Here is a 57,671-nt window from a genome sequence, read left to right on the forward strand (position 1 = left end):
TGATTCTTCGTATTCAGAAACAGGCAGACAAAATGCTCCTTCTGCAAATAACGCAACTGCTCGGTCAGAATCTCTGCAGCGTCCTGAGGACAACGGATAATGACCGGCATGTTAAACCTGGAGTTCGCAAGGCGCCTTCCAAGCTCGATGCCTGCTTTTAGTTGTACGGCCTTGGCAGGGCCAATACCTTTGATTTCGGTCAGTTCTTCGATGCTAAGGTCAACCAGCCCACGCAGGCCACCGATCTTCCCTAGCATCTGCTGAGCAATATGAATAGCCGATTCACGGCGTGTTCCCGTACGCAGCAGAATGGCTAACAACTCCGCTTGACTTAATGATTCCGCCCCATAATGCATCATGCGCTCTCTTGGTCGTTCTTCATGGGGGAGGTCCCGCAGCATTACTGATTGCGACTCCATCCCTATCCCTCTTTCCCAAGCTTCCTACCGGTTCAATACAGCTATACCGAACTCGGACAGCATTTCGCCAAGAAGCGACAGCGGCAATCCGACAACATTGAAATAACAGCCTTCAATTCGTTCCACCAAGGTCGAGCCAAGCCCCTGTATCGCATAAGAGCCAGCCTTATCAGCGGGCTCTCCCGTAGCTATATAAGCAACAATTTCATCTTCAGTCATTGCTCTCATCGTTACGGAAGTAACACGGTGCTCCACTATAGTCTTTCCATGCGGAAGTCCGATACAGGCTACACCCGTGTATACCTTATGATTCCGGCCCTGAAGTCTGGTAAGCATCGATTTGCTGTCCAGCTCGTCCACCGGTTTGCCTAGCACAGTGTTATCTAGCACAACAATCGTATCACTACCAACGATTACTGCGTTACGCTCTCCTGCTGCAGCTACAACGGCCTCTGCTTTACGCAAAGCCAGACTGCGCACGATTTGCTCCGGCGTAAAGTCAGGTGGTGTGCTTTCGTCAGCTTCGCTGGTAATAACCTCAAAAGGCAAGCCCAGTAAAGACAAAAGCTCTCGTCGACGCGGTGAACCTGAGGCTAAAATAATGAGTTGTGAGTTGTCCACGTTGTAAACGTCCCTTCTTGATCAGTAACGAGAGTTACACTCTTCGGTACAGCCATACCGCTGTAATAATACCGATGAGACTTAGCATGCACAATTTCAAATGAATAGTGATGTCATAGGTTATGATGTCCAAATCGGCTCGCGGAGACCACTTAAGCACAGTCGATGTTGTTAGAAAAGAAAGAGCCTTTACCGGCTGCAGTAGCTTGGCGATCCAGGCTCCAGCCAGCCAACCTAGAATTAGAAATAACAGCAGTGTTCCTACATTTTTCTTCTTCATCTCAGTCTTCCCTCGCCATTTTTTGACACCCTAATTATTATACGGTGAAATTGTGATCAATACAAACGTAAAATCCCTTACGGTAATGTTTACCACCATTTGCCCTAAAAGTTGCGGAGGGATATCACCCTCTATATCCATTTCAGTTTATGTTATATATTGGAATATAGCGAAGTTCCCATCCTATCGCGCCAAAACAGCAAGCCCCAACATCCGGAGGCTTGCTGTTTTTAAAGTCACCCGTTTATTCGTTAATTCATTGCAGACAGTAACTGTTTCTGGCTAGTCAAAAAGCTTAGCATCGATTCTTGTACTTCCCAAAGTAGCCCCTGCGCCTTGTTCTTGTTATATTCACTTAATGCTGATATCCCTTGGCTCATTGATTTCTCTAGCGCTGCGCAGATGCTTTTCGCTTCGGGAGACACGCTTTGCTCCAGCACTTTGACGGCTTCACTCCACTGCAGATGCAGATCACTCACAACGGATGTATTTGCTGCCGTACTCGTTTGACCAGCGCTTAATAAAGAAGCAGATTGACTGCTTAGTTCGCTGAGCAGCTGCCCGCTTACAGAGAAATAGTTCTTCACTTCTTCTGCTTTACCGGAATAGACAAGCTGGTCTGCCCCCGGAAGTGCCACCTCTCTCACATATAGCTCAATCCCCTGATTCTGCAGACCGCTGCTTAGCAGCTTGGCCTGTTCACGGTCCGATGACATTCCGGCATAAACACGATTGCCGTCAGCAGGGTCGAAGCCCGCAGCCAAACCTGCGTTTAACAACTCCTGACGAGCCTGCTCGGCACCTGCGGGCGTACTGAATACTCCGTACTGCAACAGATAATAGCTTTGTGCTGCGACTTGAACAGGGATGCTGTTCTTCCCGGCATTCTCTGTTCCTGTAACCGGCAATCCTGATGTGCCTACACCTGCCGGATCTTTAGCTCCACTAGACTGCTCTGAAGTAGCCGATATATCTGCTATCCCGTTTCCAGAGGTGCTGTCCATATTTCCTCCATAGAAAAAAGAAAGTGCAGCATATCCAAGCAGCACCCCTGTGCCGATGGCTCCCGTAACAGAAAGAGCTAGCTTCCACCAATACGAGGGACGCCGGGTATGGTAAGATCCTCCGTAGTTGCCAGTGGATACATGCTCTAATTCATCTCTGCTATCCGAAACCATATCTGAAAGAAGATACGATGGTTGTGTATATCTAAAATCTTTATCCTGTTCGTCCCATTCTTCCTGACGCGGATCTACAGTGCCCGAGTAATAGTCATAGGAATCTTCCGGTGGTGCCTCACGCGTAGAACGAAAATCGGGCTCATAAATCCATGTCTGCTGCGCTGGGCCAACCTCTTGACGCAACCCCTCAGCATACTCTTCAGCTGTTCCCAGTCCGCCATTTGACCAGCGCTCCACCACCTTAGGCTTTGGTTTAGGCTCGTCCTTGTTCACGTCAAATCGGAACGTCATTCTTCCGTTATTCAACAGTTACACCTCACCTCATCTAATCTATAAATAATATATGATAGACAATAGAGAGATATGCTATTTTTAAGCGCTAGGAATTATGAAAGATTATGCAGATTCAGTTTACATTACATGTAACTTTTATATACTATATAAAAAGAGCTGAAATTGTACACTATACTAGGTAAACTAGAAATAGTGCTTTAGTTCACTACTGATTAGGAGGGCTTCTTCTGAAACAAAAAATTCAAGCAGCTATTGTAGGCTACGGAAATTTAGGAAAAGGTGTACGTAAGGCTATCAACCAAAGTGAAGATATCGAGCTAGTTGCGATCTTTACGCGCAGAGAACCTGGACAACTGGAAGCCGGAGAAACCGGTGTGAAGTTCGAGCACATCTCTGCCGTCGAACAATATAAGGGAAAAGTGGATGTTATGATTCTATGCGGAGGATCGGCTACCGATCTGCCAGAACAAACACCAGCCATTGCCCGGATGTTTAATACCGTGGACAGCTTTGATACTCATGCCAAAATCCCCGAGTTCTACGAGACCGTTGATGCCGCAGCTAAACAAGGTGGAACACTCAGCGTAATTTCTACCGGCTGGGATCCAGGCTTATTCTCAATGAATCGTCTACTTGCTGAAGCCATTCTTCCGCAAGGTAAAGAATATACCTTCTGGGGTAAAGGCGTTAGCCAAGGTCACTCCGATGCGATCCGCAGAGTGGATGGAGTGAAAGCCGGTGTACAATATACCGTTCCAGTACAAGAGGTTATTGATGCCATTCGCGCTGGCGAAACACCAGAGCTTACCACTCGCCAGAAGCACCTCAGAGAGTGTTTTGTTGTTGCTGAGGCAGGTGCAGATCAAGAACGCATTCGCGAGGAAATCGTGAATATGCCGAACTATTTTGCAGATTATGATACTACGGTTACTTTCATCACTGAAGAAGAATTGGCAGCTCAGCATAGCGGAATTCCGCACGGCGGGTTTGTTATTCGCAGCGGTGTAACAGGGGAAGGCACAAAGCAGATTATTGAATTCGGCCTGAAGCTGGAGAGCAATCCAGAATTTACAGCTAGCGTTCTCGTGGCCTATGCCAGAGCCGCTCAACGCATGAGTCAAGAAGGACAAAGCGGAGCGCGTACAGTATTCGATATTCCACTTGGAATGCTGTCTCCTAAATCTCCGGAAGAATTGCGCCGCAACCTGCTGTAAAATCATACAAGAATATAAAAAAACCGCGTTGGACCCTAAAACGTCCGCGCGGTTTTTTTATATACTGTAGGCACACCCTTCTCGGGCAAACCTTCTATACAAGACTAAGAATCTTATTCTTCACATAATTCACTTCGTAATCCTTCAACAATGTGCGATGCGCCCGATCAGCAATAATCGTTGCCATCTCAGGATTCTTTAACAACGTTATTACACTAGCTACAACATCAACTGAGGTGTTAGCAAGCAAAATATTACGGTTATGCTCACAGTTCAATCGTTCACATACCATAGAGCTAGTAACAACCGGCGTTTTGAGTGCCCATGATTCCAGAATGTTTCTGGAGACCTCACAGCCTTCAAGGATAGGCACTAGAACCGCTTTAGCACGACGAATATAATCCGCTGACGGTTTCAAAGGTCCAGTGATAACTACTGATACATCTTCTTTTATAAGCGTCAACACTTCCGAATGAACCTGATGACTAGTGATGTAACACTTGATATCAGGCACTTGTTCCTTAATCAATGGGTAGCTTTTCTTAAAGAAGTTTTGAGCGGCTTTAATTCCCTGTCTGGTGTTCATATTCCAGTGCAGAACTATTGAATTTTCTTTTGCAACAGGTTCAGTAAAAGCGTCGTACTCGTTCATTTTTATGAAATGAGGAACAACATGAACCTTACGAGCATCCGCAAAGGATAAGGATTTAAATTTAAGGGCATCCCATTCCGAGGTTGCCAGGAGTACCCCTGTTTTATTCATTAGTCTCCGCTTATGCCGCCGAATCAAAGCTTCATTTAGTTTATGGTAAGGATTACCGCTGTTCGGCCTTCCGATTTCTTTTCCAACGGCAACGCCGCTCTCAAAACGATACGTATCTGTAATAACACTTGCCTCAGGTAGCAGATTCCGAACCATATCTATACAATTCCCAAGCAAGCTATGCGATATAAATACATGTCTGTAATTATTCGATCTGCAAAGCTCCATGATGGTGCTCTTCATGTCTTTATCTGCATGACTCCGATTAGTGAAATTCCGTAATATATGTAAGGGACGCAGCATGGATTTCCATGAGGTAATGCACCCGTTAATGTAATGAACCTTTAGTGAAGTTCCATCATTTGTAGACATTTCCTTGTGCGTACTGGAATACGTCAGCAAATCGATATCAAATTTCCCAAGCAAAATCTCGAGAATACTCCCTGTTCTCATTTCTCCTTCTAGATCCTCTGCGCTTTGATTCTGAGCTGATAGGAACAGCATTTTTTCTCGCATGACTCTGGCTCCTTGTATTTTTGTATTAAACCCTCTCCACTTTTCACTGCAACTTTAGATGCAGTTCAATAGTAACTCATTTCATATAAAATATTTGTCGATTTATAGGGGAAGCTTTAAATTTATTATATATTTTCATCCTTTATTCGAAATCCATTGCGATAAACCTTTATAAATCGCCATTTTTTTTGATAATCCAACCCAAAAATCTCCTTTTTCCAGAGATTCATGAACATGAATTCCCTAAACATAATTTTCATGATCGTTAGGTATAATGAACCATTCCTTATGCAACAAAAAAAGTGTCTTCCTCGTCTAATGACGAAAGAAAGACACTTTTATATTTCGTAGCTTCTAACGACGCAGTTTCTGCCCTTTTTCTTAGCCTGATATAATGCATTATCACAAAGTTTGTAAAGATTGTTCAGAGAAAAACGTTCGCCTGATTCTATTGTGATGACCCCGATACTTATCGTGTAGTGCAGCGGAACACCATGAATTACTGAGCCTAAAACGGCTGTGCGCATTCCTTCAGCAATAACATCACTATTTTTCTCATCAGCTCTATGCAGAAGTACTGCGAACTCTTCTCCCCCAAATCTACCGATCAAATCACCATTGCCAAGCTGTTGCTCGATTTTAGACGCCAGATCAGTTAGTACTTGGTCTCCTATATTATGACCGTAAGTATCATTTATGCTCTTAAAATGATCCACATCCAGCAGTAAAAAAGAATAGGGCAGCTTCTTCATCGCTGAAGCAGCTATTAAAGGCCGGGCACGCAGAAGAAACGACCTGCGGTTCAAAATACCTGTCAACTCATCATAAGTTGCAACCCGCTCCATTTCTGCGAAGGAATCCTCTCTATAAAGCAGCATAATTCCAGCGGTTCCTAAAAACATATACAAATAAATACCGAGATAAAAAATCAAATAAAGGAATTGTGTCACTTGCGTATTGAATCCTAACACGGAATACAGCGGTTCCAAAGCTCTCCCTGCCAATGATAAGATAATAATAAAATATAGCTGTCCCATTATCATTTGTAATGAGGTCTCCATAACCTTCAAGCATAAAACATAAGCAGGGTAGGCGATAATCAGAACTGCCGCAAGGCAAGCAACGGCAATAACGAGTGAATCCTCTTGCTTAAACAAATACATCAGCACCACAACGATAATCGATACTCCGAATAATATAGAATAATATTTTTCAACCTTATTCCCGAATACTCTGAGAAGCATCAGAAGCGCCAAGCTTTCGAGCGTAGCGCCAGCCAAAGCAAGAAGTACTATGATCGGTAGACTAAGTGACGAATCTATATAATCCTTCAGCAATAAAAGGATCAAGACTGCTAATTGCAAATATTTTGCTGTGATAAACAATGAATACGTCTGTTCCTGTGCGTAACGTAAACGATATACCACGATAAGCAGCACCGTGAACGATTGCCATAGAAAGAGACATACCAGCAGTGTCTGGAGATCCAGATGCATATGAGTGAAGTTCACCTCCCCAACTATTCCTGACTCTTAGTATACATATCGGTATCTGATGATTCTATTTCTTCCCTCTTGCTTGGCCTGATATAACGCCTTGTCGCTTAGCTTGTACAACTTATTTATCGAGATCTCTTGATCTGGCATGATCGTAATTACACCTATACTAACAGTGTACCCCTGGGGAATCTTATGAGTGGAAGCATTCATTACCGCCTCGCGAAGTGTCTCAGCTTTCTGGTCACAGCTTAGTTCATCTATTCCACAGAGTATGACTGCGAATTCCTCGCCCCCTAGTCTGCCAAACAAATCACCATTTCCGAGATGATCTTTAATCGTCGATGCGAATTCTTCCAGAACAATATCACCCGTATCATGACCGTAAGTGTCGTTGACCTCTTTAAAATGATCCAAATCCAATAGCAAAAATGAGAAGTACTCCTGCTCTCGAAATGCCTTTTCAAGCTTTATCTCCGCTTCCTGAAGAAATGCTCCACGGTTTAGGATCCCCGTCAAATCATCGTAACTGGCTATTCTTTTTAGTTTGACATAAGAATGCTCATTAGAGAGTAGAATAAAACCGGCCGCCCCCACAATAAATAACAAATACATTCCCAGATAATACAAATACTGCGTAAGATTTGTTGAGAACACATTCATCTCAGGCTCCCAAATCAGTGCAACAAATGCCCGCATTAGCATAATCACTGCAATTACATAAAATAATACACCCAATATTTTTTGAAGAGGGGTAGCCTTTTTATTTACAGTTAGATGATAAGCCGGATAGATTACAAACAGTATAGACCAAAGTGATGTACAGGCGATGCGCAGGTTGGAATGATTAAAAAATAATGCGATGATACTAAAACTGATTGCACTCCATACCGAAAGGATGATGTAATATCGCTTTATTCTTGGTCCCAGTACTCCCATCATCAGCAGTAAGGCTGTAATTTCTAGACAGCACCCACCGAGAATCAGAGCATTACTAAGTGGAATGGACAACGTATGAGGGAGGTAATCCCACAGTAATATCGAACACCAAAAGAGCAGCTGTACCCCTTTTGATCGGATGAACAATGTCGAGGCGGTATCTTTAACAGCGGTACTTCGATAATTGGTTATTAGCAGCAACATAAATAAGTTACCAAAAATAAACAAATAAATTAGTGTTCTAATTTCAATCAGGGAGCTCATACGCCACCACCTATGTGAAAATATCCCCACAACTTGAGTCTTTGCTTCTATGCGTACTCAGGTACTTTGTGGGAGCCCCAAATATACGTTAAAAAATCGATCCTCTTCTGACAGCACTATAGCACTTTATAACTATATCAGTAAATACGTTAACAATACCAAAAAACACTTCCCCCTAAGCTCCCTTCAGATAAACAAATAGATGATCTGAAGGAAATTTGGGGGAAGTGCTATTGAAGAGAGTATTTGAATATCCTCGTATTAGCTACGATCTGTAATATTAATGCTTCTTCAAACCGTCTGCCAGTGCGTATCCGACCTTCCAGATATCGCCTGCACCCATCGTAATCACCAGATCACCTGGAGCAATACGAGGTGTCAGATCAGCAAGAACATCTTCTTTGGTTGGTAGATGTCTTGCACCTGCATTACTGTTCTTAACGATAAGCTCAACCAGCTTCGCAGAAGTAACACCCTCGATCTGTTTCTCTCCAGCCGGAGAGTAAATATCGGTGATGATGACTTCGTCAGCTTCACTAAAGGCACGGCTGAAAGCATCTAACAGAAAGAATGTACGTGTATAACGTTGAGGCTGGAATACCGCAATAATCCGTTTTCCTGTAGCCTTGGCAGCACTGATTGTTGCTTGAATTTCGGTAGGGTGATGCGCATAATCATCAATGACCAGAATGTCATCGACTTCTCCGAGCACTTGAAAACGGCGCTTCGCACCATGGAATTTCACAATCGCTTCAGCGATTTTCTCAAAAGAGATTCCTGATTTCAAACAAGCAATTACCGCTGCCATTGAATTATAAAGATTGTACTGTCCGGGAACTGAGAGTTCAATCCGTCCAAGCACTTCCCCATTATGATTCATCGTGTAAGACACCTGACGATCACCTAGAACGATATCAGTGGCGATATAATCCGCAGTATTCGACTTGATGCCATAAGTAATTACCTTACCTGTTACTTCAGGTAAAAGAGAAATCACATTCTCGTCATCAGCGCATACTATAGCCGTTCCATCTTCGCGCGTTTGATTCATAAACTGCACATATGCAGCCTTAAGACGGTTAAAGTCCCCATCGTAATTTTCCAAGTGATCTGCTTCTACATTCGTAACAATCCCAAGCCAAGGATGATAGTGCAGGAAAGAACCATCACTCTCATCTGCTTCCGCTACTACAAACTCACCTTGTCCTGCCTTTGCATTCGTACCCACGTTCATAATCTCTCCGCCAATAATGTACGTTGGATCAACGTCACATTCTTCCATCACGAGTGCGATCATGGAGGAGGTGGTAGTTTTTCCGTGTGCTCCAGCAACGGCTACCCCTTTACGTTCATTCAATAAACGGGCTAACATTTGTGAACGATGTAGAATTGGAATCTTAAGACGTTCAGCTTCCACCCATTCCACATTATCACTAGACAAAGCCGTAGAGTATACGACTAGATCCGCACCTTTTACTTGTTCCGCAGTATGCCCGATATAAATCTTGGCACCTTTGGCAATCAATTTATCCGTTAATTCTTGGGCAGCCACATCGGAGCCCGTAACTGTATATCCCATTTCCAGCATTACCCGGGCAATCGCGCTCATTCCGTAGCCGCCGATCCCTATAAAATGCACACGTTCAGTAGTATCCAACAGTCGTCACCAGCCTTTTTCAGTATCGGGTTGCTGCAAAAGTGTACCGCGTACGTCAGAGATTAAATACAGCGTACCAGATACGACGGCAAGGTCATCCTCCGCTGTAATCGACTTCAGTAGCTGCAGCGCTTTTCCCCAATTATGTTCTACTATGATTGCCAAGTTTTCCTTGGCATATTTCTCCCGCAGACTTTCTGCAATAACTTGCAGATTCTCCGCGTCCATTTTGTTCTGGAAATCCGGTTCGGTCAGGATGAGCGTATCCACTATAGGCAGTATATGCTTAAAGTAGGATTCATGATGCTTATTTGACAGCATTCCCATAAGTAAATTTAATTTACCGTATTGATAGAGCTGAGGCAGACTTTTTGCAAGACTCTCCGCACCTTCCGGATTATGTGCTCCGTCCAGTACAATCCTAGGAGACTTGCTTACCTCTTCCAGCCTTCCAGCCCAGAATGCGTGGCGCAAACCTTCAAGAACATCTTCATCCTCAAGCATAAAAGCCATATACTGGCGCAGAACTTCAAGTACCATCATGGCAGCCGCCGCATTGCTAATCTGGTGCTCGCCTTTCATCTCAATCCCAAGCTCAAGCGAACGGAAGGGACCCTTAAAGTGAAAAGTCTGGGCACCCTCACGGATTCCACTAGCTTCATAACTAAAATCTTCTCCTGCAAGATAAAGAGTTGAGCGGCAAGCCGCTGCTTTCTCTTTCAGAACCGCCACAACCTCCGGCTGAGTTACGCAGCTAACAGCAGGTACGCCTGTCTTGATAATTCCGGCTTTCTCCATCGCTATCTTCTCTAGCGTATCTCCCAAAATATCCATGTGATCATGACCAACATTAGTAATCACAGAAACAATCGGAGTCACGATATTCGTTACATCCAGCCTTCCCCCAAGCCCGGTCTCCCATACGACAACATCAGGACAAGAGACGCCCGCAAAAAATAGAATGGCCACAGCTGTAGTTACCTCGAACATCGTAGGTGAGCCAAACTCCGTTTCCGAAATTTCTTGGACTAGCGGACGTAATTGGTTAACCAGCTCGACAAGCGTTTCTTCAGCGATGTCCGTATTATTGTATTGGAACCTGTTTGTGAACTTAGTAATATACGGAGACGTAAAGGTTCCTGCAGAATAGCCGCTTTGTATAAGTGCACTAGTTAAGAAAGCACAAGTTGAGCCTTTGCCGTTCGTTCCCGCCACATGAATAAATTTCAACCGACGATGCGGATTTCCCAGCTTGTCCATCAACATCTCAATTCTATCTAAACCTGGCCGGATTCCAAAAGGAATTAGGCTCTTGATCCAATCAACCGCTTCGGTGTATGTCGCAAGAGGGGCGGTATTTCCGCCCCGATTTAGGTCATCCATGTCTCTTATCCTCTCAGCTCTGCGATGCGGGCAAGTACTTTCTCACGTTTAGCAGAATAATCTGCCTGCTTCGCCCGTTCCTCTTCGATAACTTTAGCAGGAGCTTTAGCTACGAAGCCTTGATTGCTCAACTTTTTCTCTACGCGTTCTACTTCGCTGTTCAGCGTCTGTACTTCTTTTTCCAGACGAGCGATTTCTTGTTCAATGTCAATGAGGCCCGACAATGGCAGAAGCAGCTCTGCTCCTGTTACTACAGCGGACATTACCTTATCCGGCGTTTGCGGATTCAGGCCAGCTTCGAAAGAAGACGTATTACAGAAGCGTCCAATGTAGTTGTCGTTACGGGTGATAATACTCAGCGTCTCTTCATTACCCGCTTTGATGATCAACTCAACCTTTTTGCTCATCGGTACATTCACTTCCGCACGGATATTACGAACCGCCCGGATTACATCCATCAACAGGTTCATTTCTGCTACCGCTTGTGGGTTCTCCAGAGCAGCATCATACTCCGGCCATGCAGCAAGGGTAATCGTCTCTCCTTCATGCGGCAAGTGCTGCCAGATTTCTTCCGAAATAAACGGCATGAACGGATGAATCAGGCGCATTGTGCGGTCTAATACATAAGCAAGTACAGACTGTGTCTTAGCTTTGGCAGCGGCATCTGATCCGTAAAGCGACAGCTTCGCGAACTCAATATACCAGTCACAGAGATCGTCCCAAATGAAGTTGTACAGCTGGCGACCGGTCTCACCGAACTCGTACGAGTCAATTAGACGCGTAATTTCGCGAGAAGTTTCGTTCAGACGGTGCAGAATCCAACGATCAGCAGTACTTAGCTCACCAGAAATATCAATATTCTCAAAGCTTACGCCTTCCAAATTCATAAGCGCGAAGCGTGATGCATTCCAGATCTTATTGGCGAAATTACGCGCCTGTTCAACCTTTTCCCAGCGGAAACGCAGATCCTGTCCGGCGGTACTTCCGGTAGAAATCATGTAGCGCATTGCATCTGCGCCATACTTCTCGATAACTTCAAGCGGATCTACGCCGTTTCCGAGAGATTTGGACATTTTTTGGCCTTCGGAATCCCGTACCAAACCGTGCATCAATACATCAGAGAACGGTTTTTCTCCGGTAAATTCGAGGGCTGAGAAGATCATCCGCGCTACCCAGAAATAAATAATATCGTAACCTGTTACGAGCACATCGTTCGGATAGTAGCGTTTGAAATCTGCGCTGTTCTCATCCGGCCATCCTAGTGTCGCAAAAGGCCACAGATTAGAGCTGAACCAAGTATCCAATACATCCTCGTCCTGTTTCAGATCGGTTAGACCGCTGATCCGGCGCGCTTCTTCCTCGTCATTTGCCACAACCAGTTCACCAGTAGACTCGGAATACCATGCTGGAATTCGATGTCCCCACCACAGCTGACGGGAAATACACCAATCGCGAACGTTCTCGATCCAATTCAGGTAAGTTCTCTCGAAACGGTCCGGTACAAAGTTAACCCCGTTCCCATCCTTCTGTGCGTTTATGGCAGCTTCAGCCAGTGGCTGCATCTTCACGAACCATTGTGTGGACAAGTAGGGTTCAACAACGGCTCCAGAGCGTTCACTGTGTCCTACTTGATGCACATGATCTTCGATATTGATCAGCACACCTTGCTCCTTCAGGTCAGCAGTAATGGCCTTACGACATACACTCCGGTCTTGACCTTGATATGGTCCTGCTTCTTCATTCATCGTACCGCTCTCATCCATTACGTTAATCTGCGGTAAGTTGTGACGTTGCCCCATCTCGAAGTCATTCGGGTCATGAGCTGGTGTAATCTTAACCGCACCACTACCAAACTCTTTGTCTACATAATCATCAGCGATAATCGGAATCTCACGGCCAATAATCGGCAGGATCAACGTTTTGCCGATCAGATCTTTATAACGATCGTCTTCCGGATGAACAGCAACCGCCGTATCGCCCAGCATCGTCTCCGGACGTGTAGTCGCTACTGTAATAAATCCACTACCGTCTTTGAGCGGGTAACGCAGGTGATACAAGTGACCGTTAACTTCTTTATATTCAACCTCGATATCCGACAATGCTGTGCGAGCCGCCGGGTCCCAGTTGATGATACGTTTCCCACGGTAGATCAAGCCTTTATTGTAAAGCTTAACGAATACCTCACGTACAGCCTTCGACAACCCTTCATCCAAGGTAAACCGTTCGCGGGAATAGTCAAGGGAAAGCCCCATCTTAGCCCACTGCTCATGAATGGTGTTCGCATATTTATCTTTCCAATCCCATACCTGCTCCAGGAACTTCTCGCGTCCGAGATCATGTCTTGAGATTCCTTGCTCACGCAGCTTTTGCTCTACCTTTGTTTGCGTTGCGATACCGGCATGGTCCGTACCCGGTAGCCAAAGCGTGTCGAAGCCCTGCATCCGTTTCGTACGAATCAAGATGTCCTGAAGCGTAAAATCAAGCGCATGGCCAATGTGCAGCATTCCCGTTACGTTTGGTGGCGGGATTACAATGCTATATGCTTTTGCATCTGGACGTCCGCCTGCACGGAAATATCCACCCTCTGTCCAGTAGGAATACCACTTGGTTTCTGCCGATTTCGGATCATACGTTGTTGGCATTTCATTCTTAGTGTCGTTTGCAGCGGCAGCATCTGCCGCTGTATCTTGCAGGTCCGGCAACTCTGCCGCTGTTAGATTGTTTTGGTCAGCCATTCTCTGATACCTCCACTTGGTTACTTGTAGTTTCTTGTAAAAATATAAGAACGATATACAGAGTGAAACTTATACATTCTTATATTTAAAAAACAAAAAGACCCCTCGTCTCAAAGGACGAAAGGCCATTCTTTCGCGGTACCACCTTTGTTTCGCGCCAATGAAAAATAAACCTACACTTCTCTCACCTTACGGTTCAGAAGCTTAGCGCGACACTCGTACAGATAACGGCTGCTACCGGCCACATCCTAACTTATCTCTCATGCCTATGAAGACAAGCTCAGAAGGGCGACTCCGGGGCGACTTCGGTGGCTGTATCCTACGGAATGTCACAGCACTTGCATTCCGCTCTCTGAAGGGCTGACCGCCTACTCTTCCCGTTCCCAGTCTTTACTTAGATATTGCTTACTCCATAATACATTTTGAGTCATCCCTAGTCAACCTGAATAGGCTTCTACAGCGGGACTATAAGCGGAATTTCGACTTATACTTTCTTATATATGACAAAGGGGCTCTCCAAAAAGTGCGAATGCCACTTATTGAGCAGCTGCTCTTTTTAAGTAATTAGGGAAAAACCCCCTGATTATAGCCGATAATTGCTTTAAATGAATAGGATTAGGGATTTTCTCCCTAAAAAAAGAGGTAATATCTTATTCGTAGGGAAATCAGCTGATTTTCAGGGAGAAATTCCTTAATTATCAGTCTATTGAGCAATTATATCTGAATTATAGGGAGGTTTTCCCTAATTGTTGTCGTCGCGAACCGTTTGCCGAGAATATGATGCTTAAGGTCGTTTAGGTGGGTGGGCACAATTCAAAGAGGTCAGATTCAAGGACAAGTATAAGCTCCTGAATCTGACCCCTTTTTTTTGATTTTTTAGAGAAGAAGAAGCCGTCTATCAGTAAAAAATCTACTGTTGGGACAGCCGCTTTATCTAATCATGTGAGTACGCATTGTAACTCAACTACGGAATGTACAACACTTGCCCTTCTTCTACACTCTGCCCAGACAATCGATTATACATTCCCAGCTCCCGTGCACTTAGCTGATACTTCTCTGCGATCGTATCTAGTGTTTCTTCACGCTGCACGATGCAAAGTCGAACCTTCCGGAACAAGTTAGCGCCATCTGCTCCGGTAATGAATCTGCTCTTCCACTCTGTATTATTTCCCGCTTCTGGAATGATCGCTGCAGCCGATACAGTTCCTTCGGACTGAAGAGCTTCCTGTTCTTTACGAGAACGGCTAGAGCTGAGTAATGAAGAGAAGGTGAGATGTTCTTTCGCTGGAACCTCTGCTTCTTTCTTACTACCTAGCGCAATCTTAAGGTCTTGCTTCTCCTCTGGTTGTGGCACCGTCTCTTGAGAAACAAAGACTTCGTTCGAATTCTCACTGATCGGCTGAGCATTCTCTTCTTGTGCGTGAAGCTCATGGTTTGCCTCTGAAGCGAATACAGCAATGTCCTGCTCTGCCTCAACAGTGGCTGCTGGGACAGCTTTTTCTCTGGAAGCAAAGGTATATTCCGCTTCTTGCTCCTGATCCGCTTCACTCACTTGGCTAACTTGATTCAGCTGTGTAGCCTCAGCTTCCTCATTTTGTGACTCAGCTTTAAACCAGTAATCCGCTATACCTGCTTTGGAATCCTCAGTTTGCGAATCCAGACTATGCGTCCGGGCTTTCGCGCCCTTGTCCTTCTCATGAGCGGATGAGAAATTAACTATAGGGGACGATTGACCCACTCCGCTTGAGACCAGCGGGGCCTCTGTTGCTTCAGCATTCGCTTCTGCATGCTCATGTTCTTCTACAGCAACCTCCGCTGCATCCTCACCAAAGGTCCACTGTGAATTTTCATAAAGCGCATCAGTTTCGTGTTCTTGGTTCTCTGCAGATGCTTCGATTACCCTGTCATCACTGAGAGGGGAATAAGCCACTGTGTACTCTTCCTGCTGCCAGGTCGGTTGTGGTTGAGGCTCCGTACCACCGATTCCCCGCAGGGATAATACGCCTGTTATATTCACAGTACGCATCGTGAGCAGATCAATATCAAAATTCTCGATCTCCACCCCAATATCTTCAATCGAGCTGACGCGTGTAAGCGGAACAGTGATTTCAACGGGAATGGCGTGCTCCAGACGCTGTGTTCGGTCATCTTCGCTCCGGTAGAGTCCGGTAAGCAACAGCTGACCATATAACTCGGCACGATCCTCCCGCTGAATCACCTGGATTTCCGGAAGTAGTTCAACCTCCTCCAGCTCAGCTATTCCCGGAAGCTCTTCCGATAGGTGAATGCGTTCATAAATATCAAACCGCAAGCCGTGGGACTGATCAAACACGGGATATGTCCTCCTTCTTGGCATAATCTTACCCTGAGACAGGCCCAGAGCATAAGCCCAAAATGTTACTCCCCACATGTATATGCTTCAAACAGAAAGGCATGACAACTTTGGCGCACTAACCGGACAGGGTGCTAATTAATTTCATAAATTCAGAGGCTAATCGAACTCTCCTTGTACAGACATACCCTGCTCCGCATGAACAAAGTATTATATGCTTCGTTTGCTAATAGGACATAGATAGATGTTTCTTTCTGAAAAAAATTAGAAATTTATTTACTCTGCGAAAAATAAATCAAAAAAGCCGTAAAACCAGCTTTTGCTGATTTTACGGCTCTTAGGTATACGTATCGTTAAGGTGCTTCAGCCAGCAGCTCCCGCAGCTGCAGCATATCCTCCGGCCACGGATCACTCACCTCAAGCTGTTCTCCGCTCCAAGGGTGGCGAAAGGTCAACGATTCACCATGTAGCGCATGACGGCCGGCTGCGCTTGAAGCCCAGACCGGACCGCCATATAGCGCATCCCCATACAAGGGATGACCCATATGGCTGAGATGGACGCGAATCTGATGCGTCCGTCCGGTCTCCAGCTGCACATGCACCAGGCTCCCGCCATGCAGTGCCTCGCGTCCAATGATTCGAGTCACGGCGGATTGTCCGCCGGGTGAGACTCTTCTCCGCGCCGCATGATGGCGATCGCGCCCAATCGGCGCGTCGATCACTTTAAGCGCAGGCGGCACTATGCCTTCGACGATCGCGGCGTAAAGCCGCGAGATGCTTTTGTCGCGCATATTCTCGTCTAAGACAAGCTGTGCGAACTCATTCTTCGCATACATCACCGGGCCTGTTGTATCCTTGTCCAGCCGGTGAATATGGCGCACAGCCACACCTTCTCCGGAAGCTATATAATGCGCAGCTACAAGGTGATCCAGCGTTACACCTAAGCCACTGCCGTCTGGATGAACCGCCATCCCTGCCGGCTTGTGGGCGACCAAGCAAAAATCATCCTCATACAGCACCTCAAGCTCTTCCCATACCGGTTTAATACCCGCTTCACGATGAGGGAAAAGCGCCAACCGAAGTCGGTCTCCCTTCCACTGAATGCCTCCCTCACGGCGCAGACGCAGATGAAGCTTCTCAGGCATCCCTACAGTTTCTAGCAGCCACTTGTCAATCGCAGCTTCAGAGTCCTCGGTTCCAGTAATGATTTTGCCGGGTGTGACTTCCAGCCATTCTCCACGTCTAGTCCAAGCTCCACCACCGGTTCGTTCTCCGGCTCCGTTACTCAAAGGGCTTTCAGGGCGTTATAATGGCCCTCAATGGTATCATCAATATCCTGCTCACTATGCGCAGCCGATACGAACATGCCTTCAAACTGTGAAGGCGGCACGCTAATGCCTTGGCTCAACATATGACCAAAATAACGACGGAATAGGTCTGTGTCGCTAGTCTTGGCCGTCTCAAAATTGGTAACAGGTCCTTCCGTGAAGAAAGGGCAGACCATCGAGCCCACGCGGTTAATGGTCAGCGGAATGCCAGTCTCGATGGAATTCTTTTTCAAGCCTGCTTCCAATCGTGCTCCTAATTGCTCCAACCGATCATAAACTTCAGGTGTTAACAGCTTCAACGTAGTATATCCTGCTGCCATCGCTAATGGATTACCACTAAGTGTGCCCGCCTGATAAATCGGTCCCGTAGGAGCGATTTGCTCCATAATCTCTCTTTTGCCGCCATAAGCGCCTACTGGAAGTCCTCCACCGATGACTTTGCCGAAGCAAGTGATATCCGGAGTAATGTTGAACAATCCTTGAGCACAGCCACGGTTGACACGGAAGCCTGTCATTACTTCATCAAAAATAAGCAAAGATCCATGGTCTGAGGTTAACTTGCGAAGTCCTTCCAGGAATCCTGGAAGTGGTGGTACAACACCCATGTTCCCGGCAATCGGCTCCACAATTACTGCGGCAATCTCACTGCCAAAGCGTTCAAAAGCAACCTGAGTGGACTCCAAATCATTGTATGGAACTGTGATGGTATTTACTGCCACACCTTCAGGAACGCCCGGGCTATCCGGCAAACCTAATGTGGCTACACCGGAACCTGCTTTAATAAGTAAGCTATCCGCGTGACCGTGATAGGAGCCTTCGAACTTCAAGATTTTGCTGCGTCCGGTATAACCACGTGCCAAACGAATCGCGCTCATCGTTGCTTCCGTTCCGGAGTTAACCATACGTACGATATCTACAGAGGCCACACGTTCAACAACGGTTTTTGCCATCTCTGTTTCGAGTAAAGTTGGTGCGCCAAAGCTTGTCCCTTTTACTGCCGTCTCCTGCAATGCCTTTACAACCTCAGGATGCGCATGACCCATAATCAGCGGTCCCCATGAGCATACATAGTCGATAAAGCTGTTGCCGTCGATATCATAAATACGCGAGCCGACCCCATGATCCACATAAATTGGAGTCAAACCTACGGATTTGAACGCCCGTACAGGGCTGTTCACCCCACCGGGAATATATTGTTTTGCTTCATCAAAAGCCTTACGGGACGCTTCCTCTTTACGCGCCATTGGCACATTACTCATCTATCTTCACTCCTGTTCTGTTCTGAGTCTGTCTCACAAGTATATAGCAGCTGCTTAGGCAGCGATATCAGTGTGATCGAGATTAACCACGCAGCCAGCGGGCTGCATCTTTTGCAAAATAAGTAATAATAATGTCCGCTCCGGCGCGCTTCATTCCAGTCAGCATTTCCAGCACAACGGCTTGCTCATCGATCCAGCCTTGCAGCGCCGCTGCTTTTACCATGGAATATTCGCCACTCACATTATAAGCCACAAGAGGTAAATCAAATTGATCGCGGATCGTACGAATCACGTCCAAGTAAGCCAGAGCTGGCTTCACCATTAACATATCTGCACCTTCCAGCACATCGGATTCTGCTTCACGGAGCGCTTCGCGCAGATTAGCAGGGTCCATTTGATACGTTTTGCGATTCCCGAACTGAGGTGCCGAATCCGCAGCTTCGCGGAAAGGGCCATAAAATGCCGAAGCATATTTAACCGAATACGACATAATCGGCACATGCTCAAAGCCATTCTCATCCAGTCCCGCACGAATCGCGTGTACGAATCCATCCATCATATTCGAAGGGGCAATAATATCTGCTCCAGCTTTAGCTTGGGACACCGCAGTACGAGTTAACAGCTCTAACGAAGCATCGTTGATGACATCACCGTGTACAACGCCGTTCACCGTATGCGTATGCACCATCCCGCAATGTCCGTGATCCGTAAATTCACAAAGGCAGGTATCTGCAACGACCAGCAGCTCAGGGTACCACTGCTTGATCAAGCGAGTAGCCTCTTGCACAATTCCATCCTCTGCGAAACCGGAAGAACCGATAGCATCCTTCGTTTCAGGAATCCCGAATAACAGCACAGCCGGAATGCCCAGTGCGGCAATCTCGTCCACTTCTGCTTTTAAAGTATCCAGTGAAAAATGGTACACGCCCGGCATCGAGCTAATCTCATTCTTCACACCTGTTCCATAAGTCACAAATATAGGCTGTACAAAATCCAGCACATTCAGTACGGTCTCCCGCACCATACCGCGAATTCCAGCAGATCCGCGTAGACGGCGGTGACGTGTTATTGGAAAGCTCATTTGTTCATCCTCCTGAAAATAAAATATATAACTAAACCCTCGATCGTTGACTAGCTGCGGCATAGTTGTAGTTTGTGCAGTTATTTTGAAGTTTTATCGTAACTGTAAGTTTTAGTTGCACTCTCTACAGTTATTTATTACAAAAGAGCGAAAACCCCTGTTTTAGCGCATATTTAATTGCACATATTACAACTAAAATGGATTTTCGCTAAAATTCAGGGAATTTAAGTGTATAAAGTGCAACTAAACCTCAATCTGACCTCATGCTAACAGACCTCATACCAGTCTAGTAACCAGATTAAAAGCTATATTTCCACTAGGTTGCATATTAATCCAAGTACCCAATATCTAACATATCAATTAGAGCTACGTGAACTTTATACGTACATAGACTTACTCACCCATTCACGCCAGTTAGTTTACAACTCAGCCGTCCATCATACTCTGAGCTTTAACAGTAACTACGTTCGGAGGCCAAGCTCATGCTACTTAAGTTACTTACAATAGCGGTGTGAGACTTCCTAGATAGATACAACTTCAGGCGATGTTATAAAGCCGATGTTCGATTGGCGTCCATTCAAGCTTTTTGAAGTTGAGTCTCTGCATTCCAGCGACAGAGCTCCTGCACCAGAGCATTAATAGTAGCTTCTTCAGGAAGTAGTCCCGGAGTAAGACCCGCCTCCACGGCTGTCTGCTCGGTTAATGGACCAATACAGGCTATTTTCACATTAGCTAGCAGTGGGAGTGGATCCTCCAGCCCCATTCGCTTCAAAATGTGGATGAAATTGCGCACCGTCGAAGAGCTGGTAAAGGTTACTGCGTGAACACGCCCCTCCTCCAGCAGCTTCAACAGCTCGTCATCATCCTCGCCAGTCACAACCGTCTCATAGGTATCGACGTCTGTCACTTGAAGGCCAAGCTCTCTCAGCTTGTCCGGCAGCCATTCGCGCGCCAGATCACCGCGCGGCAACAGCACGTTCTGCCCCGGCAGCAGCCGAGGGCCGAACGTCTCAATCAGACCTTCCGCCTGAAACTTCGCCGGAAGCTCTTCAGCAATCACCCCGCGCTGCGCCAGCGCGGCGGCAGTGCCCGGCCCCACCGCTGCAATCCTTGCGCGGTGAAGCCCTCGAATGTCCGCCCCCTGCTCCGCCAAGTGGCGCCAAAAAAACTCCACGCCGTTCGGGCTAGTGAAGAATACCCAGTCGTACGATTCCAGCGCGCCAAACGCCGCTGCAATCTTCTCCTTCTTCTCTGCCCCTTCCGGCATGATCGTCTCGATCACCGGGAACTCGTAGGGTTCCCCGCCGAGTTCCTCAATCATATCCACGAGCTCGCTTGCTTGGCTGCGAGCCCGTGTCACTACGATGCGTTTGCCGAATAACGGCATCGCCTCAACCCACTTGAGCTGCTCACGCTGCAGCACCACGTCGCCGACAACGATCACGGCTGGCGGCTGAAAATCCGCCGCCTTCACCTTCGCCTCAATATCGGCGAGGGTTCCCGTCAGTGTCTCCTGATCTGCGCGTGTGCCCCAGCGTACCAGCGCCACGGGTGTTTCTGGCGGACGCCCATGCTTGATTAGCTGGGCGCTGATATATCCTATTTTAGCTACGCCCATCAAGAATACTAACGTCCCTGTGGCGTTCGTTACTTTATCCCAATGAATGGAATGATCCAGTTTATCTGGACTCTCATGTCCGGTGATAATCGACAGGGAAGAAGCATGATCGCGGTGCGTGACAGGTATACCCGCATAAGCAGGTACGCTGATCGCCGACGTGATGCCCGGTACGATTTCGTAATAGATCCCATTTTTGCGCAGCAGCTCCGCTTCTTCACCTACGCGGCCAAAAATCGTAGGGTCCCCACCCTTAAGCCGCACCACTGTTTTCCCCTGCAAAGCCAAATCAACTAACAATTGATTAATCTCTTCCTGCTTCATCGTGTGGCGATCCGGCAGCTTGCCTACATAAATCTTCTCGCCGCCAGGCTTCATGCATTTCAGCAATCTAGGACTTGCCAGCCGATCGTACACCAGTACGTCGCTTTTTCGAATACACTCGAGGCCTTTTACAGTAATCAGTTTTGCGTCCCCGGGACCTGCACCTACCAAATAAACCTTCCCCGTCAATCCCCTCATCCCCTAACGTCTGACAGTATCTTCTCCGCTCCTCTTGCGATCAGCTTCTTAGCAACTTCTTCGCCGAGCTGTACCGGGTCTACCCCAGTGCAAGTTTCTTTCAAAATCGTTGAACCGTCAGGCGTTCCCACCATTCCGGTTAAGGAGATCACTTTGCGCTCCGCTGCAACAGCTTCGGAAGCTGTGTCAAGCACTGCATGAGCGCCAATCGGCACTTGGCAGCCTCCATTAAGCGCGCCAAGGAACGTGCGCTCCGCTGCCACCGTCAACGCTGTATCGGCGTCGTTATATAACGCCAACAGCTTCCGCAGGTCGGCGTCATCTTCGCGGCACTCTATGCCGAGTGCGCCCTGCCCTACAGCGGGCAGGCAAACTTCCGGCGGCAGGTAGGCGCTTACGCGGTCCTGCCAGCCCATACGCGACAGCCCCGCTACTGCCAGCAGGATCGCGTCGTACTCGCCGCTCTCCAGCTTGCGCAGCCGCGAGTCAATGTTGCCGCGCACGGGCTCAATGACCAGATCAGGCCGCAGCGCAGCTAGCTGGCTGGAGCGGCGTAGGCTGCTTGTGCCTACGCGTGCGCCGGGAGGCAGCTCGTCCAGCGAGACGCCTCCGTTAGAGATCAGTGCATCGCGCGGATCGACACGCTTCGGCACAGCGCCGTTGATCAGCCCCTCCGGTAACTCGGAGGGCATGTCCTTCATGCTGTGCACTGCCATGTCGATTTCTTTTTCAAGCATTGCTTGCTCGATTTCCTTCACGAACAGCCCTTTGCCGCCGACCTTGGACAAGGTGACATCAAGGATGCGGTCCCCTTTGGTAATAATCTTTTTCACCTCAAAAGTAAATCCAAACCCATGCTCCTCACTAAGTCGCTCCAGATCGGCAATTACATGCCCTGTTTGCGTCAACGCAAGCGCACTCTGTCTACTCCCCACAATAATCTTACGCATTGTTCATTCCTCCTGATAGCGTCTGCCTCTTACTCTTCACCGTAAAACATATATAGTACTTCCGTGGTTGTAGCTCAATTAAGGGGGATTTTTGTCCCTCTTTTCACTGATATGGCCGTTTTCTGCTAATTCAAGGGTATTTATACACCTCATTTAGCGTCTTCGGCGACTATAGCTCAATTCTGGGGTATTATTGTCCCTTTTTTTCGCTGATATGACCGTTTTCTGCTAATTCAGGGGCATTTATACACCTCATTTAGCATCTTCGGCGACTATAGCTCAATTGAGAGGTATTTTTGTCCCTCTTTTCGCTGTTTTGCTCATCTCTAATTAGTTTATCGGTACTTTTACCGCTATCTCAACTATCCCGACAGTAGCCTATTTTTCTCATATCATTAATCTAATCTAATTTTGTAATCTTCACAGTGTTCACGCGCACTTTTACTCCGCCCGATGACTAGCAATCCAAGCATCCATATCTTCCGCGCTCCACGCGATAAAGCTACCGTTTCTCATCTCGTTCAACACATCGATCGCCCCGAGCTTCCGCAAAAGCCTTCCGCGAACTTCAGCAGAAGATTCCCTTTCCTTAATCCGGGTTCGCATGGTATGTACAAAATCCAAATAAGGCTCATACGCCGCATCCAGCGCCTCTTCAAGCACACTTTTAATCTTCGCAGCCGCAAGCGGCCCAGCTCCTGAAGTAGATACAGCTACCGTCAAACGACCCCTCCGTATAGCTCCGGGCGTAATAAAGTTCCCCGCTTCCGCATGGCTAGCCACATTCACAGGAATGCCAATTCGCCTAGATTCCTGCGCAACCTCTTCATTAACCGTTCTATCATTAGTGGCTGCATATACGAGAAAGGCCCCACGGAGATCTCCGGGAGCATAAGCGCGGTCATGCCAGGTCATGAGACCCTTTTTTGTTAGAGCGACAAGTGTATCTGTCAAAGAGGGACTAATCACCTTAACCACCGCTCCAGCCTCTAGCAGCCCACTCACCTTCCGTTCAGCCACGACACCACCGCCAATAACCACAACCAGTTGCCCTTCACAATCCAGCATTATAGGTAAATACCGAGTCATGTCCTTCACTCCCCGCTCCAACCGTGAAAACCAGACAAAGAATTCAACAAAAAATTCAAGATAGTAAAAGCATATCCTAAAATCGCCCAGCGAGCCATACTTACTCCACTTTTCCGCCCGGATTTCTTAAAGATAATATAAAATATGTAAATCCCGAGGCCGATAAGCGTTGTTAATACTTTTAAATCCTTCAATAATAGTGTCCGGCCCTCAGATACAATAGATAAGCTAGCCATCACCAGAGAGATTGCCAGCAAAGGAGTCCCCACCAGAATAGCTGTGTAAGAGTATTTATCTGTAGTCTCTAAGTTCGGCAAACGACGAATTCGGTCACTCCATTGCTTGCTTTTGAGTCTGGTGTGCAGGAATAAATACAAAATTGCAAATACGGTCCCTAGTGTCAGTGCAGCAAAACTTAAGTTGGCCAAAATCACATGCATCGTCAGCCAGCCATACACCGCGCTCCAAGTCTCAAGCGTATGTCCCCCAGCCGTCAGCCACACCCGATTTAGGAGAAAAACACAGAATCCAGCCACACTAAGCAGCAGAATCGTAAACTCCCCACCACGCGTGAAAGCCACCGCAAGCGAAGTCAGAACAATACTAAATGCAAACCAGAACAAGAAATCATAAGGTGTAAAAATGGGCAGTCCCTTCTCCTGAGAGAAACGAATCCCGAGCCCCGCAGCTTGTAAAAGACCCACAACAACAAGAAGCCCCGTGCCTAACCGCTTCCCACTCGGGTTGCGATAAAGGCAATCCGAGAAAACAAACAGCAGGCTCAGGGCATATAGCAGCAGAGCGGCATCATATATTCCGTTCAGCAGTTGCATATCACTCACCTACCCAACAGGCCTGCCGGAGCAAGCACCGTCTTAGGCACAGAAAAATCGCCGCTACCGGCAGTTCGTTCTGCGGAACTAGACTGCTTAACCGGGGCGGAATCTCCGCCATCTGAATTGGATTCGAGCTGTTCCTGCAAGGCAAAGATTTTGGAGAAATAATCAAGCGCTTCATTCCCCTGCTTGCCGCCGGACATCTCTTTAATTACATTGATTGGATCATGCATCATTTGGTTCACAATGCTTTTGGTCAAACGACGAATCACCTTGCGCTGATGCTCGTCCAGCTCAGGCAGCTTATTGAACAGACTCTCCATCGTTTCCTCATGAATTGCATTCGACTTATCCTGAAGCGCCCGGATTACCGGTCTCACGCCAAGCGTCTTCAGCCACAGTTGGAATTCATCCATTTCCTCGCTGATCATCACTTCAATCTTCGCAGCTTCACTCCGGCGCATTTCCAGGTTACTCTCCACAATGCCCTCCAGATCGTCAATATCATACAAAAAAACATCTGGCACATTAGCCGCTGCAGGATCAATATCACGAGGTACAGCTATATCAATCATGAAAAGCGGCCGCGAAGGGCGACGCTTCATAGCATTCGCTACCTGATCTCCCGAGAGTACATACCCATCCGCTCCCGTTGAGCTGATCACGATATCTACCTCATTAAGTGTTTTTAGTGCATCTTCAATCGTGCTCGGCTTACCCGAGAACTTCTCTGCCAGCTCAATCGCACGCGATAGCGTACGGTTAGCGACAATCACTTCCGCCGCACCGCTACTATATAGATGCTTTACAGTCAGCTCGCTCATTTTGCCGGCACCGAGAATCAGCACCCTTTTACCAGTGAACATGCCAAAAATCCGCTTGCCCAGCTCCACTGCCGCATAACTGACAGATACTGCGCTTTCGCCGATTGACGTTTCACTATGTGCTCTTTTGCCCAGCGTCACCGCTTGTTTAAATAACCGATTGAACCAAGTTCCAGTTACACCCTCAGCCTGAGCCGTGAGAAAAGAACTCCGTACCTGTCCCAGGATCTGCGTCTCGCCAATCACCATGGAATCCAGGCCGCAGGTCACGCGGAATAAATGCGCAATCGCCTGCTCGTCTTCATATATATACATATGCTGTGCAAATTGCTCGTTCTTCACTCCAAACCACTGCTCCATAAAGCCGCGGAGGAAATAACCTCCCATATGGAGACGGTCCATGACCACATAAATTTCCGTACGGTTGCAGGTGGCTACTACGACCCCTTCCAGCACCCCCTTCGTCTTCATCAATTGATGAAGCGCTGCCGGAAGATCACTCTCCGCAAAAGCAAACTGTTCCCTAACCTCCACGGGAGCCGTACGATAATTCAGGCCAACGACGACGATGTGCATCGATAGTTCACCATCCTAGTCTCTATTCATTACTGTGTACAGTTATATTAAAGAATATTTTTACATAATATTCACTTTCACAACATCTCAAAACACTGTGTTAAGTATATCACACGAAAATACGACTTTTTACAGATTTTTTGAACGCTTTATGAAATCCAGATAATAATTATTATAAATAAAAAACCGCAGGTTCGCTACGGTTAGGATGGGTTATTTTGTGATTAATTATTATAATTTAACTTTTGTTGTCTGTGAGTATCTGAGATAATTTCACACATATGTTCAAAAATCAGAATATAAGGATATATTAAAGTTTCTACTCGAAAATCCCTACATGAATCCACACTGGGTAACCGAAAATTAGAGTAATCTTAAATCAAAAGTGTTCGTTTATTACTTTGAAACATCCCAAATCACTAAAAATACCGTTAATTTATCTTCAAAACACTTTCAACTTCACGTCTATAAGAAGCAGCTACATGTAATTTCTCAGGTATACTTCCTACTGCAATCATCATTATCATGGCTTCAGAATCATCAATTTTCGCTATTTCTCTAAGCATCTTATCTTGATATCCACCTATCGCTAAATTTAGCGCACAAGTCCCTGCACCTAATGAATGTAGCGCATAAATTAAAGACATTGCATACATACCACCATCTATAAAACACTGATTCCGTTCATTTGCTCCTTTAAAACATTCTAAGTTATTTGTAACAATGATAATTTTGCTTGCATTTTCACCAAAACCTGTATTTCCATTCTGATGCTTTAAAATCTCTAGCTTGATCTTTTCACTACTATAAACGTGTACTCTAGTAGTTTGTCTATTACAAACGGATGGGGTTTTTTGGGCAATATTAGTTGCTTCTTTTATTAGTTCCAAACTTAATTCCGTTGAATCAAAATTCCGAATGCTATATCTCGAAAATGCAAACTCCTTAAAATTCATTGAAGAAGAATTAATAATATCTGATTTAGTTATTTCTTTAGTACCACCAACATGAATATCTTTGTTATATCCAAAGTTCCCGCTTTCATAATACCTGATTTTTTCTAATAAATAATTATCATCTATCCCATTTTCTTTATTAAAAGAGTAATATGCATTTAAGCTATTAAGTGCAACTTGACATACATCACTCCATTCATATTTCCGCAGATAACTTTCTATAGATAATAATAATTCCGTAATGTTACCTTTCCCAAACCCTACCTTAATGTTTTTCAAAGAAAGTCCTTTTTCAATTTTATGATATAAAAAAATAATATCTGCTTCATGACTCTCTTTAGATATATTTTTTTGAAATGGTGCTGCATAACTTGAATATTTTTTATAATCGTAACTATAATTTTTTATTAATTTATATTTTTCTATCCAAGAAGGTATCCTTGCTTTTATATAAATTTCTTTTGAAAATTCATATAATGAATTAGGAACATATTTTTTCGCAACAGCAATAAGCATTCTCTACAACTCCTCTTTCTAAATGTCACCAACAATATAAGTAAAGAAATTCTTATGTTCATGAAGATGAAATAATAGATGTCATATAAACTATAAATACCATTCGACATTAAATGTAATATTTCTATTCTCTTACTAAACGCATTTTTTTTAGTATTTTCATTACTGGATATGTAATCAGATTCTTCTCATATTTATTCATCCCTAAAAACCACACTGAAGCGATAAATATTATCACATATACTGAACCATACAACAGAAACAATGAGATATTATATAAATCAATAAACAAAAAAATGATAAGACCACTAATTAAGGGAGGTATTAGAGAAATTGCAAGTCTTACTATCTGATGCCAAAATGATTTCATATTTAAGCCTACTCTATAATGATAGTACCAATTCATTATCAAGCCATTTCCAATAATCAAAGAAACTGCAGTTCCTAGTGCACTCCCAATACCACCATATAACTTGCTAAGAGGTATACTTAATATTACATTTAAAATTGCAATGAAAAGATATACCCAAGAACGAAATTTATGCATATTTTTTGCCCTTTGAATTTCGATTCCTAAATTTTGTATTAAAGGAATGGTCACAGGGACTATAAGCAACAGAACTATATAATATGCATCACTATATTCTTTTCCTGCCCACATATTAATAAATGGTTGACCAAAAAATATCAATCCCGAAACAATTAGTGATAACACCATAAACTGCACTCTTCCAACTTTAATAAATAATGTTGTTAGTTCTTTATTGTCGTTAGGATCTGTCGCTATCATTCTATTCACACGTGGTATAAATACATTGGATATAGAAGTTGATAGTGATAGATAATAAGTATTTAACTGTGCAGCTATGCCGTACACAGCTACGGCTACAGTTCCTTTAATCCTACCTAAAATAAATTTATCTACATTCCAATTGATTTGATCAATAATCATGTTCATAGCAATAAACGAAGAAAATACGGTCATCTCTTTCATTAATGAAAAATCAAACTTATGAAAGCTAAATTTTATATTCAATTTTTTGAAACAATAAATTCCATTAAAAATCTCTACAATAATGGAAAGGATCGTTGTAACGACTACCAGCCCTATAGATCTATATCCCATTAATAAGATTGGTAACATTATAAATGGACTTACTAGAACTTTAACCATCTGTATTGATTTTTGAAATACATAACTCTCATTAGCAGTGATATAGGAATTGAATATGCTCGTTAAAAATGATATTACGATATTAAATACCATTATAGAAACTAAGACTTTAGCTGTAGATATTTCATTTGAAGTAAGGTTTTCACCTAACAAATAATCAATATTAAAAACTAATGCAGCTCCTGCTATAGTAGAAATGAAAGATATAACAGAGAATATAATAAAAAACATGCCGTTTAATTTGGCAATATTATCTTGATCATTTATAACTTTATATCGCGAGTAAAATCTCATATATGCACTACCAAAGCCAAAACTTAAAAGTCCTAAATAACTCACAACCGAACCTACTAAATTGTAGAGACCATACTCACTTTGGCCGAGAAGCCGAAGCATGATGGGAGTATATATTATCGAAACAATATAACCAATACCCATTGATAGATATGAAATAATTGCCCCAGCTTTTAATTGATTAATCTTCATGAAGGATTATATCCTCTATATGTAGAGCTTTCCTTAAGTAATTAAGAGCTTTTTTACGTTCAAACTCTAATATTGAAGGAATATGTTGAAAATTAACATTAAAAATATCTACATTTTTGTTAATCCTCTCCCATTTTCTTGAAAGTAGTTTAAACGTTGAAAGTAGCATATCTATTCTGGAATTCATTGAAGGTATGTTTCCATTTCTATTAAAAACAATAAACGGCTTTTCAAGTAATATAGAGAATACAGCACCATGAAAAGAATCCGTTAAAAATACACTTGAAGAATTAATGTAATCTATAAATTCAGCAGGATCAGCAGAATATGTTTTCAGATCCTCTATATCAGCTAGATTAACTACTTCCAAATCATTCTCTAATGCAATTTTCTTTATTATTTTCTTAAGTTCTTTAGTTTTCACTCCTAGAAAATATGTTAATAGATATTTTTTCGAAGGTTTATTTTTTGCTTTTTTAGATAATGAGAGCCATTTTTCTTTCGATAGCATTAAAGTTGGATCTACAAGAACAACGGCGCTCCTTCCAGTCAAATCTTTAATAATTTGGGCTCCAGCTTCTTCCCTGACAGATAAACTTTCCATTTCCAATATCCATTTTCTATAATTTTCTACAAATTCATCCGAAATTGAAGATACTCCAAAACTAGGTGCATATGCTATTCTTTTTTCTTTTGGAGCAAATCTCAGAAAATCAATAGGTGATCCATATCTGTAATTCGGATTCCATACTTGATCACTACCAACAAGAAAATAATCATATTTGTTCAGCTGAGCATGGTTAAAGTCTGTATCTTTTAGTGTAAAATCGGTTTCAATGATATGTTCGTTTGTGAAATTTTCGAAAGCCTTGATTCTTTCATTACGACTTTTAATAACTTTTGTTTTATTCATTTCATACCAAAGTTTATTCTTTATATTCATCCATATTAAAGATAGTTCCCCGAAATTTTTATTACCTTTATTTTGATCTCCTATTTTTTGAACATTTACTATAGTATTAACTTGACATCCTAAGGATTTCATAACTTCCTGAGCAGCATAATTTTGAAGTCTATTTCCATAGTTTTGATAATCACAAATTGTAACTATACCTACGTTATTAGCCAAAATTTTATTCCCCCAAAGTCTATATTGTTCATACAATGCTTTTTGATATATTGGCTTTAATTAATGTTTAAATATCGTAAATAGATGAAGAAGATAGTAGTACGTATAGACGGATATTGAACGCTTATTTCTAATTAAATTTAGAACCACTTTTTTTCTTGAGGTATAACCCTTGGTATTAAGATGAGTAATTATATATTCCAGTTTTTCATCTTTACATAACTTATCAATTTTTTTTATTTTCTCTATAAGGTTTTTCTTACTATGTACTTCATTAAAAATTGCGCTGATACACATATCAACATACCGCAGGTTTAGTCGTATTTTAGCACTGGAATAAATATTTTCTGTATTTAACAAAGTTTCTATTTGATTAAAAATCCTTAATTGCAATTCTGCTAAATTTTCTCTATATAGTTTAGATGCTGATTCAGTCCGAATACAATAATGATAAAAATAATTATTATTAATGCATACCGTACTACTTTTAGAAAAGATTCCAATACAAAAAACTAAATCTTCCATAAAAGGTATGTCCTCAGGGAAGAAAATTAATTTTTCATTTAAGAATTCTTTATTTATGAGTAATCTCCATACATTTCCCATCAGATATTGTACACCACTATTAATACTCGAAGGTGCAATTAAGTTTAGAATTAAATCATTAATCTCGTCCTGTTGCAACAATTCTTTATCGAATTCTAAATTAATCAGTTTACTACCATTTTCATTTTCCATTACATAATTACATAAACATACATCAGCCTGACTTTCCTTTATTTGATTGTACATACTTCGATACATATCAGACTCTATCCAATCATCTGGATCAACAAAACTCACATATTCTCCCTCTGCATATTTAATTCCTGCATTTCTAGCAGAAGAGACCCCTCCATTGGGTTTGTTAATAACAATGATTCGCTCATCATCTTTAGCATATTTTTCACAGATAGATAAGCTCCTATCCGTTGAACCATCATTAACTAATATAATTTGTATCTCTTTTAAAGTTTGTTCTTTAATACTTGCTATGCATCTGTCTAAATATTTTTCAACATTATAAATAGGTAATATGATACTTACTTTCGGGATAATTCTCCCCTCCTATGACAAACCAACTTTTTTCGTTATGTAATAGTTATAAAAGTAAAACACTACTAATTATTCGTAGCTTGAGATACATTATTATTCTTTATCGAAAATACAAGCGCACTAGATATTATATATGGTACTAATGATCTAAAATCATAAAGTGTATTATCAGTTATTCCTGTAATTAAAAATATTATTTGGAAATATAAAGACAGTATAAGAACACTTAATTTTTCTATACTCAATCTCTTGTTATTTAACTCTGATCTTAGAAATCTTAAAGTACTTATTAAAGTGTGACCAAATGCAAATATAAATACGGTAAAACCTACTATTCCATTTTCAGCTAACAGTTGTATATAAATATTATGGACACCACTACCAATATAAGAGTCTATTGACCAGACACCAACACCAAACACAGGGTTCATAGAAAAATATCTAGTTGCCTCATTAATTATATAAGTACGTCCTGTAAGTAGATCTCCTTGCTGTAAAGTTACATAGAATTTGTCTATAACTCCATGAGCTATTGGACTTTGAAGTAAAATAATACTACCAATTAACACAACAATTAAAATACGAATTCCATATTTCTTGAATTTAACACTCTTAGCATTCATAAATAAGAATAGCAGCATAGCCACTGCAACAATATTTGCTATTAATAAACCCCTTTTTTGAGTTAAAAACAGAGCTAATACACTTACACTCAAGTAGATTAAGTTTAGTATTTTACTTTTATTTAAGGTCGAACCAGACACTATAAACATACAAAATAAGATCGCCACACAATATGTAATAAACATTGCATTAGTTGCAGTTTGTCCTGTAATTCCAGGATTTGAATTTTGTGCTATAAGACTATTATTAACTGCTAAATTTGAGCTAGTAAGTATACGCTCACAAAGGTTCCTTATCAAATCAGGAAATAATAAGTATAATATTGTAGCAGCTACATGAACTCCTGAAAATAATAATAGATATTTCTTATAATATTTTATCCACTGAATAGAATTCTCTAATAATGTTTTCATTATTATAACTAAGCTAAAAATCGCACTAAATTTTAATGATTTAAATATATCAACAGCATAAAAAGATGAAACACAAAAGGTGATTGCACATATAAACCACAAAAAATTATTAGTACTCAACTTAAAAAATGTTCTGCTTGCTGATAAATTCCAGATTAGTAAAAAAATGAATCCTATAAATAAAAAAGTGATATCACTTTGTATTAATGCTATATATCCAAAGAAAATATTAAATGTCAAGAATATCATAGAAAGCCTCAGAAGAGGTGATTTTATGTTGTTATCAATTATTGTCATTTCTTATTCCTCAACTCTTCATTTGCTTTATACAGCAACGAATTAAAATCTATAGAATATTTCTTTTTGCTAAATTCTTTAGCTTTTAAACGCGCATTCTCCCCCATTGACTTTCTTATATCTTTTTCCTCAATTAATCTGACTATACTCTCTTTCAATTGTTTTATAAAACTATCCCCTCTTTTTACAATATATGCAGATTTATCATCCACCAATTCGATCATCCCACCAGAATCTGAAATTATCACAGGGGTTTGCATAGCCATTTGTTCAATAACAGTTAAAGCAAATGGTTCCTCCCAAATTGAAGGTATGACACCTATATCAGCAATAGAATAGACTTCTGGCATTTGTTCATACTCAATAAAACCAGTGAAAATAATATTTCCATTTACTTTTTTCTTCAAATCAATAGAAAATTTATCGTTGGATTTATTACTATAAAACGAGCTCCCTACTATCACTAATTTAGCATTTGAATGATCAGTTACCAAACAAAAAGCTTCTAACAATTCTTTTATTCCTTTTTCTGGGACCAATCTTCCTGAATACAAAATAATTACATCATCATCCGATAATCCATATTTCTTTCTAATATTACTTTGGTTATATAAAATAGGATTAAACTTTTCCAAATCAATTCCATTATAGAGAGTTTGTATTTTTTTTGATTCATAAATCGTTCTAACTGAACTATTAATAAAATTACTTATTGTGAATATTGCATGAAATGAATTCAAAGTTTGCTTAGCAAATTTTGTATTTGAATTTAACCAATCGTTATGTAGATGTAAAACCATATTGTTTGGGAACAATTCAGATAACACAAGCCCATATTGAGGTTTATTCTCAACTATTACAATATCAAAATTGGGTTTTTCGATTTCCAACATTCTTTTCACTTTAGATATATAGACATTACCGATATAAATAGGCAGAAATCGATTTATTATATGTCGATATGCAATTTTGGTTCTATTAACAATTCCAGAAAGATCTGTATATTTATACTCACAGTAATTATATTTTTTAGCTGCTAATTTTGCCTTATCAGATTCAATACTATAAACTGTAATATTATGTTCACCTGTTACCTCATTCTCATCAATAAACATTTGTATTAGGTTTTCTACTGCCCCTCCATCCACAGGAGGTAACGGCAAAATACCTGGGGTAATAAATGCGATATTCATTTTCTTCCTCCTCTGGTCACCTTTACATTTTCAAAAACAAATTTTGCATTTGTATTGCTATATCATTTATATGAAAACCCGCTTTTTTAATTTCTAAGTAAGTATTTCTTCTAGAGGAGTCAGCGACTGATAAGACTCTCTCCGCCCAATAATCCGGAGCCTCTTTTAAGCTTACAAATTCAACTAGATCAGTAATTTTCACCTCTTGTGGAATAACATCGGCTGACACTATACATTTCAATCCAGCTGCTTGAGCTTCAATTATTACTATTCCTAAACCCTCGTAATTAGATGGAAATAAAAATACATCCATTGCTTGGAGTAAATCTTGAATATCGCTTCTATTCCCCGTTAAAATCACATTATCTTTCAATTCTAATTTCAGAATTTCTTTTTCTATTTCTGCCCTCATTTCTCCATCACCTACCATGAAGAGAACAGCATCTTTATTTCTTTTATATATTTGATTGAAAATTTCCAACAGAAACAAAGGATTTTTCTGTAATGATAATCGCCCAATATTTCCAACAACAAACTTATTTTCTAACCCCATATTTTTCCTAATGTCATTTCTTATAGACTTATTAAATGTAAAACTTTCAGCATTTATTGCATTATTAATTATCTTAACTTTATCATTAAGAACTGGTTTCACTCCAAATAACCATTCAGCTGCCATATTTGAACAAGCAAACAAGCTTGTAGATTTATTATTACGCACAAATACTCTATTAATATAATGCGCTAATGTAAAAATTAATCTATCTTTAGTTTTGATTAAATGCGAATGTACTGCTATTTTATATTTATATTTTGCTGATAAAATAAACGGTATGTTGTAATGAAGCTTTACATGATTTAAATAAACAACTTCATGTGTCTCTCTATTCATTTTTAAGATTTTGTTGAGATCTCTTATATTTTTAAGAAAGCTTTCTTTTTTAGGTGTGATATAGAATATTTCCCCCCCTAATTCATTAATTTCATTTTCGAATCTAGCTTTCTCCCCTTCAATAATAAAATCAAATTGTAATTTATCTAGATCAAAGTTCTTATACAAATTCATTAGATATATTTCAATTCCTCCAATAATTGAGGCAGACATTCCATATACTAATACTCTCATCTAATTTATCCCTTCAAGTTAACATCAAACTTTTTCGTAAAATTCCTGAATTCCCTTAGATACTTGTTCTATAGAAAATCCCATATTCTCAACTTTATCTTTCATTTCAACTCTATTATACTTAGTGGAGGCATCTAAAACTTTATCAGCCCATATCTTTACTGATTCATTTAAAGAAACGTACTCTATTAACTCTGAAATGTTAGTTTCTTTAGGTACAACATTTTTAGAAGTTATACACTTTAAACTAGCAGCTTGAGCCTCTATTAATACGATACCTAGTCCCTCAAATAATGAAGGAAAAAGAAAAATATCCATTGCTTGTAGTAAATCCGGAATATCATCTCTTACTCCTGTGAAAATAACTTTATTTTCAATTTGTAATTTTCGTATTTTTTTTTTCAAAAAATCTTCTAGTTCCCCTGAGCCCACGAGCATTAATACTGAATCTTCATTTTTCTTTAGCACTTCATAAAAAACATCTATTAGAAAACTATGATTTTTTTGTTCTACAAATCTACCAATATTTCCAACAACTAATTTCTCAGTAATACTAAATTCTTTCCTTATCTTTTTTCTTTTTTCCTCACTATATATGAATTTAATAACGTCTATTCCATTATTAACCACAGTAAACTGCTTGTTACCAAACATCCATTTCCCTGCATCTTCTGAACAAGCAAATAAATCAGTAGTAAAACGTGATATAAGAAGTCTATTGAAAAAATGAAATAACTTATAGATTCTTTGCTTACTCATGGTATTATGACTATGCATGATTCTACTAGCGATTTTATGTTTCTTCGCAAGTATTAAAGGAGTGATATACATCAATGAATTTCCATGAACATGAACTATTTTATATTCCTTATGTTCCTTTAAAAACTTGTTGACTTCAAAAAAATTTTTCAAAGCATGCCTTGGATAGTCGGAAGTTAAATAAATACGTCCTCCCATTTTTAATATTTCTTCCTCATATTGGTTATTTTTTGAATCTCTTAATAAAAAATCAAATTGTACCTTATCTCTATCAATACTGCGATATAAATTCATTAGAAAGGCTTCAGTACCTCCGTTACCTAACCCAGCTAGAACATGTAATACTCTTGTTACCTTCATCATGGCCTCTCTTTCAATATTTAATCTATGTGATTGCCTTATAGATATTCTTCATAATCAGCAAGACGCTTTTTTTATCAAACACACTAACAGCTTCTATATTATGAGAACCCATCGATATTCTCATTTTTGAATCAAATGATAATTTTTCGATCTTTTCAACGTATCTCTCGATATCATTCGGACTACAACTAAATCCTGTTATACCATCAACTGAATAGTCAACTATCCCATGTACATTCGATGTGACCAAAGGCAAACCCGTAGCCATTGCTTCAAGCGCTGCAAGACCTAAGCCCTCTCTATGTGAAGGAAATACGAAAATATCTGAAGCTTTACAAATTTCAGCTATATCATTTCTAAACCCTAAAAATCTCACTTTGTCTGCAATATTAAGTAACTCAGATAATCTCTTTAGGTATTCTTCCTTCTCACCTACACCGCATATAACATATATCACATTCGAAACGTTTAACTTTGGAAGAGCTTTAATAATCGTTTCGTGATTTTTGTTTTCATTAAGTTCTCCGACCGAAAGTAAAACAATCGCTTCCTCAGTTAGTCCTAACTCTCTACGTTTTTCAAGCTTTCCTACGTTCACTGTACTAAATTTTTGGAGATCAAGTCCTATACCAGGGATATATTCTATGCTCTCCGCCTTAAATGACTTTCTAGCTCTTACATAGTCTTCTTTATTTATAGTAATAAGGACGTCTGTGTATTTTGCTAACCACTTTTCAACTGGATAATATACTAGCCAATTAACTATTGGTGCTCCTTTGTAAAAGTGAAACCCATGCGCAGTATAAAATACCTTAGTTCCATTTTTTCTAAAATCTTTAACTGTCCACCTGCCAAATGCACTAGCAACAGGTGTATGGAAATGTATAATATCATAATCATTATTTTTAACTATTTCTTTCAATTGACGACTTGCTAATAAATTTAATTTTGAAAATGGATTTCGTTGGAACGGAATATCATAAACATTTTGAACTACAACATCTAAATCAACTGTATTTTTATATCCTGCTATATCAACGGTATACCCCATATCTTGCAACAATCGGATGTGTGGGATCAGAAAAGCCTTTATAGTCGTTAATATAGTTGAACATATTAGGACTTTCTTCATACTAACTCTATCCCTCTCCTCACCATACTTGTCTAACTGGTATTTAGCACTAAATCTATAAATACTAATCTTAAGATATCTTCATTGCTTTATTTGTTAATTATCTTTGAAGAGCTTTGAAATAAGTTCTGTTATTAAATTTAATTGTGATTTTCCCAATTCACTTCCTGAAGGTAAACAAATTCCTTTTTTAAAGAATTCAGTTCCAACATGCTTTTCATGTGTATGAGAGAACGAACCTGACTCATTAAAGAGTGGTTGAAGACTCATTGGTTTCCAAACCGATCTTGATTCAATGTTCTCCTCTTCTAATAATCCAATAACATCAAATGGACTCACTGTGCACCCTTCATCTATCGTCATCACAGTTAGCCAATAGTTAGACTCACTATTATTAGGAATAGGTATAATTTGTACTGGTAGACCTTTAAATGAATCTTCATAAAATAATCTAATTTTCTTTTTAGATTCAATTCGCTCATTCAGCACTTTCAATTGTCCCCGTCCAATCCCGGCACAAATATTAGACATCCGATAATTGTAGCCAACTTCTTTATGCTCATAATGTTTTGCAGGCTCCCTTGACTGTGTAGCCCAAAAACGCATTTTCTTTATTGCTTCTTCATTATTGGAAACGACCATCCCACCACCTGATGTGGTAATAATCTTGTTACCATTAAAAGAGAAAATGCCAATATGCCCAAAAGATCCACATTTCTTACCTTTATAAGTAGCACCAAGTGCTTCAGCTGCATCTTCTATAACTGGAACTCCGTAACGTTCACAAATCGGGAGTAGAGAATCATAATCGGCACTCTGTCCATATAAATCCACAATAATAACTGCCTTAGGCATTTTATTTTCTTTTTCAGCCCACTCAAATGCTTTCTCTAAAGCAATCGGTGACATATTCCAGCTTTCTGGTTCTGAATCGATAAACACAGGGTTTGCATATTGATAAAGAATCGGATTACAACTTCCTGCAAAAGTTAAATCCGAACAAAACACATAATCTCCAGGACCAACATCAAAATATTTTAGAGCTAAGTGAATTCCAGCTGTACCAGAAGATAATGCCAATCCATGTTCCATTCCAATGTATTCACATAATTCTTCTTCAAATTTATCTACATTTGTTCCTAACGGAGCAATCCAGTTAGTATCGAACGCTTCTTGTATGTACTTCATTTCATTCCCACTCATATGAGGAGGAGATAGGAAAATCCGTTCATTAGACATTTTATCGTCACCTTTTTTTATATTTAAAGTTATTGATCTTAGCTATCCAAGTGATCAAATTTCTTATAAGAATTATTATTTTTAACACGTTAAGAGATCACATCGATCAATTAATTTAGATTCCTTAATGCATATTGAAATACAGTTTTTATCATGCAAGAAACTATATATATAAGGAACTCCATTGTTATTCAGTACATCAAATGACTCGAATGGTATAGATAAGCCTTTACCTATCCATTTAACATAAGCTTCCTTTTTAGTCCATATCAATGCAAATCTCTCATCTTGGTCTTCTTCATTATTTAAGATATAATCTTGCTCCGATTTTGTGAAAAAACGTTCCACAATAAGTCTATTGAAAGATTTAATGTTCTCAATATCTACTCCCACTGGCTCATCCGCTATGGCGCAAACTAATACTCCATTTGTGTGAGATATATTGTAATGAACTTTTGGGTAGTCTCTTAGATATGGTTTTCCAAATTCCGCTTTATGTATTATGAGGTTATCACCATCTGTGTTTAAATATTTGCCTAAAATCCGCCTGCAGATCATTTCCGAGTGCGCTTTTGCATTGTCTGTTTCTTCAAAATACAATTTAATCACTGAAAAAAACTCCAAACTTGTTCAGACTATAAAATCTAAATTTGTGCACCGCTAATTTTGTAGGTAACTAACGATGCACCTATACAAAACTCCCTTTATTCCATAAAATCAAGTATATCTTGTATTGACTTAAAACCCTTAATCTGAGCGCCAGACAGTTTTTTATTAAAGTTCTCATCCATTACAACGATCAAGGAAAGAGCTGCCATCGAATCCCATTCTTCTATATCTGTTAAAGCGATATCCTCATTAAGCGTGCCTGAATCTAGTTCCATCATTTCTTCTAATAAAGCGATTTTCTCTTGATTTGTCATTTTGTTACCTCCGTTTATTAATTTTTCTATTTAATTACCCTTATGATAAATAGCCACCATCAACTATAAATCCTGTGCCAGTAATAAATTTTGATGCATCACTTAATAAATATGCCATAGCATTTGCTATATCTAGTGGCTCACCCATCCCTAAATACTGTCTACTTAAAACGTGAGAACCAACAGCGTCTTCACCTGCATTCTCGACAAACATTTTGTACATATCTGTTTTTATGAATCCAGCAACTACTGTATTTACTCTTATATTTTTATGTGCAAGTTCCTCAGCCATACTTTTAGTCGCTGCATCCATAGCTGCTTTTGTAGCACAGTAAGCGACTTTCGACTTATCACCAGACTGACTACCTATTGAAGACATTCCAATAAAGCTTGCGCCTGCGATATAGTTCTTTTTTTTCGAAATACATCTCACTAATTCCACATATGCGTAGAAGTTAATAAGCATCATATCATGTAAAAAGTCACTCGTTGTCATTGCAAGTGGGCGCATAGTTGCTATTCCCGCGCTATGGATCATTCCGTTCAAAGCACCACATTGAGTAACTATTTGCTTAATTAACTCTTCAATTCCTTCGACCTTTTTCAGATCAAAACAATATAAAGCATGTCCTTCGCCTTCTAACATATCTAAAGTTTCTCGAAGTTTCTCTTCATTACGAGCGACTAAAGACACTTTTGCTCCCAACCTACTAATTTGAATTGCAGCCATCCTACCAATACCTTGTGACGCACCAGTTATTAGTATATGTCTACCAGTTAGATCCATCGGATTAATCACGTTTGAATCCTCCCGCTGGAAAGTATTCATCCGTGTAAATGATAGGTAAAATATTAGAAACATTTATCTTAGCCGAAACAACTCCCCAAGATAATCCAACACCAAACCCACACATAAGAGAATTGATTTCATTCTTCGTATATCCCCCGCCATACATTTTGGCAAGTGTAAGGGGTATCGAGGTTACACTTGTGTTGCCATAGGCATCGATAGAGATAGGTACTTTATCCATTGGGAACTTTATTTTTTTCGCAATTTGCTTCAGAATAAAGAGATTTGCTTGATGCAATACCAAACAGTCATACTCTTCTGGAATTGAATTTTCAGATTCCAAAAACTCTTTAAGAAGATTTGGCACTTCTGAAATAGTAAAATTAAAGACCTCAGTTCCATCCATAAATAAATCATTATCAGAACGAACATTCCCATCTTCCCACATATATCGTTCACTAGTTGCAGTAGGATTGCGATTGCCACCGCCATGCATGATTATCGCTCCATATCCTTCCCCACTTGTTCTAACTGAAGCTTTAATTTCAGGAGCATTTTCTTCTTTTTCCAGTAATGTTGCAGAACCAGCATCACCAAACAACATTACGGAAGAACGATCTTCAGGGGAAACTAGTTTACTTAAAGTATCTCCCACAATAAGTAAGGCTCTATTTATATTAGATGTCTGCATACAAGAACAAATTGTTTGCAAACCGTAAACATATCCGGAACATCCCAGGTTAATATCAAAGGCAAGACAATCTTTTGTTAAACCAAGACGCTTATGAAGTACACCTGCTGTTGCAGGGATTCTATAGTCTGGTGACTGAGAAACAAAAACCACTGCATCTATCGATAAAGGATCAATAGCTTTTTCCAACATCAATTGTCTGGCAGCCACATACCCCAAATCAGAAGCAGTCTGATTTTCATCTGCATAATGCAGTTTATTGACGCCAGTCATTTTCTTGAATTTCTGAACTGATTCATCTCCGAATATCGCAGCAAAACTGTCGATCTCTACTTCCTTTGTAGGCACTGCAACAGCAATGCCAGCAATTTTTATGTTTTCAAAATTAAATTTAATCATTGTCTGCCTCCCTTACCAGGTAATTATTGTACTGCCCCAAGAAAGACCTACACCAAAACCAGTAATCAATACTATATTCCCTTTATTCAACCTTCCTTCTTCCTCAGCACGTTTCAATGCAATCGGAATGGTTGCTGATACGGTGTTCCCGATATCTTCTATATTAATGTAGAACTTTTCCTTATCTATCTTTAACTTCTTCCTCAAGAAATCCAACATGAACTTATTTGCCTGATGAAAAACAAACAAATCAATATCACTTAAATTCAAATTATGCTTTTCCAGAATATTCCTAACGCTTTGTGGGACCGCCTCAATTGTGAAATTAAATACCTCTGCACCATCCATATACAAGTTATCCATTGAACGTATCGATCCGTTGTCCTCTTTTTCTATTGCTGTTACTTCTGAACGTGGCAATCTAGATCCACCAGAAGGAATAATTAATGCATTTTTCCCACTTCCATCAGTCCCCAAATCAAATTCACCTATGTGATGTCCATTCTCACACACTACAGTTGCAGCACCTGCATCACCAAATATAGTTCGTGTACTCTTATCTAAAGGATGTATGTATTTTGAATATGTTTCCGCTGTGAGTAACAATACATTTTTAGCTATCCCCATATATATGAAGCTCTTAGCCATCGCCAAACCATATATATAAGCAGAACATCCCAAATTGAAATCAAAAGCTCCTGCTGTTTTAGGAATACCTAATTTATCCTGTAATATACAAGCTGTTGTTGGTAATTGATAATCCGGACTTTGAGTTGCAAATATAATAAAATCAACATCCTTTGGAGTAATGACTCCGGATTCAAATATTTTATTAGCTGCTTTTTCTGCTAAATCGGATGCACATTCTTCTTCTAAAACTACGTGACGTTTTGCTATGCCTGTTTTAATGAGAATTTTCTCAGCTGTCCAGTCATCGTATATCTCCGCCAGATCATCATTTGATAATACTTTTTCAGGAAGGACATATTCGATAGCTTTAATTCCTATATTCATTAATTCACATCCTTCAGATATATCAACATATATAAAAACGTACTACTAAAATAATATCTTTTTCGCTGGATTCCCCATTACTTTAGTTTTTTCTTTTATATGTGTGACGACTACACTTCCGGCTCCAAGAAATGCATCATCGCCAATTTTTCTACCTGGTACTATTGTTACGTGACTTCCCAAAAACACTCTCTTTCCAATTTTCACTCCACCCGTTATATCACAATAGGAAGAAATAGTAGAATAATCACCAACTATTGCATCATGGCCTATACCTGAGGAAAGTAGCGTTACAAAATCACCAATCACAACATTAGCTGTAATACAGGAATTAGGATAAGCAATTAACCCTTCCCCAATTCTATTATGATCTCCAATTATAGCTTTGGGATGAATTATACTTTCAAATGAAGCTCCTTTTGATTTTAATGAAGCTACAACATTTTCTTTTATTCCTGGGTTTGCAATGGCACAAGCATAAACCTCGTTATAATTAGGTTCCCATTCCTTAATACTGCCAATAACTTTGTAATCGCATTGTAAATCTGCTAAAGCATTAGAATTATCATCAATGAATCCCTTTATTGTCCATGTTTTATTAACCTTATTTATATCTTTAATCCATTGCAATAATTCTCTTCCAAAACCACCCGCACCCACTATAATTAAATCCTTCATTAAACTGCAAACTCCTTATAAACGAAATTCTATTCAGAAGTAAACTCCCTGCTTCCGATAAATGGATCCATCGTTGCTGTCGTCTCTGAACTAATACCTTCTCTAACAACAACCTTCTTAAAGGTTAAAAAGATATATATCCAATCTCCAATAAAACTTATTTTGTCTATATACTCGATATCCAGATTAAACTTTTCATCCCAACTTATAGAATTCCTTCCGTTAACCTGAGCCAACCCTGATAACCCTGGTCTAACCTCATGACGACGTTTTTGATGTTCATTATAAAGAGGTAAATAACTAACTAATAAGGGCCTGGGCCCTATTATTGACATATCTCCTTTGAGAATATTAAAAAGCTCTGGCAATTCATCCAATGAAGTAGATCTTAAAAATACCCCAAATTTGGTTAACCTAACATTATCAGGTAGAAGATGACCATTCGAATCCTTTTCATCAGTCATAGTTCTAAATTTGTACATTGTAAAAATTTCTTCATTAAGCCCAGGTCTTTTTTGTTTAAAAATCACTGGACCGCCAAGCTTTATCCTTACCAAAATAGCAACAGCTACAAAAATAGGACTCAGAACAATTATTGCAATTAAGGACAACAAAAAATCCATTGGCCTCTTAATAAATCTTCTATATATACCCTTCTCATTAGACTGCTGTAAGTCTGTATTTATACTTGTTTTCAGCTCAGTTTGCATCTTAGTAAAACCCCTTTATACACTAGAACCATCTTTCTATCTCTAAATCTCTGCTGTAAAGTATATTAAGAAATAGCGAATTATTAATTCGCCATTCCCTCAGCCAAATCTTTACCCAACTGAAGCTGCGATTCAAATTCACTTCTATATTGACTAATGATTGCTGTGCTATATCCATTACTGTTCAGTTTTTGTTCAGTGTCGGCAACTATACTATTGAAGCTAGCAGTAAACGCTGAAAGTTGTTGTACACCTTTAGCCTTAATACTCTTTTTACTCGCTTCATCTTTTGCTCCGAGATACTCTAACGCAATACTCATTAATGTGGATTGGCTTTGATCTTTAAGTGCAGTAAGTTTGGCTTCCGTTTCACTAGTAATGGTTTCATAAGAAACCTTTCCAGTACCCGCAGTACCACCACCAGCTGTACCAGTTGAATCCGTAGGTGCAGGTGTCACTACTGGAGATGGGTCGTTGCCATTGTTACCAGTCGAACTATTAGTGCCGCCTTGCTCTTGATACGCCTTAGAAGCAGCAGTAATGGTTTTCGTCTTCTGATCCCAGCTAATGTTATGACCTACAGATTCCGATAAAAAACGTAGAGGTACATATAAAGAGCCATTCAGGATAAAGCTGGATTGCCCATTAGGTAATGCCTTAGTTGCACCGTTAAATACATAACTTGCCTTCACTTGATTGAGTACAAGATTCTTAGATACTGCTAAAGCACTATTTCCGTTGGTTGCATTCATTAAGTACTCTTTAATCACTACTAGCTCTGATTTGCTAGGCTCTGCTACAGTAACTTTAACGTTTTTAGCATCCCAAGCTACACTCTTTTGCAGCGCATATGACATAAAGCGTAATGGAACATAAGTTGTATTGTTGTACATGAATACATATTGATCTGCAGGCGTCCCAATACTTGCTCCATCAAAAATCATATTCACGTTCATGCTCTGCACTTTAATCGTAGGATTTGCAGCCTTAGTTGTTGCACTTGGTACTGCCGCTGCTGATACGGAAATAGGAGCGGATGCCGTTAAGGGTGCTAACCCTATTGAAGCTATTAACGATAGAGCTATGACTGGTATTGTTGCTTTAGACATCCTTATTCACTTCCCTTTTCTTTCGCTTTTGATTGTTCTTCTTTAAGGACTTGATCTCGTGTCTTCCCTTGACTCACGCCATATTTCTTAGCAACCTGTGAAAGCTCATTGTATTGTTCTTCGGAAACTTTACCGAGGATGATACTGCGTGCTTCACGCTTCTCTTCAATGGTTAAGCCACCTTTGGCTAGATCTTTTAGCCGATTAATATCAGATACACTTAGTTGACTGAGCACAATAGCAGCTACATCTGCTTTATCCTTCATCGTTACATTATCTTGAATTTCTTTAGCTTTATCTGTTGAAACCTGTGCCGTATAACCATCTGAAGAAGTATCTTTTTGATCTGTTGATGGAGCTTTCGTAGGTTCACTAGTAGTAGAAGCTGTTGTATCTTTTCCAGTTTCCTCAGTATTTTTGCTTCCATCATCTTTTGATGGAGCAGGTGTTGCAGACGCTGCAGGATCAACTTTACCATCTACTACTGCATCTTCGGGTGCAGTTTCTTGATCTTTACCACCATTAACTTGATCCTCTGACTCCAGATCAAAGCCATCTGCCATTGAATTCATCAGCTTATCTACAGCATAATTAGCAGCGAACAGCCCACCTACACCCAGAACTACAATGATTGACAGCGTCCATAAAAGGATCTTTTTCCATCGTTTGTTGAACACTAATGTATCCCCCTTTATGAATGATTTAGCTGATAGCAACTTGAGCAACGGGCTGCATCGGTACAATCTGATTAATCACTTCACGTATAACTTCAGGTTCTTCAGCGAGAACACGTTCCAAGCGTTTAAATTCCAGTTCTAGCTGATTCAGACTTATCACATTAGGTCTACCGATAAAGATTCTTCCGTGATCTGTAGAGCCTAGATTTTCTTCATCCGTCAGCAACTCTTCATATAATTTCTCGCCCTCACGAATGCCGGAGAACTGAATATCAATATCCCTATAAGGTTCATAACCAGAGAGAGTAATCAAATCTTCCGCTAATGTTAGAATCTTAACCGGTTCTCCCATATCCAGAATGAACACTTCTCCACCTTTGGCAAAAGAACCAGACTGGATTACAAGCTGAACTGCTTCTGGAATCGTCATAAAATAACGGACCATTTCTGGATGAGTAACCGTGACTGGACCACCAGCAGCAATCTGCTGTTTAAAGGCTGGTATTACACTTCCGCGACTGCCAAGCACGTTCCCAAAACGCACAGCAGAGAACTTCGTTTGACTTGTGGTATGCAGACTCTGCACATACATTTCAGCGATTCGCTTAGTTGCACCCATCACACTTGTTGGGTTAACTGCTTTATCCGAAGAGATCATTACAAATCTCTCCGCACCATACTTATCTGCGCAATCCGCAACATTCCTTGTACCGAAGACATTGTTCTTAATGGCTTCCGAAGGGTTTCGCTCCATCAATGGAACGTGTTTATGTGCTGCCGCATGAAAGACAACATGTGGGTGATTGCTACTGAATACGTCCATCATCCGACTGCGATCCTGCACATCTGCGATTACGGTAACAATATTCAGATCTGGATATTTCTTGCGCAGCTCCATCTCAATCGTATAAATACTGTTCTCACCGTGTCCAAGCAGCATTAACTTGTCCGGACCAAAAGGAGCTATTTGCCGACAAAGTTCTGAACCAATAGATCCACCAGCACCCGTAACTAACACAGTCTTATGGTGTACATAACCTAGAATACTGTTCAAATCCGCTATAATCGGCTCACGACCTAGTAAATCCTCAACGCTAACATCTCGCAATTTCTTTACTGATATTTTTCCAGCGATCAGATCGTTAAGCGCCGGTATAATCTTTAGCTTGGCCCCTGTCTTCTTCGCCAAATTAATAACTTCAGAGATTTCAGTACGTGAAACGGAAGGCATGGCGATAATAATCTCATGAATTTCCCGTTCTTTCACAATAGCGGGAATCGCGTAACGATTTCCTAACACGGGCACACCCAATATAGACATATGATATTTATTGATACTATCATCAATGAAACCTACCAGCTTCGTATGAGCAAAAGACGGACCCATCATTTCCCGAGCAATTAGTATTCCACAATCGCCTGCACCAACAATAAGTGTATGGGTCTGAGTGTCTTTATAATTGATTCGATCATTATGGAGCACTCTCCACAAGAATCGAATCCCACCTACTAACACAAGAACAGTCTCCATAGTCCGAACTTCTATTGCTAAAGGTACCCGTTCTGGCAATATAAAATATGCTGCTGCAAATGAGAGTATTGACCCTACTACAATCGCTTTTGAAACAGATATAATCTCTCCAATGCTGGCATATTGCCACATTCTTCGGTATAAACCGAAATAGATCAGACTTCCACCGAATGCAACCGTTGCAATCACACCAAATTGCAGCATCTGTACAACATAATCCTCGATAGGATGATTAGGATACCGAAACAAATAGGATGTTATAATGCTGAACCAGATGATTGCAAGGTCAATAAAGAATAAAAGAACTACTCTAGATTTCGCTGTCATTTTCAGTGCCTCCAAAAACAACATTATTGTTAAAGAACAAATCAATTTCCATAGTAGTAGTAATAGTACCCTTCGCTGGCTTTACGTTTTACATTATTGAGAACCACGCCAAGCATTTTTGCACCTACACGATCGAGGTTAGCTTTTGCTTTTACAGCAATATCCCGTTTTACCTTGCCATAGCTGACGACCATAATGACACCATCACTCTTGGAAGCCATAATCTGCGCATCTGTAACCGCCAATAACGGTGGAGTATCAATTAGAATGATATCGTAACGCTGACGCAAGTCCTGCAAGAGCGTGCTCATCCGATTAGAAGCCATCATTTCTGCTGGGTTTGGAGGAATCGGTCCTGAGGTCATAATGGAAAGATTGGAAACACCAGAATCTTGGACAGTATCCTCAAGAACCGCCTGCTGCGACAGTAGTGAAGATAGCCCAAATCGGTTACTAAGCGAAAAAGTCTTATGTGCTGTCGGTTTCCGCAAATCCGCGTCAATCAACAATACCTTCTTATCTGCCTGTGCATAAGCCGCAGCTAAATTAGCAGAAACTGTTGATTTACCTTCTTCCGGTCCGGACGAAGTTACCATGATTACTTGAATAGTCTCATCCACAGAGGAAAAATCAATATTCGTGCGCAGCGCACGAAACGCTTCAGATACAGGGGAGCGAGGGTTCGTAACGGTAATCAGATGACGTTGTTTATTTGGCAGCTGTGACATGTTCGAGTTCGCCCGCCTTTCTGGATGTTTGCGTCTGTGCCTGAGTTGCGCCTTGTTTACTTTCTTCTGAACCCAATCTAGTAATCATAGCTATCGTTGGCAGACCAAGATATTTCTCAATATCTGCTTCAGTCTTCAGCGTATCATCCATGTATTCCAGCAAGAAAGCAATCCCTAAACCAATCATCAAGGAAACGATGAAAGCTATAGCCATATTCATTAAGACATTCGGTTCTACAGGTCCTGGCTCGATAAGTGGATTCACTTTGGCCTCATTCAGAATCGATACGTTCTCCACGTTAAATAGGTTAGGAATCTCGTCCTTGAATACAAGTGAAATGGCATTCACGATTTCAGCGGCTCGCTGATACGAATTATCTCGAACGACAAGTGTCATCACCTGCGTATTATTGACAGAGCTCACATTAACCTTCTTCAACAGCTCTTCTGCAGTAATATTGAACTGCGGATAATCCCTAGTAACAATATCAAGGATCGCTGGAGTCTTAATAATTTCCTTATACGTATTAATCAATTGAATATTAGTATTAATCTGATTCAAATCAAGCTGCGCTGCTGCTGACTGAGTCGGAGTCTGGTTAACAATAATCTTAGTGGATGCTTCATACACCGGATTCTTAATATACAGACTGTACACACCAGCAACACCGCACACCAAAACAACTATGCTAACAATCAGCCATAGTCTCTTCCTGACGATCTGAAAATAATCGCGAAGATCCAATTCTTGTGATGACAAGTGTAATTACCTCCAAGCTATTTCTGAAATATTTCGTTACTATATTCGAACACTTCTCGATTGGCAAAAAAGCGCCTCCTCTCACCTACATGAGAGGAGGCTGTATTCTATACTTTTAAATTTATTTACTTAAAGTTAATGGTACGGTAGATAATTACTGCTGCTTCAGCACGAGTAGCTGTATCGTTCGGGTTGAACTTACCAGCATTTCCGATAACCAAGTTATGATCTGCTGCGAATGCTACGCCATCTCTCAAAGATGCGCTGATCTTAGCAGCATCGGAGAATTGGCTAATTGCTGTTACATTTGTTGTTGCAGCTGGATTCATAGATTTCACTGCGCGGGAAATCATTGTTGCCATCTCTGCACGTGTGATAGTTGCATTAGGATCGAACTTGTCCGCACTGCGGCCAGTAATGATCCCCTTCTCAGCTGCTACGGCTACATATGGTGCATACCAAGCGGTCCCACTTACATCGCTAAAGCTTTGTACAGCTGATTTATTCTCAAGGTCAAGTGCACGAATCAGCATCTTAGCGAACTCTGCACGAGTTACATTGCTCTTCGGTGCGAATTTGTCTTCGCCTACACCTTCAATCGCGCCTTTTGCAGCTACGACTTGAATTTGTCTACCAGCCCATGCTTGTACACTAGCAATATCCGTAAATGTTACTCTGTTCTCAAGTACGGCATAAGAAGAGAATGTATCGCGTGATTCTGCCAAGGACTTACCATTGTACCGCCCGCCATAGAATTCAAGCTTGCCGTTTATAATCTTCGCTAAGGTCAGCAAGTCTGTATCAATGCCATCAGTATTATTAACTGGAATATCAACAAGAATAGGTTTGCTGAATGTACTAGTCGCTACACCACCCACACGGAGTCCGAACTCATATACCTCCGAAGCCAACTTCAGATTGGTAACAGAAGTTACAACTTCTTGATTAGCCGTTGTTACGGTCAATGTAATATCAGCGCTGAATTGACTTACAGGGATCGTTACGGTTGCACCGTTGAAAGCAATAGCGATATTGGTGATCCCTTTAGATTTAGCTGCTTCAACAATAGCTTTGGACAAAGGAACTTCAACTGTAGCAGCCTTCACAGTACCAAGGTCAAGAGTTAACGTAAGGGCTTCTGTTTTACCAGCTGCTTTGGCAGCAGCTACCAAGGTATCGAATGCTTTGATGATGTCGGCATCAACTAGCTTCACAGTAGCCTTATCACCTATAGTCACTACGAGCTTGGAAGCGTCATATTTAGATGCAGCATTAAATGCTTGATCAGGTGTCAAGGTTATTGTGGTGCCGTCCGGACCGGAACCAGAGCTTGGAGTTGGGCTAGGAGTCGGAGTTGGAGTTGGAGTAACACCCAATCCAAAAGCACCGATGTATGCAATAGCCAATACTTGCAATGCAGCTTTATCATTCGTTAGCTTGGCACGTGAATTGTTAAGAACCGTCTTCACATCCGCTGAGCTGATACTCAAATTATTAAGTACAGTACTAATCTTAAGTGCATCTGGACCCGCTGTTTGACTTAGCACTGCATCAATTGCGGAATTAACTAGTTCATCTTGTACAGTGCTGCTAGTAACAAGCTCAAGTAATTGTTCTTTAGTTTTACCACTTACCAAAGCAACCAACTTTTTCTCCAGACCGTTATCACCAAACACAGCTGCATAAATATCATCAACTGTGAGGCTAGATACGCCGCCCTTCTCAGCAATTACTTTAAGTACATCGATGTACTCCTGATTATTAAGAATATCCTTCGCATCTGTATATTCAGGATCATAATATAAACTGCTTACATCCTGGAACAAAGCAAACACGGTATCCTCTTGAGTGGTGCTGAGATCAAGTTTGCCGCGAAGCGGTGTGAAGATCTCTTTCAATTCTGCTGATGTAAGCGCTGATACTTCGTCGCGCAATGCACGAAGTGTCGCCTTATCGGATTCTTTAGTAATTTGTGCATACAATTTCTCTGCGCGTGCTTTCAAATCCGCACTTGAATTACTAGTAGCTGCCGCTGCTACATTGCTCAATCCTAATTGATTAGCCAGTCCTTTGCTGCTGAGCGGAAGACCCGCTACGGATGCTGCTACCATACTTGCTGCTAATGTCGATACTACTAGTTTCTTTTTCAAAGTCACTAAATATCCACCTCTTTATATGTATTTAAATCCATTTTATTACTATAGTCCTAGACTATTTCACCTTATGTCTACATTATTACGTATATCAACGATTCACCCAATAAAACCCATTCTACCACTATTAGGTAGATTAGTCAGCCCTTTCGGGAAAAAATGCCAAATAATTTGTGTCTATTCCTCCTTTTTTGTACGTGATTACCATGATTAACCTCACCATTTGCCACAATTTGCTGAGAGTTCTCGCGCATATAGTCGCGCATCTCAGGACCTAATTCTTTCTCTAAAACCACATAAGCAGCATTTAGTCCAAAAGGACGATGAACACTGTCATGTGCATCAGAGGCCAACACATGTACTGCATTTCTACGACATAACTCCAGGGATAGCTTCTGAAGTTTATTCCCGAAGACGCCTGCAAGACTTTGTGCGGTTACCTGACCTAGTGATCCTAGCTCTATCAATCTTTCTAACTTAGAAGGATCGGCAGCTACCTCAGCATTACGCTCCGGATGAGCGATGACCGGAACGAAACCTTGAATGATCAACTCGTGACAGATTTCTTCCATGTTGCGCGGGACTCGTGAAGAAGGCATTTCTAGCAAAATATACCGCGAGTCTGCAAGACTTAGCAGTTGCCCCCGCTCCAGATCATCCAGTAAATCCCCGTACACTCTAATTTCCTGACCTGGAAGAACAAGCAGTGGATTTCCATGCTGATGAAGTTTCTCATTCATCAATTCCACTGCTTCTCTTATACTGGAGGCATTATTCATATATTGACCGTTGGCGTGATGTGGTGTGGCAATGACGGAAGTAATCCCGTCTCTGTAGGCGTCATGCGCCATGGCGAGAGCGGATTCCCAATCAGCGGCTCCGTCATCCATAAAGGGTAAGATGTGGCAATGGATATCTTTCATATGTTATCTATCGGTCCCTTCTCACAGAAAATTTAGTTTTAACGGCAAAAAAAACAACCATTCCCAAAAGGAACGGTTGCTTGATTGTAAATGAGTTCTGTCTTAAGCTTCAGTAGATTCTTCTTGCTGAGGTTCAATTGCATCTATTTCAGCATCCTCAGAATCTGGAGTTTCATCCTTCGAGGAGAGAACATACCCGTCGATTAAGCCCCAAAGTTCTTCTTTACCAAGGCCAATCTCTGAAGAGAATGGAATGAAATTATCCCCTGGCAGCACGCCAAGCTCCTGCTTCATGATCTTAATATGCTTTTGCCAGCGAGTCTTCGGAATCTTATCCGCTTTTGTCGCTACTACACACATAGGAAGATCATAATGCTTCAACCAATCGAACATCATCTTATCATTACTGGTCGGCGGATGACGTAGATCCACGATGAGCAGAACAAGCTTCAACGTATCGCGCTCAGAGAGATATTTCTCCACCATCTTGCCCCATGTTGCACGTTGCGTCTTCGACACTTTAGCATATCCGTAACCTGGAAAGTCAACAAAATACATGCTGTCTTCATTGATACGGTAATAGTTCATATGCTGGGTCTTACCTGGGGTGGAGCTTGTCCGAGCCAGATTCTTGCGGTTAATCATTCGGTTAATGAGGGAGGACTTCCCTACATTGGAGCGCCCTGCCAGAGCAACCTCTGGCAAAGCATCATCAGGGTATTGATCAGGGCCAACGGCACTGATTATAAATTCGGCAATATTAACTTTCATAGGACTTCCTTTCTAATGCACACTACTCGGTGGCTCACTGCTAATTTCATTATGATGCTCTACTAATGCATGATGCAAGACCTGATCCATAGTAGATACTGGTATGAACTCCACATCATTACGCACGCTCTCTGGAATTTCTTTTAGATCACGTTCATTGTCTTTTGGAAGAAGGATCTTTTTATATCCGGCGCGGTGTGCAGCGAGAGATTTTTCTTTCAGTCCACCGATCGGCAACACTCGTCCACGCAGGGTGATCTCACCGGTCATCGCTACATCCTTCGAAACATAACGCTTCGTGAGTGCGGAGATCAACGCGGTAGCAATCGTAATCCCTGCAGATGGGCCATCCTTCGGAATCGCACCTTCAGGAATGTGGATATGAATATCAATCTTCTCATAAAAATCGGGCTGGAGCCCCAGCTCCTCCGCCTTCGAACGTGTATAACTGAAAGCAGCCTGCGCCGACTCCTTCATTACATCGCCTAGTTGTCCAGTAAGTGTCAGCTTGCCCGTTCCCTGCACAACCGTCACTTCGATCAGCAGCGTATCGCCACCAACCTCAGTCCAGGCCAGCCCAGTTACTGTACCAATCTGGTCTTCGAGCTCTGCCATACCGTAACGGTATTTCGATGCACCTAAGTAATCCTTGATGTCATCCGGCAGAATGACCACACTTTCTTTTTCCTTAGACACAATCTGTTTCGCGGCTTTACGGCATAACGCTGCAATCTGCTGCTCCAAATTACGCACTCCGGATTCACGGGTATATTCACGCACGATACGCAATAAACTGTCATCCTCGATGATCAGTTGATCTTCTGCAAGACCGTGATTCTTCTTCTGCTTCGGCAAAAGATAACGGCTGCCAATCTGCAATTTCTCCAGTTCTGTATAACCCGGAATGAACAGCATTTCCATCCGATCTAATAGCGGACGCGGAATGTTATGAACCACATTTGCGGTAGTCACAAACATAACGTTCGACAAATCAAACGGTAGCTCTACAAAATGATCACTGAACGAGTTGTTTTGTTCTGGGTCCAGCACCTCAAGCAATGCCGAAGATGGGTCACCCCTGAAATCTGCAGCCATCTTATCAATTTCATCTAACAGGATAACCGGATTAATCGTACCTGCCGTCTTCATCCCTTGGATAATTCGGCCTGGCATTGCACCGACATAAGTCCGGCGATGACCACGGATTTCCGCTTCATCACGCACACCGCCAAGCGAAATGCGAACGAACTTACGATTGAGTGAACGGGCAATGGAACGAGCCAGTGAGGTTTTGCCCACACCTGGAGGCCCTACAAGACATAGGATCGGACCTTTTAGCTTCTTCACCAGCTGTTGAACGGCTAAATATTCCAATACCCGCTCCTTTGGTTTTTCCAAACCGTAGTGATCCTCATCGAGTACCTGTTCTGCCTTCTTGATGTCAAGGTCATCCTCTGTCTGTTCATTCCAAGGAAGACCCAGCAGCCAATCCACATAATTGCGAATTACGCCGCCTTCCGCTGAGCTTACTGGCATTTTTTCCAGACGATCGATTTCCTTCTCCATCTTCTCTTTTACACGTTCTGGCAAATTCTTTTCTTCCATTAGAGTCCGCAGCTCTTCCGCTTCTCCCACTCGACCTTCCTTCTCACCGAGTTCTTTCTGGATCGCTTTCATTTGCTCGCGCAAATAATATTCCTTCTGCGTCTTCTCCATCTGCTTCTTCACACGTTGATTGATCTTGCGTTCAAGCTCCAGCACTTCACGCTCATTATTAAGAATATCAAGAAGCTTCTCCAGCCGTTTACTAACATCAATCGTCTCTAGAATTTCTTGCTTATCCTTAATTTTTAGCGATAAATGACTCGTAATGACATCCGCAAGGCGACCGGGCTCCTCTATATCGGATACAGCAGCCAGTGTCTCTGGTGTCACTTTCTTAGATAACGTTATATAGTGTTCGAACTGATTAAGTACTGTACGCATCAGCGCATCACACTCTTGATCGCTATCTTCTTCTTCTGGTAGCTCGCGCGCCATGACCTCATAATACTCATCATTATCGATATAATTAATAATCTCGGCTCGTTCTACACCCTCAACCAGTACACGAATCGTACCGTTTGGCAGCTTCAGCATTTGTCGCACATTCGCAACAGTACCGACCCGAAAAATATCGTCCTGACCAGGCTCTTCAATATTCACTTCCGACTGTGAACAAAGAAGAATCAAATTATCTTCAACCATAGCTTTTTCTAGTGCCCGAACTGACTTCTCACGGCCCACATCCAAGTGAAGAACCATGCTTGGGTACACAAGAAGACCTCTTAGCGGTAATAAAGGAAAACGACGACCTTTTGTTTTATTTGTCATCATCGCTTTCGCACCTCCCATGGCTCTCAATTAATCTCATATGAATTCATTCTAACAAAAGCAGCCCCAAAACACCAACAAAGTACTTGCAATTTAAGAATAAACAACCTTATTATCCTTGAAAAACGGCAACGTTTCTCAAAGAAATGTAAGGATTATGGAAAGTGTGAATCTATATTTTAAAAAAGGAAGCAGCAGACACACCTGCAGCTCCCTTTATTTCACAGCGGTAAGTCTCGATTTAATCATCCAAAACTCAATACAACCTAGCTCACATTTGAAGTTATAATTTAAGCTTAGCCCTTTGCAGATTCCCCAGCGGCATCAGCCTTCAGCAGTGAAGGTGCTGCAGAGAATAGCTCGCCAGCTACTGCAGGAAGCCTTACATCTGCTGTATCGGCACCAAACAGATGACGGAACACTTCTTCCACCGTTTCCATAGGTATGACTCGTAGAGGGGCGAGATCAGCGAATAAGGACTGCCAGTTTTCTTTTGGAATAAGCACCGTAGTAGCTCCCGCTTGAAAAGCAGCCTCCACCTTCGCAATTACACCACCAACAGGCTTCACGCGGCCATGTATGCCTATCTCACCAGTGATCGCTACTGTATTGTCCACGGGTAGACCACGAATGGCGGAGACGATAGCCACCGCCATCGCAACCCCTGCAGAAGGTCCGTCAATCGGTGTACCCCCAGGGAAGTTGACATGCAGATCATAACGGTCCGGCTCCAGATTCATGGTGCGCAGTACAGTCAATACATTCTCAACCGAGCCTTTGGCCATACTCTTTCTCCGAATCGTGCGAGAACCTCCACCGATCTCTTCCTCATCTACTACTCCGGTTACGTTCAGTCTACCTTGACCATTCTGCGCAGGCGCTGCGGATACCTCGATCTCGAGCAAGGTGCCCATTCCTGGCCCATACACTGCAAGCCCATTAACTAATCCAATCTGAGGCGCAGAAGGAATCTTGCGTTCTGTACGAAGGGGAAGCTGGCTACTGCCTGCTACCCATTCTACATCAGCAGCGCTTAGCGTATCTCTTTGCTCAGTTAGCGCTAATCCAGCTGCGAGCTGAATCATATTAACCGCCTCCCGGCCATTTGTTGCATATTGCTGCACTACAGTGACTGCATCCGGGCTTGGCTTCAGTCCGATCTTCTGTATCGCGTCACGCGCGATGACTGCAATCTCATCCGGCAATAGCGGACGGAAATAAATCTCCATGCAGCGCGAGCGCAGCGCGGGAGAGATCTCATCCGGGGAACGCGTAGTAGCGCCAACTAACCGAAAATCAGCGGGTAAGCCATTTTGAAAAATATCATGAATATAAGCCGGAGTATTATTATCCTCCGAATTATAATATGCGCTCTCTAATAGCACCTTCCGGTCCTCCAGCACCTTTAGCAGCTTATTCATCTGAATGGGGTGAAGCTCACCGATCTCATCCAGAAAAAGAATCCCGCCATGCGCCTTCGTTACCGCTCCCGGCTTCGGTTGTGGCACACCCGCCACTCCCATAGCTCCGGCGCCCTGATAAATAGGATCATGCACCGATCCGATTAACGGGTCGGCAATACCACGCTCATCAAAACGAGCGGTTGTGGCATCGATCTCTGTGAATTTGGCGTCACTTTTAAAAGGGGAAAGAACATTTTTTTTCGCCTCTTCCATGACTACACGCGCTGCGGCAGTCTTGCCAACTCCTGGCGGACCATAGATAATTACATGCTGCGGGTTAGCGCTGCATAGTGCGGCCTTCAGGGCGCGCAGCCCGTCTTTTTGCCCGACAATATCTCCAATAGAAGCCGGCCTAGTTTTCTCCGACAATGGTTTGGTCAGTGAAATCATTCGCATTTTTCGAAGTTTATCCAATTCCTTGCGCGACTCTCGTTCTACCGCTGTCTTATTTGTCTTTTGACCCCGCAGCAGATTCCAAAAGTATACGCCGATAACCAGCGCGAAAAAGAGCTGCACGATCATCACAACTATACTTAATTCCATAGGTCACCCTCCTGTTTCGTTCAGTCTACCTTTCCACCTTTGGCTACTATTAGGTAGTATAGCCGTTTCGGTAATTAGTAAACGCACAATTGAGGATTTGTTGAATTGAGTATCTCCATACGCCGAATTCGCTTAGTGCGCAGAGTATCCTTTGGCTTGGAATGGGGATGCCATTGCTAGCTTACCGACAATTGCGGAAATCCTCCCTGATTATTCGTCGCATTTGCTCCCTACGCTGACAATTGCGGAATTTCTCCCTCATTATTCGCTCAGAAGGGCTCAAAATGTGGAAATCGCCCATTAATTAGGGAGTTTTTCCGCAATCTAGCCCATTTCGAGCAATATCAAGCATAGATCAGGGAGAATTTCCCTAATTAGTTGGCGTCCATCGGTATCCAAAATTCGCTCCATTCATCACACTCGCTAAGC

At 41.6% G+C, this 57,671-nt stretch carries 47 protein-coding genes and 1 other annotated feature (1 of these 48 only partly in view); of the genes, 1 reads left to right on the forward strand and 46 read right to left on the reverse strand.

The annotated features are described in order from the left end of the window. The 4 genes from radC to NST74_RS23390 form a co-directional block, all read right to left on the reverse strand. Window positions 1–419: the 5' portion of a RadC family protein gene (gene radC, locus NST74_RS23375; protein WP_042130581.1), read on the reverse strand. It extends 271 nt beyond the left edge of the window; 419 of the gene's 690 nt are visible here — the first part of the coding sequence; it begins with the start codon at window positions 417–419; its stop codon lies beyond the left edge, outside the window. A gap of 24 nt (window positions 420–443) precedes the next feature. Next, a complete protein-coding gene (locus tag NST74_RS23380) occupies window positions 444–1,040 on the reverse strand; it encodes a Maf family protein (protein ID WP_042130583.1) in 597 nt (198 codons plus the stop codon). Window positions 1,041–1,074: 34 nt separating this feature from the next. Continuing rightward, the gene (locus NST74_RS23385; protein ID WP_042130585.1) at window positions 1,075–1,320 is read right to left on the reverse strand and encodes a DUF4321 domain-containing protein; all 246 of its coding nucleotides are present in this window, start codon (window positions 1,318–1,320) and stop codon (window positions 1,075–1,077) included. A gap of 251 nt (window positions 1,321–1,571) precedes the next feature. Next, on the reverse strand, window positions 1,572–2,807 hold the full coding sequence (locus tag NST74_RS23390) for an SPOR domain-containing protein (protein WP_341114669.1): 1,236 nt from the start codon (window positions 2,805–2,807) through the stop codon (window positions 1,572–1,574). Window positions 2,808–3,022: 215 nt separating this feature from the next. Between NST74_RS23390 and NST74_RS23395 the strand changes: the two genes are divergently transcribed. After that, window positions 3,023–4,009 carry a diaminopimelate dehydrogenase gene (locus NST74_RS23395; protein WP_076120426.1) on the forward strand — a complete coding sequence of 329 codons (987 nt, stop codon included), beginning with the start codon at window positions 3,023–3,025 and terminating at the stop codon, window positions 4,007–4,009. 94 nt (window positions 4,010–4,103) lie between these two features. Here the strand turns inward: NST74_RS23395 and NST74_RS23400 are convergent, their stop codons facing one another. The 42 genes from NST74_RS23400 to lonB all read right to left on the reverse strand — a co-directional run bounded on the left by NST74_RS23400 (window position 4,104) and on the right by lonB (window position 57,242). Then, window positions 4,104–5,288 (reverse strand): glycosyltransferase, encoded by a 1,185-nt coding sequence (locus NST74_RS23400; RefSeq protein WP_341114671.1) that lies wholly within the window; start codon window positions 5,286–5,288, stop codon window positions 4,104–4,106. A gap of 338 nt (window positions 5,289–5,626) precedes the next feature. Continuing rightward, window positions 5,627–6,784 carry a GGDEF domain-containing protein gene (locus tag NST74_RS23405; protein ID WP_341114672.1) on the reverse strand — a complete coding sequence of 386 codons (1,158 nt, stop codon included), beginning with the start codon at window positions 6,782–6,784 and terminating at the stop codon, window positions 5,627–5,629. Between the two features lie 36 nt (window positions 6,785–6,820). Next, window positions 6,821–7,987: a GGDEF domain-containing protein gene (locus NST74_RS23410; protein ID WP_341114673.1), complete on the reverse strand. Its 1,167-nt coding sequence runs from the start codon at window positions 7,985–7,987 to the stop codon at window positions 6,821–6,823. A 280-nt stretch (window positions 7,988–8,267) separates the two neighbouring features. Next, complete coding sequence (gene murC, locus NST74_RS23415) at window positions 8,268–9,644, reverse strand: UDP-N-acetylmuramate--L-alanine ligase (protein WP_076120430.1); 1,377 nt, start codon at window positions 9,642–9,644, stop codon at window positions 8,268–8,270. Window positions 9,645–9,650: 6 nt separating this feature from the next. Beyond that, complete coding sequence (locus NST74_RS23420) at window positions 9,651–11,027, reverse strand: bifunctional folylpolyglutamate synthase/dihydrofolate synthase (protein WP_341114675.1); 1,377 nt, start codon at window positions 11,025–11,027, stop codon at window positions 9,651–9,653. A 5-nt stretch (window positions 11,028–11,032) separates the two neighbouring features. Beyond that, window positions 11,033–13,669, reverse strand: a complete 2,637-nt coding sequence (locus NST74_RS23425; RefSeq protein ID WP_042132415.1) for a valine--tRNA ligase — start codon at window positions 13,667–13,669, stop codon at window positions 11,033–11,035. 203 nt (window positions 13,670–13,872) lie between these two features. Beyond that, window positions 13,873–14,156, reverse strand: a binding site (T-box leader). 570 nt (window positions 14,157–14,726) lie between these two features. Next, window positions 14,727–16,094, reverse strand: coding sequence for a LysM peptidoglycan-binding domain-containing protein (locus tag NST74_RS23430; protein ID WP_341114676.1), 1,368 nt, complete (start codon window positions 16,092–16,094; stop codon window positions 14,727–14,729). Window positions 16,095–16,447: 353 nt separating this feature from the next. After that, the gene (locus NST74_RS23435) at window positions 16,448–17,383 is read right to left on the reverse strand and encodes an RluA family pseudouridine synthase (RefSeq protein WP_341114677.1); all 936 of its coding nucleotides are present in this window, start codon (window positions 17,381–17,383) and stop codon (window positions 16,448–16,450) included. Next, a complete protein-coding gene (hemL, locus tag NST74_RS23440; protein WP_375103843.1) occupies window positions 17,380–18,681 on the reverse strand; it encodes a glutamate-1-semialdehyde 2,1-aminomutase in 1,302 nt (433 codons plus the stop codon). Before hemL ends, NST74_RS23435 begins: the two co-directional genes overlap by 4 nt. 82 nt (window positions 18,682–18,763) lie before the next feature. Further along, window positions 18,764–19,762, reverse strand: a complete 999-nt coding sequence (hemB, locus tag NST74_RS23445) for a porphobilinogen synthase (protein WP_042191201.1) — start codon at window positions 19,760–19,762, stop codon at window positions 18,764–18,766. Between the two features lie 577 nt (window positions 19,763–20,339). Beyond that, entirely contained in the window at window positions 20,340–21,893 is a 1,554-nt protein-coding gene (gene cobA / locus NST74_RS23450; RefSeq protein ID WP_042130602.1) for a uroporphyrinogen-III C-methyltransferase, read from the reverse strand. 5 nt (window positions 21,894–21,898) lie between these two features. Continuing rightward, a complete protein-coding gene (hemC, locus tag NST74_RS23455; protein ID WP_339287804.1) occupies window positions 21,899–22,852 on the reverse strand; it encodes a hydroxymethylbilane synthase in 954 nt (317 codons plus the stop codon). Between the two features lie 441 nt (window positions 22,853–23,293). Beyond that, on the reverse strand, window positions 23,294–23,941 hold the full coding sequence (locus tag NST74_RS23460; RefSeq protein ID WP_341114678.1) for a precorrin-2 dehydrogenase/sirohydrochlorin ferrochelatase family protein: 648 nt from the start codon (window positions 23,939–23,941) through the stop codon (window positions 23,294–23,296). A gap of 5 nt (window positions 23,942–23,946) precedes the next feature. Beyond that, entirely contained in the window at window positions 23,947–24,774 is an 828-nt protein-coding gene (gene ccsA / locus NST74_RS23465; protein WP_339291451.1) for a cytochrome c biogenesis protein CcsA, read from the reverse strand. A gap of 5 nt (window positions 24,775–24,779) precedes the next feature. Further along, window positions 24,780–26,177 (reverse strand): glutamyl-tRNA reductase, encoded by a 1,398-nt coding sequence (gene hemA, locus NST74_RS23470; RefSeq protein WP_339287808.1) that lies wholly within the window; start codon window positions 26,175–26,177, stop codon window positions 24,780–24,782. A gap of 431 nt (window positions 26,178–26,608) precedes the next feature. Further along, complete coding sequence (locus NST74_RS23475; RefSeq protein ID WP_341114679.1) at window positions 26,609–27,649, reverse strand: nitroreductase family protein; 1,041 nt, start codon at window positions 27,647–27,649, stop codon at window positions 26,609–26,611. A gap of 124 nt (window positions 27,650–27,773) precedes the next feature. Then, window positions 27,774–29,309, reverse strand: coding sequence for an oligosaccharide flippase family protein (locus NST74_RS23480; protein ID WP_341114680.1), 1,536 nt, complete (start codon window positions 29,307–29,309; stop codon window positions 27,774–27,776). After that, entirely contained in the window at window positions 29,299–30,438 is a 1,140-nt protein-coding gene (locus NST74_RS23485) for a polysaccharide pyruvyl transferase family protein (RefSeq protein WP_341114683.1), read from the reverse strand. The genes NST74_RS23480 and NST74_RS23485 overlap by 11 nt, the downstream gene beginning before the upstream one ends. A gap of 60 nt (window positions 30,439–30,498) precedes the next feature. Continuing rightward, window positions 30,499–31,536 carry a glycosyltransferase family 2 protein gene (locus NST74_RS23490; RefSeq protein ID WP_341115962.1) on the reverse strand — a complete coding sequence of 346 codons (1,038 nt, stop codon included), beginning with the start codon at window positions 31,534–31,536 and terminating at the stop codon, window positions 30,499–30,501. Window positions 31,537–31,598: 62 nt separating this feature from the next. Beyond that, the gene (locus NST74_RS23495; protein WP_341114685.1) at window positions 31,599–32,867 is read right to left on the reverse strand and encodes an O-antigen ligase family protein; all 1,269 of its coding nucleotides are present in this window, start codon (window positions 32,865–32,867) and stop codon (window positions 31,599–31,601) included. Further along, complete coding sequence (locus NST74_RS23500) at window positions 32,864–34,060, reverse strand: glycosyltransferase family 4 protein (protein ID WP_341114687.1); 1,197 nt, start codon at window positions 34,058–34,060, stop codon at window positions 32,864–32,866. Before NST74_RS23500 ends, NST74_RS23495 begins: the two co-directional genes overlap by 4 nt. A gap of 22 nt (window positions 34,061–34,082) precedes the next feature. Beyond that, entirely contained in the window at window positions 34,083–35,186 is a 1,104-nt protein-coding gene (locus NST74_RS23505) for a glycosyltransferase (protein WP_341114690.1), read from the reverse strand. Window positions 35,187–35,210: 24 nt separating this feature from the next. Continuing rightward, window positions 35,211–36,308: a glycosyltransferase family 1 protein gene (locus tag NST74_RS23510; RefSeq protein ID WP_341114692.1), complete on the reverse strand. Its 1,098-nt coding sequence runs from the start codon at window positions 36,306–36,308 to the stop codon at window positions 35,211–35,213. A 22-nt stretch (window positions 36,309–36,330) separates the two neighbouring features. Further along, window positions 36,331–37,440: a glycosyltransferase family 4 protein gene (locus NST74_RS23515; protein WP_341114693.1), complete on the reverse strand. Its 1,110-nt coding sequence runs from the start codon at window positions 37,438–37,440 to the stop codon at window positions 36,331–36,333. Window positions 37,441–37,536: 96 nt separating this feature from the next. Further along, window positions 37,537–38,679 (reverse strand): DegT/DnrJ/EryC1/StrS family aminotransferase, encoded by a 1,143-nt coding sequence (locus tag NST74_RS23520; protein ID WP_341114694.1) that lies wholly within the window; start codon window positions 38,677–38,679, stop codon window positions 37,537–37,539. 81 nt (window positions 38,680–38,760) lie between these two features. Beyond that, window positions 38,761–39,288, reverse strand: a complete 528-nt coding sequence (locus tag NST74_RS23525) for a 4'-phosphopantetheinyl transferase family protein (protein WP_341114695.1) — start codon at window positions 39,286–39,288, stop codon at window positions 38,761–38,763. Between the two features lie 95 nt (window positions 39,289–39,383). Continuing rightward, the gene (locus NST74_RS23530; protein WP_341114697.1) at window positions 39,384–39,602 is read right to left on the reverse strand and encodes an acyl carrier protein; all 219 of its coding nucleotides are present in this window, start codon (window positions 39,600–39,602) and stop codon (window positions 39,384–39,386) included. Between the two features lie 40 nt (window positions 39,603–39,642). Further along, complete coding sequence (locus NST74_RS23535; protein WP_341114698.1) at window positions 39,643–40,401, reverse strand: SDR family NAD(P)-dependent oxidoreductase; 759 nt, start codon at window positions 40,399–40,401, stop codon at window positions 39,643–39,645. Continuing rightward, window positions 40,394–41,482: a 3-oxoacyl-ACP synthase III family protein gene (locus tag NST74_RS23540; RefSeq protein ID WP_341114699.1), complete on the reverse strand. Its 1,089-nt coding sequence runs from the start codon at window positions 41,480–41,482 to the stop codon at window positions 40,394–40,396. The genes NST74_RS23535 and NST74_RS23540 overlap by 8 nt, the downstream gene beginning before the upstream one ends. 12 nt (window positions 41,483–41,494) lie before the next feature. Next, a complete protein-coding gene (locus NST74_RS23545) occupies window positions 41,495–42,496 on the reverse strand; it encodes a 3-oxoacyl-ACP synthase III family protein (RefSeq protein ID WP_341114700.1) in 1,002 nt (333 codons plus the stop codon). Window positions 42,497–42,541: 45 nt separating this feature from the next. Further along, on the reverse strand, window positions 42,542–43,174 hold the full coding sequence (locus NST74_RS23550) for an acetyltransferase (RefSeq protein WP_341114701.1): 633 nt from the start codon (window positions 43,172–43,174) through the stop codon (window positions 42,542–42,544). A 29-nt stretch (window positions 43,175–43,203) separates the two neighbouring features. Beyond that, entirely contained in the window at window positions 43,204–43,884 is a 681-nt protein-coding gene (locus tag NST74_RS23555; RefSeq protein WP_341114703.1) for a sugar transferase, read from the reverse strand. 83 nt (window positions 43,885–43,967) lie between these two features. Further along, complete coding sequence (locus NST74_RS23560; RefSeq protein WP_341114704.1) at window positions 43,968–44,993, reverse strand: copper amine oxidase N-terminal domain-containing protein; 1,026 nt, start codon at window positions 44,991–44,993, stop codon at window positions 43,968–43,970. 2 nt (window positions 44,994–44,995) lie between these two features. Beyond that, entirely contained in the window at window positions 44,996–45,670 is a 675-nt protein-coding gene (locus NST74_RS23565; protein WP_341114705.1) for an SPOR domain-containing protein, read from the reverse strand. A gap of 25 nt (window positions 45,671–45,695) precedes the next feature. Next, window positions 45,696–47,528: a polysaccharide biosynthesis protein gene (locus NST74_RS23570; RefSeq protein WP_341114706.1), complete on the reverse strand. Its 1,833-nt coding sequence runs from the start codon at window positions 47,526–47,528 to the stop codon at window positions 45,696–45,698. Window positions 47,529–47,569: 41 nt separating this feature from the next. Further along, entirely contained in the window at window positions 47,570–48,256 is a 687-nt protein-coding gene (locus NST74_RS23575) for a CpsD/CapB family tyrosine-protein kinase (protein WP_341114707.1), read from the reverse strand. Continuing rightward, the gene (locus NST74_RS23580) at window positions 48,237–49,016 is read right to left on the reverse strand and encodes a YveK family protein (protein WP_339266788.1); all 780 of its coding nucleotides are present in this window, start codon (window positions 49,014–49,016) and stop codon (window positions 48,237–48,239) included. Before NST74_RS23580 ends, NST74_RS23575 begins: the two co-directional genes overlap by 20 nt. A gap of 125 nt (window positions 49,017–49,141) precedes the next feature. Next, window positions 49,142–51,172 (reverse strand): S-layer homology domain-containing protein, encoded by a 2,031-nt coding sequence (locus NST74_RS23585; protein WP_341114709.1) that lies wholly within the window; start codon window positions 51,170–51,172, stop codon window positions 49,142–49,144. 137 nt (window positions 51,173–51,309) lie between these two features. Beyond that, a complete protein-coding gene (locus tag NST74_RS23590) occupies window positions 51,310–52,092 on the reverse strand; it encodes a tyrosine-protein phosphatase (protein WP_042130637.1) in 783 nt (260 codons plus the stop codon). A gap of 102 nt (window positions 52,093–52,194) precedes the next feature. Next, complete coding sequence (yihA, locus tag NST74_RS23595) at window positions 52,195–52,863, reverse strand: ribosome biogenesis GTP-binding protein YihA/YsxC (protein WP_042130640.1); 669 nt, start codon at window positions 52,861–52,863, stop codon at window positions 52,195–52,197. 12 nt (window positions 52,864–52,875) lie between these two features. Beyond that, entirely contained in the window at window positions 52,876–55,239 is a 2,364-nt protein-coding gene (gene lon / locus NST74_RS23600; RefSeq protein ID WP_042130641.1) for an endopeptidase La, read from the reverse strand. Between the two features lie 293 nt (window positions 55,240–55,532). Continuing rightward, entirely contained in the window at window positions 55,533–57,242 is a 1,710-nt protein-coding gene (gene lonB / locus NST74_RS23605; RefSeq protein ID WP_076120457.1) for an ATP-dependent protease LonB, read from the reverse strand. Window positions 57,243–57,671 lie beyond the last annotated feature (429 nt).

Origin of the sequence: Paenibacillus sp. FSL F4-0125, from assembly GCF_038008565.1 — a bacterium.
In the GTDB taxonomy this organism is placed as follows: domain Bacteria; phylum Bacillota; class Bacilli; order Paenibacillales; family Paenibacillaceae; genus Paenibacillus_AQ.

Excerpts from the sequence above, each read along its gene's own strand:
- NST74_RS23500 (WP_341114687.1), bottom strand. The coding sequence starts at position 34,060 with ATGAATATCGCATTTATTACCCCAGGTATTTTGCCGTTACCTCCTGTG.
- NST74_RS23540 (WP_341114699.1), bottom strand. The coding sequence starts at position 41,482 with ATGATTAAATTTAATTTTGAAAACATAAAAATTGCTGGCATTGCTGTT.
- NST74_RS23555 (WP_341114703.1), bottom strand. The coding sequence starts at position 43,884 with ATGCAAACTGAGCTGAAAACAAGTATAAATACAGACTTACAGCAGTCT.
- NST74_RS23505 (WP_341114690.1), bottom strand. The coding sequence starts at position 35,186 with ATGAGAGTATTAGTATATGGAATGTCTGCCTCAATTATTGGAGGAATT.
- NST74_RS23495 (WP_341114685.1), bottom strand. The coding sequence starts at position 32,867 with ATGACAATAATTGATAACAACATAAAATCACCTCTTCTGAGGCTTTCT.
- NST74_RS23550 (WP_341114701.1), bottom strand. The coding sequence starts at position 43,174 with ATGAAGGATTTAATTATAGTGGGTGCGGGTGGTTTTGGAAGAGAATTA.
- NST74_RS23515 (WP_341114693.1), bottom strand. The coding sequence starts at position 37,440 with ATGAAGAAAGTCCTAATATGTTCAACTATATTAACGACTATAAAGGCT.
- NST74_RS23480 (WP_341114680.1), bottom strand. The coding sequence starts at position 29,309 with ATGAAGATTAATCAATTAAAAGCTGGGGCAATTATTTCATATCTATCA.
- hemA (WP_339287808.1), bottom strand. The coding sequence starts at position 26,177 with ATGCACATCGTCGTCGTTGGCCTGAATTATCGTACGGCTCCCGTGGAG.
- NST74_RS23590 (WP_042130637.1), bottom strand. The coding sequence starts at position 52,092 with ATGAAAGATATCCATTGCCACATCTTACCCTTTATGGATGACGGAGCC.
- hemL (WP_375103843.1), bottom strand. The coding sequence starts at position 18,681 with ATGAGTAATGTGCCAATGGCGCGTAAAGAGGAAGCGTCCCGTAAGGCT.
- NST74_RS23425 (WP_042132415.1), bottom strand. The coding sequence starts at position 13,669 with ATGCCAACAACGTATGATCCGAAATCGGCAGAAACCAAGTGGTATTCC.
- NST74_RS23420 (WP_341114675.1), bottom strand. The coding sequence starts at position 11,027 with ATGGATGACCTAAATCGGGGCGGAAATACCGCCCCTCTTGCGACATAC.
- NST74_RS23520 (WP_341114694.1), bottom strand. The coding sequence starts at position 38,679 with ATGTCTAATGAACGGATTTTCCTATCTCCTCCTCATATGAGTGGGAAT.
- NST74_RS23475 (WP_341114679.1), bottom strand. The coding sequence starts at position 27,649 with ATGCTTATTGCTGTTGCGAAAAAATATGTTCCTAATTCATTATATGAA.
- NST74_RS23545 (WP_341114700.1), bottom strand. The coding sequence starts at position 42,496 with ATGAATATAGGAATTAAAGCTATCGAATATGTCCTTCCTGAAAAAGTA.
- lonB (WP_076120457.1), bottom strand. The coding sequence starts at position 57,242 with ATGGAATTAAGTATAGTTGTGATGATCGTGCAGCTCTTTTTCGCGCTG.
- hemB (WP_042191201.1), bottom strand. The coding sequence starts at position 19,762 with ATGAGCTTTCCAATAACACGTCACCGCCGTCTACGCGGATCTGCTGGA.
- NST74_RS23530 (WP_341114697.1), bottom strand. The coding sequence starts at position 39,602 with ATGACAAATCAAGAGAAAATCGCTTTATTAGAAGAAATGATGGAACTA.
- NST74_RS23560 (WP_341114704.1), bottom strand. The coding sequence starts at position 44,993 with ATGTCTAAAGCAACAATACCAGTCATAGCTCTATCGTTAATAGCTTCA.
- NST74_RS23460 (WP_341114678.1), bottom strand. The coding sequence starts at position 23,941 with ATGACTCGGTATTTACCTATAATGCTGGATTGTGAAGGGCAACTGGTT.
- hemC (WP_339287804.1), bottom strand. The coding sequence starts at position 22,852 with ATGCGTAAGATTATTGTGGGGAGTAGACAGAGTGCGCTTGCGTTGACG.
- NST74_RS23405 (WP_341114672.1), bottom strand. The coding sequence starts at position 6,784 with ATGCATCTGGATCTCCAGACACTGCTGGTATGTCTCTTTCTATGGCAA.
- lon (WP_042130641.1), bottom strand. The coding sequence starts at position 55,239 with ATGATGACAAATAAAACAAAAGGTCGTCGTTTTCCTTTATTACCGCTA.
- NST74_RS23575 (WP_341114707.1), bottom strand. The coding sequence starts at position 48,256 with ATGTCACAGCTGCCAAATAAACAACGTCATCTGATTACCGTTACGAAC.
- NST74_RS23510 (WP_341114692.1), bottom strand. The coding sequence starts at position 36,308 with ATGATGAAGGTAACAAGAGTATTACATGTTCTAGCTGGGTTAGGTAAC.
- yihA (WP_042130640.1), bottom strand. The coding sequence starts at position 52,863 with ATGAAAGTTAATATTGCCGAATTTATAATCAGTGCCGTTGGCCCTGAT.
- ccsA (WP_339291451.1), bottom strand. The coding sequence starts at position 24,774 with ATGCAACTGCTGAACGGAATATATGATGCCGCTCTGCTGCTATATGCC.
- NST74_RS23410 (WP_341114673.1), bottom strand. The coding sequence starts at position 7,987 with ATGAGCTCCCTGATTGAAATTAGAACACTAATTTATTTGTTTATTTTT.
- NST74_RS23385 (WP_042130585.1), bottom strand. The coding sequence starts at position 1,320 with ATGAAGAAGAAAAATGTAGGAACACTGCTGTTATTTCTAATTCTAGGT.
- NST74_RS23570 (WP_341114706.1), bottom strand. The coding sequence starts at position 47,528 with ATGACAGCGAAATCTAGAGTAGTTCTTTTATTCTTTATTGACCTTGCA.
- NST74_RS23400 (WP_341114671.1), bottom strand. The coding sequence starts at position 5,288 with ATGCGAGAAAAAATGCTGTTCCTATCAGCTCAGAATCAAAGCGCAGAG.